Consider the following 56,209-nt stretch of genomic DNA (forward strand, 5'->3'; position numbering starts at 1 on the left):
CGAGGTCGACGTCATCATCGTCGCGCGGGGCGGGGGCGACTTCCAGAACCTGCTGGGCTTCAGCGACGAGCGCGTCGTGCGTGCCGCGTCAGCGGCATCCACCCCCATCGTCAGCGCCATCGGGCACGAGGCCGACCGCCCGCTGCTCGATGAGGTCGCCGACCTCCGGGCGTCGACGCCGACGGATGCCGCGAAGCGCGTCGTGCCCGACGTCGCCGAGGAGCTCATCCGCGTCGAGCAGGCCCGCGCACGCCTCCGCATGCGGGTCACGACGCTCGTGAACCACGAGATCGACCGGCTCGGGCACCTGCGGAGCCGGCCGGCCCTCGCCGACCCCGGCTGGATGATCGACCGGCGTGCCGAGGAGGTCACGCGCTGGGTGGCCCGCGGCAGCGAGCTCGCCGACCGCGCGATCGAGCGCGCCGCGGTCCGGAGCGCCGAGCTCCGCTCGCAGCTGCGCGCCCTCTCGCCGCTCGCCACGCTGCAGCGCGGGTACGCGATCGTGCAGCGCGAGCACGACGGCGTGCTGACGAACCCCGAGCAGGCGCCCGAGGGCACGGGCCTCAGGATCACGCTCGCCGAGGGTCGTCTCGCGGCGACATCTCGGGGAGCGCTCGGCGACGCCGAATAGAATGCCCTCCATGCCCCCCACCTCCACGGATGTCGCCGAGCTGACCTACGAGCAGGCCCGCGACGAGCTCGTGCGCGTCGTCGCCGAGCTCGAGCAGGGCTCCGCGACGCTCGAGCAGTCGCTCGCGCTGTGGGAGCGGGGCGAGGCGCTCGCGCAGCGGTGCGAGGAGTGGCTCGTGGGCGCCAAGGCGCGGCTCGACGCGGCCCGCGCGGGTGCTGCGGGCGGCGCGGGTGCGCCCGGCACCGAGGGAACGACCCGTTCGACCACCGCATCGGCGCCCGCCGACGGCCTCGACCTCGACGGCGGCGAGGCCTGATGGCCGCGCGCGCCCCGAGGGTCGTCGCCGAGCTCGGCCGTCCCGAGACCCCGCAGGAGACCGCCGACCGCAAGGCCGAGCAGTCGCGCAAGCACCGGGAGCGGCAGACCCTCCGCAACCTCATCGGCTCGCTCCTGGCGTGCGTCGCCGTCGTCGCCCTGATCGTGCTGCTCGTCCCGCGCAGCGACACCCCGATCGAACGCGACATCGACGTGGCCTCCGTGGCCGACCAGGCCCAGGTCGGCATCGACGCGCCGCTCGCCGTGCCCGAGCTGCCCGACGGCTGGCGCTCGAACGCCGCCGAACTGCGCACGCGCGACGCCGACGGCATCACCGCGTGGTACGTCGGCTACCTCACGCCGAGCGACGAGTACGCCGGCATGTACCAGGGCCTCGGGGCGAACCCGACCTGGACGGCCGACCTCCTGAAGAACACCATCGCCACCGGCGTCGTCACGGTCGACGGCGTCGAGTGGACGGTCTACGACAACCGCGAGACCGACGCCGACGTCGGCAACGCCCGGTACGGGCTCGTGACCGAGGCGGGCGAGAGCACGTTCGTGCTGCTCGGCACCGCGACCCCCGAGGAGTTCGAGACCCTCGCCGGCGCGCTCGCGCCGGCGATCGACGCGCAGCGCTGAGAGGAGCGGCCGTGAGCAAGTCCGCACCCGCCCGACCGACCACCCCCGCCGAGACGTGGCGCGAGCTGCGTGCCGGCAACGCCCGGTTCGTGGCGGGCACGCCCCTGCATCCCCGACAGGACGTCGACCGTCGCACCGAGCTCGCGAACCACCAGCGGCCGCTCGTGGCGATCTTCGGCTGCAGCGACTCGCGTCTGTCCGCGGAGATCATCTTCGACGTGGGACTCGGGGACGCGTTCGTCGTGCGCAACGCCGGGCAGGTCCCCTCCGACTCGGTGCTCGGTTCGCTCGAGTACGCGGTCGCCGTCCTCGGCGTCCCGCTCATCCTCGTGCTCGGCCACGACGAGTGCGGTGCGGTCCGTGCCGCGATCGACTCGCAGGCGGAAGAGGCCCCGCCGCTTCCCGCGCACATCAAGGGCATCGTCGACGAGATCGTGCCGGCGGTGCGGAAGGTGGCGGGCGTCGAGGACGGCCCGATCTCGCCCGACCACCTCGACGCGGGGTACGTCGGCCGCGAGCACCTCCGCAACGCGGTCTCGCAGCTCCTCGAGCGCTCCGACGTGATCAGCGACGCGATCGCAGCGGGTACGCTGGCAGTCGTCGGCGCGAACTACCGCCTGCTCGAGGGCCGCGCCGAGACCGACGTCGTCGTCGGTCGCATCTGACGCCGCCGGCGGCATCCCACCGCCGCGCCGCACGTTCCGAATCGAAGGGGAGCACACCGTGGTGGACAACGCCGCCGACTACCGGATCGAACACGACACGATGGGCGAGGTGCGGGTCCCCGCAGCGGCGCTCTACCGTGCGCAGACCCAGCGCGCGGTCGAGAACTTCCCGATCTCGGGCGCCGGCCTCGAGCCCGCCCAGATCGCGGCGCTCGCCCGCATCAAGAAGTCCGCGGCGCTGGCCAACGCGCGCCTCGGGGTGCTCGACCAGCAGCTGGCGCAGTCGATCGCCGACGCGGCCGACGAGGTCATCGCCGGCGCCCACGACTTCGCCGAGCACTTCCCCGTCGACGTCTACCAGACCGGCTCGGGCACGTCCTCGAACATGAACATGAACGAGGTGCTCGCGACGGTCGCGACCCAGAAGCTCGGCAGCGCCGTACACCCCAACGACCACGTCAACGCCTCGCAGTCCTCCAACGACGTCTTCCCGACGTCGGTGCACATCGCGGTGACCGCCGCGCTCATCGACGACCTGATCCCCGCGCTCGACCACCTCGCGGTCGCGCTCGAGGCGAAGGCCGAGGCGTGGGCCGGCGTCGTGAAGGCCGGCCGCACGCACCTCATGGACGCCACGCCCGTCACGCTCGGCCAGGAGTTCGGCGGCTACGCCCGCCAGGTCCGCCTCGGCATCGAGCGCGTGCGCACCGCGCTGCCCCGCGTCGCCGAGGTGCCGCTCGGCGGCACGGCCGTCGGCACGGGCATCAACACGCCCGCGGGCTTCCCGCAGCTCGTGATCGAGCTCCTCCAGCAGGAGACGGAGCTGCCGATCACCGAGGCCGCCGACCACTTCGAGGCGCAGGCCAACCGCGACGGGCTCGTCGACGCGTCGGGCGCACTCCGCACGATCGCCGTGAGCCTCACCAAGATCTGCAACGACCTCCGCTGGATGGGCTCCGGCCCCAACACCGGCCTCGGCGAGCTGTTCATCCCCGACCTCCAGCCCGGTTCGTCGATCATGCCCGGCAAGGTCAACCCGGTCGTCCCGGAGGCCGTGCTCATGGTCGCGAGCCGCGTGGTCGGCAACGACGCGACGATCGCGTGGGCCGGGGCGTCCGGCTCGTTCGAGCTCAACGTGCAGATCCCGGTCATGGGCACGGCGCTGCTCGAGTCGATCCGCCTGCTCTCCAACTCGGTGCGGGTGCTCGCCGACAAGACCGTCGACGGCCTGCAGGTCAACGAGGCGCGCACCACCGCGCTGGCCGGCATGTCGCCCTCGATCGTCACGCCGCTCAACAAGGTCATCGGCTACGAGGCCGCGGCGAAGATCGCGAAGCACTCGGTCGCCAAGGGCATCACCGTCCGCGAGGCCGTCGTCGACCTCGGCTACGTCGAGCGCGGCGAGGTCAGCGAGGAGCAGCTCGACGCCGCCCTCGACCTGCTCTCGATGACGCGCCCGCCGCAGCAGGGGTAGTTCCCGGACAGAGCGGATGCCTCGTGCCGGTCCTCGGCGCGGGGCATCCGTCGTTCCGGCGGCCCCGCTCAGGTCATCGCCCCGCCCGAGCGATTCGGATGCGCAGGGATGATGCGCACCGCCGCGGCGATGCCGGCAGCGACGCCGATGACGGAGAGCAGCGGACCGGTGACCGCAGCGTCCCCTCCGGAGGTCGCGAACGCATCAGCGATCGACATGCCCATGCCGAACCCGGCGCTCCAGGTGCTCAGGCCGATCCCGGCCACCGCGACGAGCGCGGTCCGCGCGATGCGACGCGGATCGAGGCGCGAGAGCACACCGCGTCGGCCCACGACCGCGACCGCGAGGAACACGAGGCTCAGGGCGAGCCATCCCGAGGCCCACACTCCGACCGTCGCCGCCGGCCACGCCGGCGACTCGCCGCGCGCGGTCATGACGGCGTAGAGCCCGGCGAGCGAATTCCCCGGCACCTTGGCGAGCGGATTCCACACCAGCACGTGGAGCGCTCCCAGCGTCGCCGTGCCCGATACGGCGAGCGCTGCCGCCACGGCCGTCCCGCGGAGCCCGAGCCTGGCGGGGATTCCGGGCGACGTCGCACGGGTCTCCGGGTCGGGGTCGAGCGGCCAGGCCGCGGCGACGCCGAGGACGATCCAGCCGAGGACGAGCCCCGCGGCGAACTGCGCCATGAAGCCGGTCACGAGGACCGCCACGGCCAACAGCGGCAGGCCGATCACGATCGCGGCGACGAGGGCGATCCGCTCGGTCGTGGAGCCGGACCGGATCGACCGTACGGCGGCGATGCCGAATCCGACGATGCCGATCGCACCGAGCGCCGCGGCCGACACGAGTGCGACGATCCTGAACGGTGCGGCGACCGGCGACCGGACGCCCGTGGTGAGGAACACCCCCACCACGAGCAGTCCCGCCACGACCAGCGCGGTCAGCGCCCAGCGCGCTGCAGCCTCGGAATCGGCGAACGCGCGCCCGCGCATGCTCCTCACGCGGTCGACCGGCTCAGGCGAGCTCGGCGCCGTCGAGCATCTCCGAGACGAGCGCCGCGATCGCCGAGCGCTCGCTCCTCGTGAGCGTGATGTGCGCGAACAGCGGATGCCCCTTCAGCGTCTCGATCACGCTCGCGACGCCGTCGTGGCGGCCGACGCGGAGGTTGTCGCGCTGGGCGACGTCGTGCGTCAGCACCACGCGCGAGTTCTGGCCCACGCGGCTCAGCACGGTGAGCAGCACGTTCCGCTCGAGCGACTGGGCTTCGTCGACGATCACGTAGGCGTCGTGCAGCGACCGGCCGCGGATGTGCGTGAGCGGCAGCACCTCGAGGATGCCGCGGTCGACCACCTCGTCGAGCACGTTGTCGGAGACGAGCGCGCCGAGCGTGTCGAACACCGCCTGCGCCCAGGGGTTCATCTTCTCGCCCTGGTCGCCGGGCAGGTAGCCGAGCTCCTGCCCGCCCACCGCGTAGAGCGGCCGGAACACCATGATCTTCTTGTGCTGCTGCCGCTCGAGCACCGCCTCGAGGCCCGCGCAGAGCGCGAGGGCCGACTTGCCGGTGCCCGCCCGCCCGCCGAGCGAGACGATGCCGATCTCGGGGTCCAGGAGCAGGTCGATCGCCAGGCGCTGCTCGGCGGAGCGGCCGTGCACGCCGAACGCGTCGCGGTCGCCCCGGACGAGTCGCACCTGGCGCTCCCCCACGACGCGCGCGAGCGCCGACCCGCGGTCGGACTGGATCACGAGCCCGGTGTTGACCGGCATCCCGGCGGCGACGTCGGTCTCGAGGCGCTCGTGTTCGTAGAGCTCGGCCATGTCGTTCGAGCCGAGCGCGACCTCGGCCATGCCGGTCCAGCCCGAGTCGACCGCGAGCTCGGCGCGGTACTCCTGCGCGTCGAGGCCGATCGAGGCCGCCTTGATGCGCAGCGGCAGGTCCTTCGAGACGACGGTCACCGCCAGCCCGTCGTTCGCGAGGTTCATCGCGCAGGCCAGGATGCGCGAATCGTTGTCGGCGAGCTGCAGGCCGCTCGGCAGCACCGACAGGCTCGAGTGGTTCAGTTCGACCCGGAGCGAGCCGCCGTCCCCGACGGGGATCGGGAAGTCGAGTCGCTCGTGCTGCACGCGCAGGTCGTCGAGCAGCCGCAGCGCGGCTCGGGCGAAGTACCCGATCTCGGAGTCGTTGCGCTTGGCCTCGAGCTCCGTGATGACGACCACCGGCAGCACCACGGGGTGCTCGGCGAATCGGAACAGGGCGCGCGGGTCCGACAGCAGCACCGACGTGTCCAGCACGTAGGTCCGCTCGTCCTGCGCGGCACCCCCGGGCGTCGACCCGTCGGGACGGCGCTCGCGCTGCGCGTCCGGCTCGACCGGTCCGAGGGGCTTGATGGGATCGACAGAGGTCACGACCGCTCCTGCCCCGAGCTCTCGCTCGGCTCACACGCCGGCCGGCGATCCTCCCACGAGCGGTTCACGAGCCGACTCGACCGGGCGCCTTGCCCGATGCCTCGACGGTACGTCCGACGGCCGACATCCGCGGAACCGACACGCGGCGCGACATCCGCTGTTCACATGCCGACCGGTCAGTAGTTCGCCGCGGTGCTGAACGACACGAACGCCCCGCGCAGCATCTCGACGGTCTCCTCCGCGAGCGCGGCGTGCACGCTGAGCCGGATGGTGCCGAGGCGCGTCGTCGTCGTGAGCCCGTGGTTGTGCAGCGAGGCGGTGAGCACGGTGACCTGTTCCGGTTCGGGCTCGAGCACGACGATGCCCGCGCGCTCGCGCTCGTCGCGCGAGCTCGAGACCGGGACGGCGAACTCGTCGGCGAGTTCGATCAGGCGGCTGACGTTCTCGGCGACGCGCGCGCTGACGGCCTCGACGCCGACGTCGGCGAGCTCCTCGAGCGAGGCGGCGAACCGCGCCTCGGCGACCGGGTCGGGGTTGGACACCCGGAAGGCGCGCGCGCCGGCGGCCGGCGGCGGCACCTCGTCCCACACCTCGTCGTCGGCCGTGCCGGTGTACCCGGAGAACACCGGGGTGAGCTGCTCGGCCGCGCGCTCGGACAGCGCCATCACGCCCGTGCCCCAGCCGGCACGGCACCACTTCTGTCCGCCGGTGACGACGACGTCGGCGGCCTCCCACGGTGCGTCGACGACGCCGAAGCCCTGGATCGCATCGACGATCAGCAGCCGGTCGCCGATGACCTGGCGGATGCCCTCGAGGTCGCACAGGTACCCCGTGCGGCTGTCCACGAGGCTCACGGCCACCGCGGCGACGTTCGCCTCGAGCTGCTCCCGGATGAGCCCGGGCGTCACCTTGCCGTGGTCGGTCTCGAGCCACGCGGGCTGGACGGAGTGGAGCGCCTCGTTCGCGCGCACGGCCGCGATCGGCACGCTCGGGAACTCCCCCGGCGAGAGGAGCACGGTCCCGGTGAGGCCGAACATCGCGTGCATGAGCCCCGTCGTGGTGTTCGGGATCGCGACGATGCGGTCGGCTGCGACACCGGTGAGGGCGGATGCCGCGGTGCGCAGCCGCACGTCCTGTTCGCCGAACGCGTCCATGCTGCCGTGTCGGGCCCGCTCGAGCACCTGCGTGAAGGCCAGCGTCTCCTCCGCGGCCACGCGTGCCAGCGGGCCCACGCGGGCGTAGTCGAGGTAGCCGGGTTCCTCGCCGAACCCGGCCAGGTAGTCGTCCATGCTCACGTGCCGTGCCCCCTTCTCCGAGGCATATCCTGACAGATTCCTGATCGGATGGTGAGCGCCCTCACCCGCCGAACCGGCGATGCCGACGGGTGTAGTCGCGGATCGCGCGCAGGAAGTCGACCTCGCGCAGGTCGGGGCCGAGCGCCTCCACGAAGTAGAACTCGCTGTGCGCGGCCTGCCAGAGCATGAAGTCGCTGAGCCGCTGCTCGCCCGAGGTCCGGATGACGAGGTCGGGGTCGGGTTGCCCGCCCGTGTAGAGGTGCTCGCCGATCAGCTCGGGCGTCAGCGACTCGGCCAGGTCCTCGAGGCTCCGGCCCTCGGCGTGGTGGGATGCCACGATCGAGCGCATCGCGTCGGTGATCTCCCGGCGGCCGCCGTAGCCGACCGCGAGGTTCACGTGCAGGCCCTGCTTGCCCGCGGTGCGGTGCTCCGCGGCGTCGAGCGCGGCCACGAGCGGTTCCGGCAGGCCCGCGTCGGAGCCGACGTGCTGGACGCGCCAGTCGCGGTAGTGGCTGAGCTCCTCGGCGAGCTCGGCGATGATCTCGATGAGGTCGGCGAGCTCCTCGGGCGTCCGGTTGCCGAGGTTGTCGGCCGACAGCAGGTAGAGCGTGACCACGGAGATGCCGAGGTCGTCGCACCACTCGAGGAACTCCCGCATCTTCGCGGCGCCCGCGCGGTGGCCGTGCGCGGCGGAGTCGTACCCCAGCTGCTTCGCCCACCGACGGTTGCCGTCGATGATCATGGCCACGTGTCGGGGAAGCTCCGCCTGATCGAGTTCGCGGCGGAGCCGGTTCTGGTAGAGCCGATAGAGGAGGCCGCGACCGGGGCGTTGATCGCTCGTCTGCACCCGACCACGGTACTCCCCTGCGGGCGCCCGGACACTCACAGCAAGCCGTGATCGGGCTCCCCCTACGCTGTGACCATGACCCAGCGCGAACCCGAGGACGTCGCCGAGCACCTGCAGCGACCGACGGCCGAACTCGATCGCGCCGATGCCGCGGTCGCCGCGGACGAACGTCGCGGCCCCGACATCCCGAACCTGCCGCTCATCGACGCCTCGCCCGAGCATCCCGCCGACGTGAAGCCGACCTGGCGCGGGTGGATCCACGCGGCGACCTTCCCGCTGACGATCGCGGCGGGCATCGTGCTCATCACGCTCGCCGACGGCGCAGCGGCGAAGTGGGCCTCGGCGGTGTTCATGCTCACGTCGATGCTGCTGTTCGGCAACTCGGCGCTGTACCACCGGTTCGACTGGCGGCCGCGCACGAAGGTCGTCCTGAAGCGCATCGACCACGCGAACATCTTCCTGCTGATCGCCGGCACCTACACGCCGCTCTCGATCCTCGCGCTGCCGCCGGACAAGGGGCTGGTCCTCCTGGTGCTGGTCTGGGGCGGCGCGCTCGTCGGCATCGCGTTCCGGGTCTTCTGGATCGGGGCGCCGCGCTGGCTGTACGTGCCGATCTACCTGCTGCTCGGCTGGGCGGCCGTCATGTACCTCGGCGACCTGCTCGCCGCGAGCGTCGCCATGATGGTGCTGGTCATCGTCGGCGGCGTGCTCTACACGATCGGCGCCGTCGTCTACGGGCTCAAGAAGCCGAACCCGTGGCCCGGGCACTTCGGGTTCCACGAGATCTTCCACGTGTGCACGGTGCTCGCGTTCATGTGCCACTGGACGGCGACCCTGCTCATCGCGATCGAGCCCGCGTACCACGGCGGCTGACGGCCCGCGGGCTGCCGCGTCGTCGCCTCGCTCGGGAGCGCCCGGGCACCGCTCGTGCGGCTACCGCTCGTCGCGTTCCTCCGACGGTGCATCGGATGCCGCGGGATCCGTCGTGACATCGGTCGCGCCGTCGACCGTCGGGGCCGCCTCGGCCTCGGCCGCAGCCGCCTCCTCCGCGGCGATCCGCTCGCGCGCCTCAGCGCGGTAGTTGACGCGCCGGATGCGCCGGACCATGTCGATCACGAGCAGCAGCACCGCCAGCATGATGAGGATGGTGGCGATGAATCCGACGACGCCCGGCGTGACGTCGTTCGGGTCGAACTCCTCCTCGGCGGCCGAGACGAACGTCAGGGCCGACGCGAGGGCGGGGCTCATCGACGGTCTCCGCGAGTGGTGACAACGGGCGCGACGAGCATCGGTTTCCCTTCAGGGACGGCGGGATAGGCTGGGTGCCAAGCCTAGACGATCCACCCGGGAAGGAGCCGCGCGGTGCCCCCACGCGAGTCCGCCGACGCGGCGGCCGAGGACGCCGCACTCGACGGCACGCCCGCCTCGCCCGCCCGTGTCGTGACGACCGGTGCGGGGGCCGCCGCACGCGACACCGCCGGCGACATGCCGCACGAGGCATCCGACATCGCCGGCCGGTACGGCCGCACGCCCGAGCGTCGTCGACGCGACCGGACCATCCTCATCGGCGCGGCCGTCGCCTTCGCGGCGGTCCTCGTCTCGTGGGTCGTGTGGGCCGGCCTCGACGGCAGCACGCCGCACGTGCAGGCCACCGACCTCGGCCACGAGCTGACCGACGATCGGTCCGTCGAGGTGACCTGGCGGCTCTCGGTGCCGTCCGGCAACGCGACCGCGTGCATCGTGCAGGCCCTCAACGAGGACTTCACGGTCGTGGGGTGGAAGGTCGTCGAGATCCCGGCGTCGGACCGGCCGCTGCGCACGTTCACGGAGACCGTGCGGACTGCCCAGCCGGCCAACACCGGTTTGATCTCCCAGTGCTGGCTCGACTAGAATGAGTGATTCGCCCCGGCAGACGCTGGGGCGACACGTCTATTCACGGGAGTGTGCACCATGGCGCAGGACGCCACCGTCACCTGGCTCACCCAGGAGGCCTACGATCGGCTGAACGCCGAACTCGAGCACCTCTCCACCACCGGCCGCGAGGAGATCGCCAAGCGCATCGAGGCCGCGCGTGAGGAGGGCGACCTCAAGGAGAACGGCGGCTACCACGCCGCGAAGGACGAGCAGGGCAAGCAGGAGGCCCGCATCCGCCAGCTCACCGACCTGCTGCGCCACGCCGAGGTGGGCGAGGCGCCGACGTCGAGCGGCGTCGTCGAGTCGGGCACCGTCATCACCGCGATCGTCGCGGGCGACGAGGAGCGCTTCCTCATCGGCAGCCGCGAGATCGCCGGCGACTCCGAGCTCGACGTGTTCAGCGAGCAGTCGCCGCTCGGTGCCGCGATCCTCGGCCTCGAGGTGGGCGACTCGACGTCGTACACCGCCCCCAACGGACGCGAGATCGCCGTCGAGATCACGGGCGTCGACACCTGGGCCGGCCAGTGACCCGCTAAACCCCCGCATCGCACGGACGGCCCCTCCTCGGAGGGGCCGTTCCGCGTCTCCCCCCGTTCCGCGGCCGCGTGCGCCGGGCTCGGCTACTCGGCGATGATCTCCGGTTCGTACCCGGCACGTCGGAGGATCGCCACGACCTCCTCGCGGTGCGCCGGCCCGCGCGTCTCGACCGACAGCTGCAGCCCGACCTCCGAGATCTGCATGCCCGCGCCGTGCCGCGTGTGGAGCACCTCGACGACGTTCGCGTTGGCCGCGGCGAGGAGCTCCGAGATGCGGGCCAGCTGGCCGGGTCGGTCGGGCAGCCCGATCCGCAGCGTCAGGTACCGATCGGATGCCGCGAGCCCGTGCGCGATCACCCGCTGCATGAGCAGCGGGTCGATGTTCCCGCCGGACAGCACGACCACGAGCGGCCCCTCGGAGTGCACCTTGCCGGTCATGAGCGCGGCGACGCCGACCGCGCCCGCCGGCTCGACGACGAGCTTCGCCCGTTCGAGGAGCACCAGCAGCGCGCGGGCGATGTCGTCCTCGCTGACGGTCACGACCTCGTCGATCGCGTCCCGGATGATCTCGAAGTTCAGCTCCCCCGGACGGTACACCGCGATGCCGTCGGCGATGGTGGGCACCACCGGCACGGTGACCGGCTCGCCCGCGGCGAGCGACGGCACGTACGGCGAGGCGTTCTCAGCCTGCACCCCGATCACGTGCACGGTGCGCCCGAGCGCCGCGGCCTTCTGCTTGGCCGCGCTCGCGATGCCGGCCGCGAGTCCGCCGCCCCCGATCGGCACGACGAGGGTCGTGGCATCCGGTGCCTGCTCGAGGATCTCGAGGCCGAGCGTGCCCTGGCCCGCGACGACGTCGGGGTGGTCGAACGGCGGGATCACCGTGGCGCCGGTCTCCACGGCGAACCGTGCAGCGGCCTCGAGCGTCTCGCCGATCGAGTCGCCGCGGAGCACCACGTCGGCGCCGTAGGCGCGGGTCGCCTCGAGCTTGGGCAGCGCGACGCCGACGGGCATGAAGATCGTGGCGCGGATGCCGAGCTCCCGGGCGGCGTAGGCGACGCCCTGCGCGTGGTTGCCGGCCGACGCCGCGACGACGCCGCGGGCGCGCTCCTCGGCGGTGAGCGCCGAGAGCCGGTTGAAGGCGCCGCGGAGCTTGTACGAGCCGGTGCGCTGGAGGTTCTCGCACTTCAGGTGCACGGGCGCCCCGGCGATCGCGCCGAGGAAGCGGGAGGTCTCCATCGGCGTGCGCCGCGCGATGGCGGCCACGGTGCGCTGCGCATGCTCGAACTCCTCGAGCGTCGGACCGGGGATGACCGGACCGGGTCGCGCGGCTCCGGGCAGCAGGCCGCCGTCCGCGTCCGTCGTCGAGGGCGTGGTGTCGAGGGCGTGGTTCATGTCACCGTCCGTATCCGGGTCGCTGGGGTACCGTGCGCCACAGCGGAGATCGGATCTCGGCGGGCGGGGGCGGCTGGGCGTGCTTCCACGAGCCGCCCGAGATGTACATGATCATGACGTTCGCGACGGCGGCGACGGGCACGGCGAAGAGCGCGCCCGGGATGCCGGCGAGCAGCGACCCGGTGGCGACCGCGACCACGACGCCCAGGGGGTGCACCTTCACCGCCGTGCCCATGATGAGCGGCTGGAGCACGTGGCCCTCGACCTGCTGCACGAGCAGCACGACGCCGAGCATCGCGAGCGCGATGCCCCACCCGTCGTAGACGAGTGCGACGAACACCGCGAGCGCGCCGGTCACGACCGCACCGACGATCGGCACGAACGAGCCGAGGAAGACGAGCACGGCGATGGGGATGGCGAGTTCCACGCCGAGCAGGAGCGCGCCGAGGCCGATGCCGATCGCGTCGATCGCCGCGACGAAGATCTGCACCCGCACGAAGTTCTCGAGCGTGGCCCATCCGGCCCGGCCCGCACCGTCGATCGCCGCGCGCGCGGTGCGCGGGAAGATCCCGACGATCCAGTTCCAGATGCCGCGACCGTCGATCAGGATGAACAGCGTCGCGAAGAGCGCGAGCAGGAGCCCCGCCAGGAAATGGCCGATCGACGAGCTCACGGAGAGCGCACCCGAGACGAGGACCCCGCTCTCGGACTGGGCCGCCTCGACGACCTGCTGCACGAACTGGTCGATCTGCTCGGGCGTCACGTGCAGGGGCCCCTCGAGCAGCCACTCGCGGAAGTTCTCCCACTCGACCACGCTCTGCGCGGCCAGGTCGGCCGAGCCTCGGACGATCTGCGAGATGCCGAGCGTGAGGAGCCCGCCGACGAAGGCCAGCGTCGCGACCATCGCGGCGGCGACCGCGAGGCCCTTCGGCCACCGGTGCCGCTGGAGGAATTGCGAGAACGGCACGAGGAGCGCGGAGATGAGGATGGCGACGAGGACCGGGATGATCACGAGCCGCAGCTGGATGATCAGGAAGATCACGACCGCCAGGACGCCGCCGACGAGCAGCAGCCGCCACGACCACGCGGCGGCGACGCGCATGGCGAAGGGCACGGATGCCGCGGCGTCGCGCACGGGCTCGACCTCATGCTGCGCGGCGCGGTCGGCGGCCCGCTCGGACGTGGAGGAGCGGCGCACGCGGAATCGTCGCGCACGCGAGGTCCCCTTCGCCTCGGTCACCGTCACAGTCTAGGCGCGCACCCATGCCCGGCCGGCCATGTGTCGTCGGTCGCCGCTAGGGTCGGTGCATCATGGTGGATCACGTCTCACCCGCGCTCGCGCGACGCATCGCACTCGCCGCACAGGGCTTCGGTCGGCCGGTTCCGGCGACGCCGGGAACGCGGCAGCTCGCCGGCGTCGTCGACCGGCTCGGGCTGCTCCAGATCGACTCCGTGAACGTCTTCGAGCGCAGCCACTACCTCCCCGCCTTCAGCCGCGTCGGGCGGTACGACCGCGACCTGCTCGACCGGATGGCGTGGGGTCGGCGGGGTCGGCTCGTCGAGTACTGGGCGCACCAGGCGGCGTTCATCCCGCGCGAGCTGTGGCCCCTGTTCGAGTTCCGGCGGGCCGAGTACCGGCGAGAGGGCTCGTCCGAGTGGGGCGGGTGGCTGAGCGAGAACCGGGAACTCGCCACCTGGCTCCGCGCCGAGCTCGCCGAGAACGGTCCGATGCCGGCCAGCGCCATCGAGCACGACGCGAACGAGCGGCGCGGGCCGTGGTGGGGCTGGTCCGACGCGAAACGCACGCTCGAGTGGATGTTCCGGACCGGCGAGGTCGTCTGCGTCGAGCGCCGCCGCTTCGAGCGCGTGTACGCGCTTCCCGAGCAGGCGCTCGAGCCCCGCCTGCTCGAGCACGGCCCCGCCGAGCCCGACGCGGTGCGTGTCCTCGTCGAACGGGCCGCGTCGGCCCTCGGCATCGCGACGGCCGCCGACCTCGCGGATTACTGGCGCATGCGGCAGGCGCAGGTGCGGCCGGCGATCGCCGATCTCGTCGACGCGGGCGGGCTCGTCCCCGTCGAGGTGCCCGGCTGGGGCAACAGCGGCCGGCCCGCGCTCGCCTGGGTGCACCGCGACGCCCGCAGGCCGCGACGCATCGAGGGCGTCGCCCTCCTCTCGCCCTTCGATCCCGTCGTGTGGTTCCGACCGCGTACCGAGCGCCTCTTCGACTTCCACTACCGCATCGAGATCTACACGCCGGAGCCGATGCGGAAGTTCGGCTACTACTCGCTGCCCGTGCTGGTCGACGACCGGGTGGTGGGCCGAGTCGACCTCAAGAGCGACCGCAAGCCCGGGGTGCTGCGCGTCCAGTCGGCGTGGGCCGAGCCCGACGCCCCCGCCGACCTCGCCGAGCGGCTCGTGCCCGTCCTCCGAGAGGCGGCCGCGTGGCAGGGCCTCGACGACGTGGTGGTGGCCGGGCGCGGCGACCTCTCCCCCGCCATCCGCTCCGCGCTCGGGGATCCGGGCGCCGGAGGCGGCGCGGCGGCGGTCTGACGCACGGGGCGTGCTAGAAGCTGCGGCCCATCTCGTGCAGGCGCTTCACGCGCTCGGGGATCGGCGGGTGCGTCGCGAACAGGCGGTCGATCACGCCCGGCTTCAACGGGTCGGCGATCCAGAGGTGCGCCATCGAGGTGTTCTGGCGCCGCATCGGGCGCCCGTACTGCTCGAGCTTGAGCAGGGCGCGCGCGAGGGCGTCGGGATGGCGCGTCGTCATGGCGCCCGTGGCATCCGCCAGGTACTCGCGCTGGCGCGAGACCGCCAGCTGCACGAGGCTCGCGACGAGCGGCGCGATGAGCATCGCGACGAGGCCGAAGATCATGACCACGGGGTTGCCGTTGTTGTTGCGCCCGAAGAACGCCATGCGCACGAACAGGTCGGAGATGAAGCCGACCGCGACGACGAGGCCGAACACGATCAGGGAGAGCCGGATGTCGTAGTTGCGCACGTGGCCGAGCTCGTGCGCCATCACGCCCTCGAGCTCCGAGTCGTCCATGATCTCGAGGAGACCGGTGGTCGCGGCGACGACGGCGTGCTCGGGGTCGCGCCCCGTCGCGAACGCGTTCGGCGCAGGGTCGGAGATGACGAAGACGCGCGGCATGGGCGTGCCGGTGGTGATCGAGAGGTTCTCGACCGTGCGCCACAGCCGCGGATGCTCGGAGACGCTCCGGATCTCGACGGCGCCGGACATCGCGAGTGCCTGCCGGTCGGCCGTAAAGTACTGGAACAGCGCGTACGCGGTCGCGATCACGACGGTGATCACCACGATCGTCAGGTCGCCGTAGATCACGGCGGCGAGGTAGCCGAGGCCGCCGACGATCGCGAGGAAGAGCAGGATCGTGAAGACGGTGTTGCGCTTGTTCCGGGCGATCGCTCGGTACATGCGGCTAGAACTGCACGCGCGGAGGCTCGGCGATCGCGGCCGCCTCCGTCACCTCGAAGAACTCGCGCTCGTGGAAGCCCAGTCCGCGAACGAACAGCGTGTTCGGGAAGACCTTGATCTTGGTGTTCAGCTCGCGCACGCCGCCGTTGTAGAACCGGCGGGCGGCCTGGATCTTGTCCTCGGTGTCGACGAGCTCGGACTGCAGCTGCAGGAAGTTCTGGCTCGCCTGGAGCTGCGGGTAGGCCTCGGCGACGGCGAAGATCGACTTCAGCGCCTGCTGCATGTGGTTCTCCGCAGCGGATGCCTCGGCGGGCCCGGACGCGGAGAGGGTCTCGGCGCGCGCCTTCGTCACGTTCTCGAAGACGGCCTTCTCGTGCGCGGCGTACCCCTTCACCGCCTCGATCAGGTTCGGGATGAGATCGGCGCGGCGCTTCAGCTGCACGGTGATGTCGCTCCACGCCTCGTCGACGCGGACGTTGAGCGTGACGAGGGAGTTGTAGGTCGCCCACAGGTAGATGCCGATCACCAGGACGAGCGCGACGACGATGATGAGCGGGATGAGCCATTCCATGGCGGGGACTCCTGAGATATCGGCGACGAGACCAGCGGATGTTCTATCCTAACGAGCGGGGCTGTGACGCACCGCAACTTCCCATGAGACTCGAAGCGAGCGGAGGCGGGCCTCCGGGCGTCGGCTCGGCCTCGTGGTCGAGTCCTCCACCCCGCACGATCGGCGATCGTGCTCGGTTCGATCACGCTGCGTCGTCGAACTCCCTGAGCTCCGCGCGATCGCCTCGCCCCTCCCGGCCGCCGAGGACGCGATCGAGGTAGGGGTTGGCGAAACGCCGCTCGGGGTCGAGCCGGTCCCGCACGGCGAGGAAGTCGTCGAAGCGGGGATACCGGCCGCGCAGCGTCTCGGCCGTCTGCGTGTGCATCTTGCCCCAGTGCGGCCGGCCCTCGAAGGAGTGCATGATCTCCTCGACCGCCGCGAAGTACTCGGTCGGGTCCTCGCGGACGTAGCGGTGCACCGCGATGTACCCGGTCTCGCGCCCGTGCGCCGTCGACAGCCAGTTCTCGTCGGATGCCGCGGCCCGCACCTCGATCGGGAAGCTGATGCGCCATCCGCGTTCGGCGATGAGCGACCGGATGGCGCGGAACGCCTCGGGCACCGCGGCCAGCGGGATCGCGTACTCCATCTCGCGGAACCGCACCGACCGGTTCGTCGTGAAGACGTTCGGCGACAGGTCGCTGAACTCGCGGTTCCCCGTGAACCGCTCGACGAGCCGCGAGAGGGGCGGCGTGGCCGCCGGGGCCACACGCCCGAGCGCGCACATCGCGCGGTACACGCCGTTGGCGAGCAGCTCGTCGGAGAGCCAGCGCTCGGTCCGGCCGAGCGGCGTGCGGTGCGCGTCACCCGGCAGGCGCGTGTTCGTCTTCGTGAGTGCGGTCGACGTGTGCGGGAACCAGTAGAACTCGAAGTGGTCGTGGGCGCGCACCCGCGGCATCCACTCGTCGAGCACCGCGTCGAGCGGTTCGGTGCGTTCGACGGCGTGCAGGACGAAGCGGGGCACCAGCTGCAGGGTCAGCTCGGTGATCACGCCGAGCGCTCCGAGGCCGACCCGCACTGCGGGGAGCAGTTCGGGCCGCTCGGTGGTGCTCACGGTCAGCAGCTCGCCGACGCCGGTCACGAGGCGCGCGCCGACGATCTGCGTCGCGAGCCCGCCGAAGCCGATCCCGGTGCCGTGCGTGCCGGTGGACGTCGCGCCCGAGATCGTCTGGCGGTCGATGTCGCCCAGGTTCGCCATCGCCAGGCCGTGCGGCTCGAGCAGGCGCGGGAGCCGGTGGAGCGGGGTGCCGGCGCCGACCGTGACCCGGCCGGTCGCGGCATCCGCCTCGATCACGCCGGAAAGGTCGGCGAGGTCGAGCTGGATGTCGGGCGCGACGGCGATGCCCGAGAAGCTGTGTCCCGAGCCCACCGGCTTGATGCGACGACCGGATGCCGCGGCGGCGAGCACCGCGCGCTGGACCGCGCCGGCGTCCCCCGGTCGCTCGACCCGGTTCGGACGGACGGATTCGGTCCGTCCCCAATTGCGCCAGACCGCCCCGCTCGCCGTCACAGGAACGCCATCCCTTCTCCTCGGTAGGTCGGCACGGTGCCGACGACCTCGTCGCCGTCGACGACGGCGAACTCGTTCAGGTGCTCGGCGAGCTCGCCGGACTTCGTGTGCCGCAACCAGATCCGGTCGCCCGCGCGGAGCCGCGCCGCGGGCCGGCCGGTCACGGGGGTCTGCACCTCGCCCGCGGCCTCGCGCGGCAGCATCCGCAGTCCCTCCGGCCAGACCACCTGCGGAAGCCGGTCGACGGCCGGGGGACCCGACGCGATCCACCCTCCCCCGAGGATCGTCGCGTGCCGAGCGCTCGGCGACCGCACGACGTCCAGTGCGAAGGCGGCGGCGGGCGCGGGCGTGAAGTGGAGGTACCCGTCGAACAGATGCCCGGCCAGGATGCCGGAGCCGGCACCGAGCTCGGTCACCGACGGGTCCGCCGCCGTGGCCTCGAGCGACCCGGTGCCGCCGCCGTTGACGAACTCGAGGTCGGCGTGGCGGCGGACGGCGGCGACCGCCCGCGCGCGCCGCTCGACGAGCTCGGGCATGGACCGCGACTGCATCCACCGGTTCACCGCGCCGTCGACCGGACGACCGCGCGGCGCGTTCACGACGCCGGCGACCTGCGCCTCGTACGCCATCACGCCGACCAGGCGGAAGCCCGGGCGCTCTGCGATGTACGCGGCGAGCGCGCCGGCGTCGTCCGGGTCGTGCACAGGAGACCGTCGCACCCCGAGGTGGCCGAGCACGGGAGCGTGCCACGACGCGTCGAGCTCGAGGCAGACCCGGATCTCCTCGCGCTCGGCGGGCGGCAGGACCGCGTCGACGAGGTCCAGCTGCGCGGGCGAGTCGACCATGAGCGTGATGCGGCGCGCGAGGTCGCCGTCGGTCGCGAGCCGACGGATGCCGGCCGTCTCGGCGGTCGGGTAGCCCACGACGAGGTCGTCGAGCGACGGCATCCGCCCGGCCAGCCAGATCGCCTCGGCGAGGGTGTAGGCGAGCACGCCCCGGTAGCCCGGCAGCGCCAGCAGCGCCTCGATCACCGCGCGGACGCGGATCGACTTCGTCGCGACGCGGATCGGCGTGCCGGCGGCGCGCCGCACCATCTCGTGCGCGTTCCAGCGCAGCGCGCCGAGGTGCAGCGCGCCGACCGGCGCGTCGAGGTGCCGGGTCGCCTCGGTCAGCTCCGGCCAGTGCACCGACGGCTCGAGCCACGGGCGTCCGATCGCGGCGGGTCGCGCCGACGATTCGCCCGTCGTCGCCGATGGCCCGGCCGTCGCAGCCGCCGCGCGGAGGTCGAGCGGGCCCGTCACCGGACGCTCCGGACCCGCGAGACGGCGAACGCCCCCGCGAACGCGAACGCCGCGCCGAGCACGAACACGAGGGTGAACGAGCCGGTGGCGGCGACCGCGAAGGCGCCAAGGAGGGGCCCGAGCGACTGCGGCACGGCGGTTGCGATGTTCATGATGCCGAGGTCCTTGCCGCGGGCGGCGGGGTCGGGCAGCACCTGGGTCGCGAGCGCCTGGTCGACCGAGAGGAAGCATCCGTAGGCGAGGCCGAGCAGACCCGCCGCGACCATCGCGACGGCGAGGTCGGGGAAGACCGCGAGCAGCAGTGCCGCGACGCCCTGGAGGGCCGCCGCGAGCAGCACGAAGATCCGGCGGCGCCCGAGCGCGTCGGAGAGCCGGCCGAACGCGAGCGACGCGACGATCACGAAGACCATGTAGACCAGCGTGAGGACGAGGAGGTCCTCCTCGGCGTTCGCGTCGCCGAGGCCGAACATCAGGAAGTAGAGCAGCAGGCTCGTTCCGAGCGCGTTGCCGATCGAGACGAGCACGCGGCTCAGCAGGGTCCATCCGAAGTCGGGGTGCTCGCGCGGGCTGATCCACAGGCTCGCGACGATCCCGCGCGCGGTCACGCGCGCCCGCTCACCGGCCCCGAGCGCCGCGTCTGACCTGAACAGGAACGGCACCGCGAGCAGAAGCAGCGCGACCGCCACGACCGCGTACCCGGTCGCCTGCCCGGTGAACACCATCGTCACGAGCACCAGGCCGAGGATGATGCCGACCGCCTGGGGTGCCGACATCCAGCCCGACACGACCCCGCGCTGGGCGACGGGCACCTGGTCGGAGATCGTCGCCGTGAGTGCTGCGGTCATCACGCAGAACCCGACCGTCGCCCCGATCCAGGCCAGGCCGATCGCCCACAGCTCGTGCTGGGCGCCGAGGACCACGAGCGAGACCGCGAACAGCACCGCGCCGGCGGCGATCCACGGCCGACGCCGGCCGAACCGCGACGTGGTGCGGTCGGAGAGCGCCCCCGTGAGCGGGTAGGCGACGATCACGAACAGCGCGGCGACGCCCGACACTGCGCCGAACGCGACGACGCTCTCGATCCAGTCGTCCGGATGCAGCTCCGCATCGATCTGGGCGGGCAGGAGCAGCTGCACGGGCGTGAGCTGCGCCATCCAGATGCCGAGCCAGGCGGCCGCGAAGGCGGCCATCCAGCCGGCGCGCACCGGGCGGGTGGGCTCGGCGAAGGCTCCGGTCGGCCCCGTCGGGTCGGCGTCGCCCGCCGGCGGGGTCGGAGGCGTGAGCGCTGCGTCGTGGTGGGGCCGGGTCACTCGGGGTCCGCCATTCTCGCGAGGGCGTCGGCGGCCGCGCGCGCGGTCGCGAGCGCGGTGGCGTCGTCCCGATGGACGAGCCAGGTCAGGGTGATGCCGTCCGTGAACGCCACGAGCACGCCGGCCACCTCCGAGACGGGCGCGCGCCACGTGACGCCGGCGCGTTCCGCGGCCGAGCCGAGCGCCCGCTCGGCGAGATCGGCATACCGCCGATACTGCGCGACGGCGACCGGATGCCGCTCCGGCGCGCGCAGCGCGTACTGCGTGAGCTCGAGCATGGCCTGTTCGTGTTCGGGGTCGGCGCGGAGGTGGTCGAGGTACCTGAGGAACGCCGCCTCGATGACCTGCCGCAGGTCGCCGTCGACGTCGGGCAGCGGGAGCACGGCCTCCGTCTCGCGTGCCACGACGGTCGAGATCAGCTCGTCGAGGAACGCGTCGCGCGACTCGAAAGCGTAGTGGAAGCTCGCGAGCGACATGCCCGCCTCGGCGACGATCGCGCGGGTCGAGGCGCCGGCGATGCCCTCGCGCGCGATGACGCGCAACCCCGCCTCGATGAGCGCCGGACGGCGCTCGGCGGCTGGCATGCGGGACACGCTGCTCCTCCGACCTCTGGGTCGACCTCGTCGTCCGACTCGATGCCCGTCGCACGAGCACGGACTGGGACAGTCGTCCCAGTCCGACCCAGTATGCACGCCGCGCGCGCGGGGCGCCAGCACGCACTACGCTCGCACCATGCGCCTCGGGGTTCTCGACGTCGGTTCCAACACCGTGCACCTGCTCGTCGTCGACGCCCATCCCGGCGCACGGCCCATCCCGGCCGCCTCGAACAAGTCGGTGCTGCGGCTCATGCGCTACCTCGACGACGACGGCGCCATCAGCACGGAGGGCGTCGACGCGATCCTCACGGCCGTGACCGAGGCCGCGGAGGTCGCGCGCGAGTCGGGCATCGACGAGATGCTCGCCTTCGCCACGTCCGCCATCCGCGAGGCCGCGAACGGCGCCGAGGTGCTGCAGCGCGCCGAGGAGGCCGCCGGCATCCGCCTCGACGTGCTGAGCGGTGCCGACGAGGCGCGGATCACGTTCCTGGCCGTGCGTCGCTGGTACGGCTGGTCGGCCGGGCGCGTGCTCCTCTTCGACATCGGCGGCGGCTCGCTCGAGATCGCGCACGGCGGGGACGAGGTCCCGGAGGTCGCGAGCTCGGTGCCGCTCGGCGCCGGTCGGTCGACGATCCGCTTCCTGCCCGACGACCCGCCGACCGAGAAGCAGGTCAGGCGGCTCCGCGAGCACGCGCGGGAACTGCTCGAGGCGACCGTCGAGGAGTTCGGCGGCATCCCCGAATCCGATCACGTGGTGGGCTCGTCGAAGACCATCCGGTCGCTCGCCAAGCTCGCGGGGAGCACCGAGGAGGGCGTCGGTTCGGAGGAGCGCAGCATCCTGAAGCTCTCGCACCTCGACGACTGGATCCCCCGCCTCGCCCGGATCCCGGCAGACGCCCGACCCGCCCTGCCCGGGATCACCGAGGACCGCACCTTCCAGATCGTCGCCGGCGCGATCGTCCTCTCCGAGACGATGCGCGCGTTCAAGGCCAAGACGCTGGAGGTCTCGCCGTGGGCGCTGCGCGAGGGGCTCATCCTGCGCCGCCTCGACCGCATGACCTGACCGGTGGCGGCCCAGTGCTCCCAGAGCGTGATCAACAGCACGATCCCGGTGCTCGGGCAGCGCGCTCGCAACCGGTGCTCCCGCTGGGATTCGAACCCAGACTGAGGCGAGTTTAAGTCGCCTGCCTCTGCCGATTGGGCTACGGGAGCGCGGTGCCGACCCGGGGGCCGGCACCGCGTCACAGCATAGAACGCCCTACTTGGCGGCGATCGCCTTCTCGGCCGGCTTCGCCGACTTCGCGACGGGCTTCTTCGCCTCGGCCTTGGCCGGCGCGGGCGGAGCCGAAACCTCGCCCGCGGGCTTCGGGCGGGCGGCGAAGCGCTCGAACTCGGCGCGCGGGTTCTGGATTGCCTGCAGCGAGACGATGTCGCGGCCGAGCCAGAAGTTGTTCCACCAGCCCCAGAACACGCGGAGCTTGCGCTCCCACGTGGGCATTGCGAGGCCGTGGTACCCGCGGTGCGCGAACCAGGCGAGCAGGCCCGTGATCGCGATCTTGCCCGACTGGAACGCGCCCGAGCCGACGCCCAGACCCGCGACCGCGCCGAGGTTCTTGTGGAAGTACTCCTTCGGCTCCTCGCCGCGGAGCACCGCGACGATGTTCTTCGCGAGGAGCTTGCCCTGGCGGACGGCGTGCTGTGCATTCGGCACGCAGTACCCGCCCACGCCGCCGCCCGACAGGTCGGGCACGGCTGCGATGTCGCCGGCCGCCCACGCGTCGGGCACGATGTCGTCCTCGTCGCCCACGCGGAGGTCGGCGCGCGCGGTGATCCGGCCGCGCTCCTCGACGGGCAGGTCGCTCGTGCGCACGATCGCCGGGTTCGCCATGACGCCCGCGGTCCACACGATCAGGTCGGTCTCGAAGGTCTCACCCGTCGAGAGCTCGATCCGGCCGTCGACGGCGCTCGTGAGCTGCGTGTCGAGGTGGATCTCGGCGCCACGCTGGGCGAGGTGCTTGATGACCCAGTGGCTCGTGGGGAGCGACACCTCGGGCATGATGCGGCCCATCGCCTCGATGAGGTGGAAGTGCGTGTCGTCGAACGAGAGCTGCGGGTAGAACTCGAGCAGCGCGCTCGCGAACGACCGCAGCTCGGCGAACACCTCGATGCCGGCGAAGCCGCCGCCGACGACGACGACCGTCAGCAGGCGGTCGCGCTCGGGGCCCGCGGGGAGGTTGGCGGCCTTGTCGAAGTTCGTCAGCAGGCGGTCGCGGATCGCGACGGCCTCCTCGACGGTCTTGAGACCGAAGGCCTGGTCGGCGACGCCCGGGATCGGGAAGGTGCGCGACACGGCACCGCCGGTCACCACGACGACGTCGTACTCGAACTGCCACGGCTCGCCGACCTCGGGCGTGATGGTCGCCGTCTTCGAGGCGTGGTCGATCCCGGTCACCTTGGCGGTGATCACGTTGGTCTTCTTCAGGTGCCGACGGTGCGCCACCACCGAGTGGCGGGCCTCGATCGAGCCCGCGGCGACCTCGGGGAGGAAGGGCTGGTACGTCATGTAGGGCAGCGGGTCGACGACCGTCACCTCGGCCTCGCCCGGACGCAGCCACTTCTCGAGCTTCCACGCCGTGTAGAACCCCGCATAGCCGCCACCGACGATCAGAATCTTGGGCACGGTGAATGGACTCCTTGGATCTGTGCTGACTGCGATTCCTACGCGTCGGATCGCGCGGAACGCCTGATATGCCGAGTGGCGCCGATGCCCAACAGCGCTGCTAGCGTACCAAATCCGGCGACCAGCGAGAGCGGCACCGTGATATAGGACAGCGTCCACGGCGTCGGCAGGAGGGTCTTCGCACTGTCGGCGCGCGGCGCCGGCGGGTCCGCGATCGGCACGATCTCCTGCTCGTCGGCGCTCTCCGAGCCCTCCTGGGAGGGCACGTCGGCACGACGGTGCACCCGGATCCACTCCTCGAGGCTGCCGAGCGGGTTCTGCTCGACCGCCTCGACCTCGGCCGTGAGCGCCGCGACCGGATCGATGATGCCGTACCCGTACAGCGGGCCGGGCACCTCCTCGCCCTTCGGGTCGGCGGTGCGGATGACGCGGTTGATGACGTTCGCGGCATCCAGCTCGGGATACTCGGCGCGCACGAGCGCGACGAGCCCGGAGACGAGCGGTGCGGCCGCGCTGGTCCCCGACCAGACGACGTGGCTGCCGTCGGGAAGCACGCCCACGAGGTCCTCGCTCGGTGCCGCGACGGCGATCGTGATCCCCTGCGAGCTCGCGTCGAAGCTCGCGTTCTGCTCGCGGTCGACGCCCGCGACGGCGAGCACGCCCGGGATGGTCGCCGGCGCGCCGACCTGCGTGGTGCCCGAACCGCGATTGCCTGCGGCGGCGACCACCACGACGTCGTGCTCGAAGGCGTAGAGGAAGGCGTCGTCCCAGCTCTCCGGCCAGTCGGGCGTGTTCCGCGTGAGCGACATGTTGATGACGTCGGCTCCGTTGTCGACCGCCCAGACCACCGCCTCGGCGATCTGCTCGTCGTTCGTCTTGTCGGCACCCGTCTCGAGCCCGAACGCGACGGACGCCGTGAGCAGGTCCGCGTCCGGCGCCACCCCGATCACCCCGTTGCCCTCGCCCGTGCCCCGGCCGGCCAGGAGCGAGGCGACCATCGTGCCGTGCTCCTCCTCCTCGCCGACGGGCGTCTGGCCGTCGGGAGAGCCGATGCCCGAGACATCCGTGCCCCCGACCACGACGCCCTGCAGCTCGGCGACCTCGCCGTTCACGCCGGTGTCGATGATCGCGACCTTGACGCCGTCGCCGCGCGACGTGGTCCACGCCTGGGTGAAGCCGTAGTCGGTCAACCAGTACTCGAGGTCGCGGACGGTGTCGGCCTGCGCCGGCGCCGCACCCGAGAGCGCGAGCACGCCCGCGACCAGGGCGCCGACGCCCGCGCGCCACCAGCCGCGCCGCCGCGCGCGCTGCAGCGGTCGCCCGGTGGATCGCCGAGCGCGGCCGGTGGTCGCGGCGCTCACGCGGTCGGACCCTCCTCGACGTCGTCCACGCCGTAGTCCGGGCAACGGCAGACGTCGGGCGACCACGTCGAACGCTCGAGCGCGAGGTCGCCGATCGGGTTCACCCCGGGGCCCGCGGCGAGCGCGTGGCCCGCGAGCGCGTGGAGGCACTTCACGCGGGTCGGCATGCCGCCCGCCGAGACGCCCGCGATCTCCTCGACGACGCCGAACATCTCGCGGTCGGCGAGGTACTGCTCGTGCGCGGCGCGGTAGGAGTCCCGGAGCCCGGCATCGGCGGCGAGCAGCTCGGTGAACTCGACCATGAGCTGCGCCGCCTCGAGGAACGACATCGCGGCCGTCGCGACCGGGTGCGTGAGGTAGTAGAACGTCGGGAACGGCGTGCCGTCGGAGAGACGGGGCCTCGTGGACACGACCGTGGGCGCGCCGCACACGCAGCGCGCAGCGATGCCCACGACGTCGCGCGCCGGGCGGCCGAGCTGCACCGAGACGATCCGCAGGTCGCGTTCGGTGACGGGTTCGAACGGCGGGCGGGTCATCGGTCCTCCTCGTCGGCGGGCGGTTCGGACGGTTCGGCCTCGTCGTCGCCGGACGCCGGATCGGCGGCATCCGTTGCACTGGGCGCGAGCCCGGCCGTCATGACCGATCGCAGCATGGTCTGCATCCAGTCGCCGCGCGACTCGGTCACCTCGGCCGAGACGGCCCGGTCGGCCGTCGTCACCGTCGCCGGGTCGCGGTCGTCGATGACGAGGTAGCTCACCTCGCCCGGCAGGACGTAGTAGAGGCGGTCGCGGGCCTGGGTGACGATGAACGTCTCGTCGTTCCAGCGCTCGCGCTCCTCCTTCAGGCGCTCGACCTCGGCCTCCTGCCGGGCGACGTCGGCCTTGAGCTCGGCGATCTGCTGCCGTTGGTTCGCGTAGGCCGCGATGCTCGGCGCGAGGACGACCACGGCGAGGACGAGGACGCCCATCATGATGATCGAGAACCCCGAGAAGCGGATGCCGGCGAGCCACGTCTCGGCGACCTGGCGGATCGACTGGCGCGGCGGGCGCTTCGCGCCGGTCGAGTGCCTCCGCGCCGCCGGGCGATTCCCGCCGGGCGCGCGCTCGCCGCTCGGCGGGCGCGAGGGACGACGTGCCGCGTTCATCGTCCTCCTCACCTCGCCGGAACGACCGACGGGGGCGGCCACCGGCCACCCCCGTCGTCTCGTCTCAGACGCGCATCACGCCGTGAAGCGCGGGAATGCCGAGCGGCCCGCGTACTCCGCGGCCTCGCCGAGCTCCTCTTCGATCCTCAGAAGCTGATTGTACTTGGCCACGCGCTCGGACCGGGCGGGCGCGCCCGTCTTGATCTGGCCGCAGTCGGTCGCGACGGCGAGGTCGGCGATCGTCGTGTCCTCGGTCTCGCCCGAGCGGTGCGAGAGCACCGCGGTGTAGCCGGCGCGCTGCGCGAGCTTGACCGCGTCGAGCGTCTCGGTGAGCGTGCCGATCTGGTTGACCTTCACCAGGATCGAGTTGCCCGCGTGCTTCGCGATGCCGTCCGCCAGACGCGACGGGTTGGTGACGAACAGGTCGTCGCCGACGAGCTGCAGCTTGCCGCCGAGCTCGGTCGTGAGCGTCGCCCAGCCCTCCCAGTCGTCCTCAGCCAGCGGGTCCTCGATCGAGACGAGCGGGTACGCGGCGGCGAGCTCGGCGTAGTACGCGCTCATCTCGGCGGCGGTGCGGTCCTGGCCCTCGAAGCGGTACACACCGTTCTCGAAGAACTCGGTCGACGCGACATCCAGGCCCAGCGCGATGTCGGTGCCGAGCGTGAAGCCGGCCTTGCCGATCGCCTCGGCGATCAGGTCGAGGGCCGCGCGGTTGTTCGCGAGGTCGGGCGCGAAGCCGCCCTCGTCGCCGAGGCCCGTCGAGAGCCCCTTCGACTTCAGCAGGCTCTTCAGCGCGTGGTAGGTCTCGACGCCCCAGCGGAGTCCCTCGGAGTAGGTCGGCGCGCCGAGCGGCAGCACCATGAACTCCTGGATGTCGACGCCGGTGTCGGCGTGCGCGCCGCCGTTGATGATGTTCATCATCGGCACGGGCAGCACGTGGGCGTTCGGGCCGCCGAGGTAGCGGAAGAGGGGCAGGTCGGCCGAGTCGGCTGCGGCCTTGGCGACGGCGAGGCTCACGCCGAGGATCGCGTTCGCGCCGAGGCGGCCCTTGTTGTCGGTGCCGTCGGCCTCGATGAGGGCGGCGTCGATGACGCGCTGGTCGGCGGCATCCAGGTCTTCGATGGCCGGGCCGAGCTCGTCGAGCACGGCGTCGACGGCCTTCTGCACGCCCTTGCCGAGGTAGCGGTCGGCCTCGCCGTCGCGCAGCTCGTACGCCTCGAACGCGCCGGTCGACGCACCCGAGGGCACCGCGGCCCGCGAGACGGTCCCGTCGTCGAGGAGGACCTCGACCTCGACGGTGGGGTTGCCGCGCGAATCCAGGATCTCCCGTGCGCCGACAGCTTCGATGAATGCCACAGTGAACTCCTCTGTGATGGGGATGTGCGTGGACGACTCCGTCGTTGCCCGCACGACAGTCTAGGACCCCGGTTCCGAGGGCCGCTCGCGTATGTCGGCGGCTGCGGTCGTTGGCGGCGCGCGCGTTGCGCCGTGCAATCCGCGCAGCGCGAGACGTCGCTGATGACGAGTCGGTATCGGCATCCGCGACTTCTCGGTGGGTGCGCTGTCCGCGATGAGCGGGGCTGGACGCGTCGGGGATCGAAAGGTCGCGGATGGCGATACCCACCCTGCATTCGCGACTTCTCGGTGACGACCCTCACCCGAGAACGACGGCAGCCAGCTGGGCCCGACCGACGCCTCAGCGCCCTGAGGTCAGGCGGCGCCTCGCAGCAACCCGCGGAGCTGCGCGACGAACGCCGCGCGCTTGGACCCGAGGTCGTCGGCCGTCACCTCGACGACCCGCCATCCGGCTGCCGCGAGAGCGCGTCGCCGACGCAGGTCGGCCTGCCATCGCCTCCGATCGGTGCGATGGATGTCGCCGAGGTACTCGAAGGCGATCCGGCGTTCGAGATCGGCGAGATCGGGGTGCACGACCGTGTCAGCGGCCAAGGTGACGCCCGGGTTCGGGGTCGGCTCGGGCAGCCCCTCGTCGACGAAGACGAGCCGAAGGTGCGACTCGCGGCGCGATTCGGCGCCGACGCGGATGAGCGGCAGCGCCTCGGCGATCAGCCGCGCGCCGCGACGCGACCCCCACGCGCGCGCGGCCGCGCGAAGCTCACGCAGGCTCGCCAGGGCCGAGCCGCGGACCTCTCCCCGTCGCCGCGGGGTGACGATCGCGTCGCCGAGCGCGACCAGGTCGTCACGGGCGAGCGATGCAGCGAGTTGGCACCACACCACGGCGGCAGCGACGACCGTCAGGCCCTCGCGGGCGACGACGGGTGGGGCGACGGATGCCACGTGGCCCGCCACGCCGCGCCCGCGCGCACGCACCGACCCGGTCGGGGCGAGCACGTGGATGAGTTCCGGCGTTCGCGGAAGCGGCAGCCGGAAGAGGGCGGCGGCCGTCTCGTGACTGAACGCCTCCCCGGTGCGGAGCAGTGGTTCGTACGCACGGCAGCGATCCACGATGTCGTCGAGGTCGAGCCCGAGCGAACGAACCGCGGTGAACGGTCGCTGCACGTCGGCGGCTCGAAGTCGGCTTCGCGTCGACGCGTGGAACTCGCGGTCGCGCACCAGGAAGGCGGAGCCGACGAGGTGCGGCGCGAACGGCGCGGGTCGGGTCATCCGCCTACTGTGCCCGAGCCCGCGGTTGCGCGCGTTCTCCGTCCACAGCACGCGCAGGTCCGGAATCGAGACGTCGCAGACGGCGGCCCGCACCCTGCACCTGCGACTTCTCGCCGAACAGCGCTTCTCGGGGCGTCGACGTCGCCCGACCGGCCTCGAATCGAGGAGTCGCGGATGGCGAGTCAGCATCGCCATCTGCGACGTCTCGATCCACCGAGCGCGATGCCGGATGCCGCGGACGGCTGCGGGCTACGCGGCGAGGTCGCGGAACTCCAGCGACGCGGCATCCGTCGTCTCGGCCGTTACGGGCGCCCAGGCGTCGAAGCCGTCGGCGGTGACGCGCTCGAGCAGTCCGCGCAGGTTCTTCACGCGTCGCTCGAAGCGCACTCGCGTTCCGGATGCCACGAGCTCGTGCTTGAGCGCGAGCAGTTCGCCGGGCGCGACGTCGCGATCGTGCACCAGCACCACCGAGCGCGGGCGGCCCTCGTCGCGCACGGCCAGCAGGTCGACGATGCGCTCGAACCCGATCGAGAACCCGCACGCGGGGACCTCCTGGCCGAGGAAGCGGCCGATCATGTGGTCGTAGCGCCCGCCGCCGCCGAGCGAGTAGCCGTGGTCGGGGTGCGCGATCTCGAAGATCGTGCCCGTGTAGTAGCCCATGCCGCGCACGAGCGTCGGGTCGAAGTCGACCCCCGCGCCGGGCACGGCGTCGCGCAGCGAGACGAGGTCGCGGAACGCCTCGATGTCGAGCCACGCGGGCGGCGGGACGGTGGACGCGTCGCCGGCGATCGACCAGTCGGCACCCGCGAGCTGCCGCAATTCGTCGGCCACGCCCGCCCGGTCGATGCCGAGCGTGGCGAGCTCGGCGGCGACACCGTCGGGTCCGATCTTGTCGAGCTTGTCGATCGTGATCAGCGCGCGCTCGCGCAGTTCCTCGGGCACGCCCCACGAGCCGAGGATGCCGGCGAGGATCCGTCGGTCGTTCAGCCGGATGCGGCACCCCTCGAGGCCGAGCGCGTCGAGCGTCGCGACGGTCGCGCTGAGCAGCTCGAGCTCGGCGAGCGGTCCGGCCTCGCCGATGATGTCGATGTCGCACTGCACGAACTGCCGGTAGCGGCCCTTCTGCGGGCGCTCGGCACGCCACACCGGCGCGATCTGGATGGCGCGGAACACCGGCGGCAGCGCGGCGCGGTGCGTGGCGTAGAACCGGGCGAGCGGCACGGTCAGGTCGTAGCGCAGGCCGAGGTCGGCGAGCGAGAGGGCGTCGCCGGATGCCGCGGCCGCCGCGAGGTCGTCGGGCGTGATGCCGCGCTTCATCACCGCGAACGCGAGCTTCTCGTTGTCGCCGCCGAGGCCGGCGTGCAGCCGCGAGGAGTCCTCCATGACGGGCGTCTCGATCTCGTCGAACCCGTGCGTCGCGTACACCCCGCGGATCACCGAGAGCGCGTGCTCGCGGCGGGCCTTCTCGGCGGGCAGGAAGTCGCGCATGCCGCGCGGGGGCGTCACGGTCTGGGCCATGCGCTCCATTCTTCCAGCAGCGGATGCCGCGTCCGGACGCCGGGGTCTCGATACGCGCTCCGCGCTCCTCGACCACGGGAGCGGGCCCGGCCGGGCGCCCGGGTCTCGATCCGCGCTCCGCGCTACTCGACCACCGGGGCTGCCTCGGCGGACCGCACGTCGTCCTGGAGCGACCGGATCGCGCCGCGCAGCGCGCGCTCGGCGTCCAGCCCCTGAGCGCGGGCGGATGCCACGAGCGCGAGCAGCACGTCGCCGAGCTCGCCTTCCGTGGCCGGCACGGTCGTGGCATCCGTCGGCGCCCTCGTCACGCCGACCTTCTCGGCCTTGCCGAGCAGCTTCTGCGCGAGCGCGAGTGCCGGCATGCCCTGCGGGACGCCGTCGAGCACGCTCGTGCGGTGCGGCTTCTCGCTGGCCTTGAGGTCGTCCCAGAAGGCGACGACGTCGGCCGCGGTCTCGGCCTCGCGATCGCCGAAGACGTGCGGATGCCGCGCCACCATCTTCGCCGTCATGTGCCGGGCGACGTCGTCGATGTCGTAGTCCTCGCCGGGCGTGTGCGCAGCGAGGTCGGCGTGGAAGAGCACCTGGTAGAGCACGTCGCCGAGCTCCTCGATCATCTCCTCCCGGCTGCCCGACTCGATCGCGTCGATGAGCTCCCAGCACTCCTCGACGAGGTACTGCACGAGCGACTCGTGGGTCTGCTCGGCGTCCCAGGGGCACCCGCCGGGGCCGCGGAGGCGGCCGACCATGGCGACGAGCTCGAGCAGGCCGTCCCCCGAAGCGGATGTCGCGGGCGCGCCATCCGTCGTCGCCGCCTCGTTCGCCTCGGACTCGCCGGCCGTTCGCGTCATCACCCACCGCCCCTCGCGGGCCGCGGCGCGGCCCGTGCCTGCGAGCCTAACCGCGCCGCCCGATAGACTCGACGGCAGGTGTGCCGGGAAGTCTGGTCGGCCGACGCGTCGCGTCGTCGCTGTTCCCGCACGGCTCCGTCGCCGTTCCCGACTCCCCTCAGAGGTGCCATGAACTTCCTCCGCTCCGAGCGCGTCTCCGCGTCGCTCCTGCTCGCCGCCGCCGTGCTCGGCCTCGTGATCGCGAACTCGCCGATCGGGCACGACCTGGTCGAGTTCAAGCACGCGCACCTGGCGGTGCCGTTCACCGGCCTCGACCTCTCGCTCGGGCACTGGGTGAGCGACGGCCTGCTCGCGGTCTTCTTCTTCATCGTCGCCGTGGAGCTCCGGCGCGAGCTCGTGATCGGCGAGCTGAACAGCTTCTCGAAGGCGGCACTGCCCGCCATCGCCGCGCTCGGCGGCGTGGTCGCACCCGCGCTCGTGTTCCTCGCCTTCGCCGGTGCGGGGCCGACCGCCGACGGCTGGCCGATCCCGACCGCGACCGACATCGCGTTCGCCCTCGGCGTGCTCGCGATGTTCGGCCGGTTCATCCCGACGCGCGTCCGGGTGTTCCTGCTCGCCCTCGCCGTGCTCGACGACCTCATTGCGATCCTCATCATCGCGTTCTTCTTCACGAGCGACGCCGACCTCGCCTACCTCGGCTTCGCGGCGATCTCCGTCACGCTGTTCGGCATGATGAGCCGACTGCTCTCGCCGCGCTCGCCCTACGTGCTGGCGCGTCGCCCGCTGTGGCCGGTCATGGTGGCGCTGTGGACGCTCGCCATCCTCACCTGGTCGTTCGTCTACCTCTCGGGCGTGCACGCCACGATCGCGGGCGTCATGCTCGGGCTCGTGATGTCGCGTCGGCCCGCCGGCCGCGCCGTGCACGCGCTGGAGCCGGTCTCGAACGCCGTGATCCTGCCGCTCTTCGCGTTCTCGGCGGCGCTCGTCGCCATCCCCGCGGTGCGGCCGAGCGAACTCGACCCTGCGTTCTGGGGCATCCTCGTCGGGCTGCCCGTCGGCAAGATCGTGGGCATCACCCTGATCGGCGGGATCGCGACCCTCTTCGTGCACCGCCGCACCGGCATCAAGCCGCTGACCTGGTCGGATGTCGCGATGGTGGGCGCCCTCGGCGGCATCGGCTTCACGGTGTCGCTGCTCATGAACGAGCTCGCGTTCCGCGAGTACCCCGAGGTCGCCGACCAAGGCGTCGTCGCGGTGCTCATCGGTTCCGGGATCGCGATCGCGATCTCGGCGGTCTTCGTCAGCCTGAAGTCGCGCGCCTACAAGCGGCGCGGCGCGGCGGAGGGCGTCGGCGGAGCGCTCGCGCACTGAACCGGAGCGGGCGCGGTCGGCCGCTCAGTGCACGAACGCCAGCAGTGCGCCGATCGAGATGAAGAGCACGCCGAACGTCACGTCGATCGTGCGCTGACCCCTCGTCGAACGGGTGAACCGTCGCATGCCGTGCGCGGCGATCGCGAAGAACCCCCACATCACGATGACGTCCACCGCGACGACGGTGGCGGCCACGACGGCGTACTGCGGCAGCAACGGCAGGTCGGGACGGATGAACTGCGGCAGGAAGGCGAGGAAGAAGACGATCGCCTTGGGGTTCAGCAGGTTCACCCACAGGCCCCTGCGGAACATCGACCAGCGCGATCCGGTCGCCGTCGGCGGCGCCGCGGCGTCCGGGCCGTCGACCGCGTCGACGCCGGCGTCGTCCTCGGGCGGATCGACGGGCGTGCGCAGGATCTGCCGCACGCCGAGATAGACCAGGTAGGCGGCCCCGGCGTACCGGATGACGTCGAAGGCCACCGGCGAACTCGCGACCAGGACGCCCACACCGAGCGCGACGATCGCGATGTGCACGACGAGCGCCGCCTGCTGGCCGAGGATGCCCCAGATCGAGCGGCGGAACCCGTGGCTGAGCGCGTTGCCCATCGTGTTGATCGCCCCGGCTCCGGGGGTGAAGCTGATCGCGAAGCAGGCCGCGAGCAGCGTGATCCAGAGCGAGAACGACACCGGCACAGCGTAGCCGGGCCGCCCGGCTACGCTTCAGCCGTGGCGGGCTCTGCGGCCGCCGTCTCGGTCGGGAAGATCACGCCGATCAGGTTCGACACCCACTCGATGAGGTCGGCGTCGCCCGGCGCCTCGCCGCCCGGCGTCGGGAACGGCACGAGGATCACGTCGTTCTGTGCGAAGAGCTTCGCCCCCGGGTACATCCGCTCGAGCCGCACCCGGCGCGAGTCGGGCAGCTTCGCCGGCGCGAGCCGCAACTTGGATCCGGTCGCGATGACATCGGAGAGCCCTGCGAGCTGCGCCCTCCGACGCAGCCGCGAGACCGCGACGAGATGCTCGACGGCCTCCGGCAGCTCGCCGTAGCGGTCGACGAGCTCCTCGACCACGAGCTCGATCTGGCCGTCCTTCGCGGCAGGCCCGCTCGCGGCCGAGAGCTTCTGGTACGCCTCGAGGCGCAGTCGCTCGCTGTCGACGTAGTCCTCGGGAATGTGCGCGTCGACGGGCAGCTCGAGCCGGAGCTCGGTCTGCCCCTCGGCCACGTCGCCGCGGAACGCGTTCACGGCCTCGCCGATCATGCGCAGGTAGAGGTCGAAGCCGACGCCCGCGATGTGGCCGGCCTGCTCGGCGCCGAGCAGGTTGCCCGCCCCCCGGATCTCCAGGTCCTTCAGCGCGACCTGCATGCCGCTGCCGAGCTCGTTGTTCGCCGCGATCGTCGACAGCCGGTCGTGGGCGGTCTCGGAGAGCGGCTTCGCCGGGTCGTAGAGGAAGTACGCGTACGCGCGCTCGCGCCCACGGCCGACCCGGCCGCGCAGCTGGTGCAGCTGCGAGAGGCCGTACTTGTCGGCGCGGTCGATGATGATCGTGTTCGCGTTGGAGATGTCGAGCCCGGTCTCGATGATCGTCGTCGAGACGAGCACGTCGAACTTGCGCTCCCAGAAGTCGACGACGATCTGCTCGAGCGCGTGCTCGTTGAGCTGGCCGTGCGCGACGGCGATGCGGGCCTCGGGCACGAGCTCGGCGAGCTGGGCCGCGACGCGGTTGATCGACGAGACCCGGTTGTGCACGAAGAACACCTGGCCCTCGCGGAGCATCTCGCGGCGGATCGCCGCGGCGACCTGCTGGTCGGTGTACGGTCCGACGAAGGTGAGGATCGGATGCCGGTCCTCCGGCGGCGTCGCGAGGGTCGACATCTCGCGGATGCCGGTGACGGCCATCTCGAGCGTGCGCGGGATCGGCGTCGCGCTCATCGCGAGGATGTCGACGTTGGTCTTCAGCTTCTTGAGCTGGTCCTTGTGCTCGACGCCGAAGCGCTGCTCCTCGTCGATGATCATGAGCCCCAGGTCTTTGAAGGAGACCTTCTCGGTGAGGATGCGGTGCGTGCCGATGACCATGTCGACCGTGCCGTCGGCGAGGCCCGCGACGGTCTCGCGCACCTCCTTGTCGGTCTGGAAGCGGCTGAGCGCGCGCACGTGCACGGGGAACCCGGCGAACCGCTCGGAGAACGTCTCCAGGTGCTGGCGCACGAGCAGCGTCGTCGGCACGAGCATCGCGACCTGCTTGCCGTCCTGGATGGCCTTGAACGCGGCGCGGACCGCGACCTCGGTCTTGCCGAAGCCGACGTCGCCGGCCAGCAGTCGGTCCATCGGGATCGGCCGCTCCATGTCGGCCTTGACCTCGTCGATCGTCTGCAGCTGGTCGGGCGTCTCGGCGTACGGGAACGCCTCCTCCAGCTCGTGCTGCCACGGCGTGTCCTGCCCGAAGGCGTGGCCCTTGGCCGCCATCCGCGCCGAGTAGAGCTTGACGAGCTCGACCGCGATGTCGCGCACCGCCTTGCGGGCGCGGCTCTTCGCCTGCGACCAGTCGCTGCCGCCCATCTTGGAGAGCGACGGCGCCTCGCCGCCGACGTAGCGGCTCAGCAGGTCGAGCTGGTCCATCGGCACGTAGAGCCGGTCGCCGGACTGGCCGCGCTTGGACGGCGCGTACTCGAGCACGACGTACTCGCGGACGGTCTTCGGCGCCTGCTTGATGCCCGCGGTGCGGCTCGGCCCCGTCGGCCTGGCGCCGGCCGCGACCTCGCGCTGCACGAGCTCGACGAACCGGCCGATGCCGTGCGTGGAATGCACGACGTAGTCGCCGGCCTTGAGCTGGAGCGGGTCGACGACGTTGCGACGGCGGCTCGCGAGCTTCTTGACCTGGCGCGTGTCGTACCCGGCGGAGCGGCCGTAGAACTCGGCCTCGGCGATGAGGCCCAGCTTCGCTTCGGGCACCTCGAAGCCCGCGGCGGCCTGGGCCTGCACGAGGAACGCGACGCCCGGCTCGAGCTCGTCGGGCACCGACTCGACGATGCGCCCCGCGAGACCGTGCTCGGCGAGCACGTCGCGGGCGCGCTCGACGAGGCCGTGCCCGGCGGCCGCGACCACGAGGCTCCAGCCGTCGCGCAGCCGCTCGCCGACGTGGGCGACCGCGCCCTCGACGTTGCCCTGGAAGCTCGGCACGGTCGTGGCCGCGACCCGCACGTACGCGGCATCCGCCCCACCCGCGGTCTCGCCGACGGCCTCGGCCGCGTCGCCCTGGTCGAAGCTCGAGAAGGTCCACCACACGCGGTCGGGGTCGGACGCACCGGGCGCGCTGTACAGGACCGACTCGCGGAGCGCCCGGAGCGTGAGGAAGTCGCCCGCGGCGAGGTCGATGGGTGCGGCGGCACCCGCGGTCGCGGCGTCCCACGCCGCCGCCAGGAACTCGCGGTTCGTCTCGCCGAGGCTGACGGCGCGGCTCGCGACCCGCTCGGGACCGACGACCGCCACCGCGGCCCCCTCGGGCAGGTAGGAGGTGACGGGCACGAGGCGCTCGAGCAGGGCGGGCGCGAGCGATTCCATGCCCTCGACGGGGATGCCCTCGGCGATGCGCTCGAGCATGCCCGACAGGTTGGGGAACTCGTGCACCATCTCGCGGGCGCGCTGGCGCACCGGCTCGGTGAGCAGCAGCTCGCGGCTCGGGGCGAGGAGGACGCGCTCGACCTCGTCGGGCAGCGAGCGCTGGTCGGCCACCGAGAACGCGCGCAGTTCTTCGACCTCGTCGCCGAAGAAGTCGACGCGCACCGGGTGGTCGGCCGTCGGCGGGAAGACATCGAGGATGCCGCCGCGCACGGCGAACTCGCCGCGCCGCGAGACCATGTCGACGCGCGCGTACGCGAGGTCGACGAGCCGCAGTGCGATGTCGGAGAGGTCGTGCCCGCGGCCGCCTGCGGCCAGTTCGACGGGTGCCAGGTCGGCGAGGTTGTCGGCGACCGGCTGCAGTGCGGCCCGCACCGAGGCGACGACGACGAGCGGATGCCTCGTGCCCTCGGCGCTCCATGTCGCCATCCGCCGGATCGCGTGCAGGCGCCGGCCGACCGTCTCGGCGCTCGGACTCAGCCGCTCGTGCGGCAGCGTCTCCCACGCGGGGAACTCGAGGATCTCGGCGCCGTCGAGGTACGGGGCGATCGCGTGGCGGAGCGACTCCCCCTCGCGGCTCGTCGCGGTGACGACGAAGAGGACGGGCGGGTGGCCGTTCGCGGCGCGGCGGCCGAGCAGGCCGGCGAGGAGCGGCGCGTCGAGCCCGGCGGGCGCGGAGAAATCGGCGTTCCGCTCCGCCTCCGCCAGGGCTCGATCGATCGTGGAGGCGCGCGAAAGCGCCGTGTTCAAGCCCTGCAGGATCACCGGAGCAGTCTACGCGCGCCCGCCGACACGCCGCCGGGGGGCGTCGGTCGCGCGCCGGTCGCCGCGGTCGCCGCGGTGGGCCGCCGCGCGCTCGACGAGAAGCGCCGGCGAGAAGCGGTCGGCGGCCGCCGATAGCATGGTCGCCGCCCGCCCCCATCGGAAGGACCACCGCATGATCATCGCCGCCGCCGACGGTTCGGCCCTCGGCAATCCCGGCCCCGCGGGCTGGGCCTGGTACGTCTCCGACGACTGCTGGGCGGCGGGCGGGTGGCCCCGGGCGACGAACAACCAGGGCGAGCTGACCGCGGTGCTCGAGCTGTTCCGCGCGACCGCGCACCTCGACGACGAGCTGCTCGTGCAGTGCGACAGCCAGTACGTGATCAACTCGGTGACGAAGTGGATGGCAGGCTGGAAGCGCAAGGGATGGCGCAAGGCCGACGGCTCCCCCGTGCTGAACCGCGAGCTGCTCGAACAGCTCGACGAGGCCCTGACCGGTCGGCGCTTCCGCTTCGAGTGGGTGCGCGGGCACGTCGGCCACCCGATGAACGAGGCCGCCGACCTGCGCGCCCGGTCGGTCGCGGAGGCCTACCGCAGCGGCAGTGAGATCCCCGCGGGCCCCGGTTGGACCGGCGACTGCGAGCCGGCCGTCGAGGTCGTCTCACCCGAGCCGGCGGCGCCGGCCGCCTCGGCGCTCGCCGACCGGGAGGCCGAGGATGCGGCCCTGTTCGACTTCGACGATCCGGCCGCCGACTGGCGCACCCTCTCGCTGGAGCTCACCACCGAGGAGCACACGCGGCTCGTCGAGCGGGCCCGTGCCGCCGGCCTCACGCCTGAGGAGTTCCTCCGCGGCCTCATCTAGCGCCGCGCTCACCGCTCCGAGCGGCGGACACGAGATAATGGAGCATGTCTTCCACTGTCGAACGCCGTTCCAACCCGACTGCCTGGGCCGCGTTCTGGGTCGCCCTGGCCGGCCTCGTGCTCATGCCCATCCCGCTCTTCATCGGGCTGATCCTCGGGGGCGGCCTCTCGATCATCGCGGCGATCCTCGCGGTGATCGCCCTCTTCAAGGGGCTCGCACGCAGCGGCACGGGGATCGCGCCCGTCGTCTTCGCGGCGATCTTCATCGCCCTCACGTGGGGCGGCATCTCGGTCGGGGGCGGCACGATCTGGTAGCGAGCGGCCGCGAGTCCGGCCCCTAGGCCGGCGAGTGGAACCGTTGCTGCGCCGCCACCAGGCCGTCGGAGACGATCGCCTCGACGGCGTCCGCCGCGTCGGACAGCAGGTTCGGCAGGTCGGCGCGCTCGGGGCCCGCGAAGTCGCGCAGCACGTAGTCCGCGGCATCCATCCGCCCGGGCGGGCGGCCGATGCCGACCCTGACGCGCGTGAAGTCGGGCGAGCCCGCGGCCTTCTGGATGTCGCGCAGGCCGTTGTGGCCGCCGTGGCCGCCGCCGCGCTTCAGCCGCACGGTGTCGAACGGGATGTCGAGCTCGTCGTGCACGACGATGAGCCGGTCGACGCCGAGCGAGTAGAACTTCAGCAGCGCTGACACCGGGCCGCCCGAGGTGTTCATGTAGCTGTCGGGCTTGGCGAGGACGAGCTTCGGCCGGCCCGGGCCGAGGAAGCCCTCGGCGACGCGCGAGGGCGTCTTGTGGCTCTTGAACGTCGCGCCGATGCGCGAGGCGAGCTCGTCGGCGACCATCTGGCCGACGTTGTGCCGGTTGCCGGCGTACTGCGCGCCGGGGTTGCCGAGGCCGATCACGAGCCAGGTGTTCTCGGACACGGCCTCGTCCTTCCGACGGTGCAGGAGGCGGTCGATGAGGTTCACGGATGCCTCCGGGCTGGGGTGGTCAGGAACGGCGGAGGGCCCGCGGCCCCGCGCTCCGAGCGTACCCGGATGCGGCGCCGCGAGCCCTCGCGACGAAGGGTCGTCCTACTCGGCCGACTCGCCCGCGGCGGCAGCCTCCTCAGCGGGGGCGGCCTCGGCGGCCTCCTCGCCCTCGGCGGCCTCGGGCTCCTCGCCCAGGTCGACCTTCTGCGGCACGTGCACGTTGATGACGAGGGTCTCGGGGTCGCTGACGAGGGTGGCGCCCTTGGGCAGCTCGATGTCGCTGGCGAGCAGCTTCGTGCCCTCCTCGAGGCCCTCGACGCTCACGACGACGTTCTCGGGGATGTGGGTCGCCTCGACCTCGAGCGAGAGCGTGACCGCGTCGAGGTCGGCAATGGTGCCGGCGGCCGGCTCGCCCTCGACGTGCACGGGGACCTCGACCTGGACCTTCTCGCCGCGCTTCACGACGATGAGGTCGATGTGCTCGATGACCTGGTGCACCGGGTCCTTCTGCACGTCCTTGACGAGTGCGAGCTGGCTCTTGCCCGAGATCTGCAGGTCGAGCACGGCGTTCGCCTTGCGGATGAGCAGCGCGGTCTCGTGGCCCGGGAGGGTGAGGTGCTTGGGCTCGGTGCCGTGGCCGTAGAGCACGGCGGGGATCTTGTGGGCGGCGCGGATCTTGCGCGCCGCGCCCTTGCCGAACGTCTCGCGCTCCTCGGCGACGATCTTGTTGTCTTCGTCCATGATGGTGGCTCCTTGCGGGCTCGCGGCCCAGAGTGGGTTTCCGTTGTCTCAACTCGAACGCCCGGGGCTGCGTGCGCAGCCAGCGTGAGGAACAGCCGTGAGTCTGGTTCCACCGCGTCGATAACGGATGCCGCACCGGGACGGACCCGGCTCCGGCGGCATCCCTCGCCGAAGTTCAATGGGTCAGTCTAGCGGATGTCGCCGCCGCGCGACGCGTCGACCGCCGGCGCGACCCGTGGACGAGTCGGATCGGTCCCGCGCAGTGCCGCCGATATGCTCGCCGCATGGGTTCCCGCCTGCACGACCTGGCCGTCGAGCACCTCGGCTCGCGGATCGTGTCGGGCGAACTCGAGCCCGGCGCGATCCTCCGCACGGAGGTGCTCGAGGCCGATCTCCGCGTGTCGCGATCCGTCGTCCGGGAGGCGGTCCGCGTCGCGCAGTCGCTCGGGCTCGTGGAGTCGGTGCGGCGGGTCGGCATCCGCGTGCGGCCCCGGTCCGCCTGGAACCTCTTCGATCCCTCGGTGATCCGGTGGCGGCTGCAGTCCGAGCAGAAGGGCGCACAGCTGCGCTCGCTCACCGAGCTGCGCACGGCGGTCGAGCCCCTCGCGGCCGAGCTCGCGGCGCGGTTCGCGACGCCCGCACAGGGCGCCGAGCTCATGGGCATCGCCGCTGCGATGCGCGCGGCCGGGCGCGCGGGCGACGCCGGGGCCTTCCTCGCCCACGACGTCGAGTTCCACCGGGCCGTGCTGCGCGGCTCCGGCAACGAGATGTTCGCGGCGCTCGGCGACGCGGTCGGCGAGGTGCTGCACGGTCGGGCGTCGAGCGGGCTGATGCCCGCGCATCCCAGCGAGGAGGCGATGCAGTGGCACGTCGACGTCGCCGACGCGATCCTCGCCGGCCGGGCGGAGGGCGCACGGGAGGCGATGCTCCGGGTGCTGGGCCGCACGGCCGACGACGTCGAGCGAACGTGGCGCGACGTCCCTCGCGCGGCACCGTCGACCTGATCGGCGTCACACCGCGGCATCCGGTTTCAAATCATATTTATTGGATGCGATACTGGTTGGCGTCTGATTCTCGACCGGCGCCGCCCTGCTAGCGTGGTGCCGGAAACCGCACCGACGCAGGAGCCACGAGCATGCCCGAGAGCACCACCACCGCCAGCGCCAACATCGGGGTCGTCGGCCTCGCCGTCATGGGGTCCAACCTCGCTCGCAACCTCGCGAGCCGCGACGGCAACACGGTCGCGGTCTTCAACCGCTCCCCCGAGCGCACGCATACCCTCACGGGCGAGCACCCCGAGGCCGGGTTCGTCGCCTCCGAGAGCTACGACGACTTCGTCGCCTCGCTCGCGAAGCCCCGCACCGCGATCATCATGGTGCAGGCCGGCCGGGGCACCGACGCCGTGATCTCGGAGCTCGTGCAGCGCTTCGAGCCGGGCGACATCATCGTCGACGGCGGCAACGCGAACTTCCACGACACCATCCGCCGCGAGGCCGAGATCAAGCCGACCGGCATCCACTTCGTCGGCGCCGGCATCTCGGGCGGCGAGGAGGGCGCGCTGCACGGCCCGTCGATCATGCCCGGCGGCTCGGCCGAGTCGTACGAGACGCTCGGCCCGATCCTCGCCTCGATCGCGGCCGTCGCCGAGGGCGAGCCGTGCGTGACCCACATCGGCACCGACGGCGCGGGCCACTTCGTCAAGATGGTGCACAACGGCATCGAGTACGCCGACATGCAGCTCATCGCCGAGGCCTACGACCTCATCCGCCGCGGCACCGGCAAGAGCCCCGCGGAGATCGCCGACGTCTTCGCCGAATGGAACACCGGCGAGCTCGAGAGCTACCTGATCGAGATCACCGCCGAGGTGCTCCGCCAGGTGGATGCCGCGACCGGGCAGCCGCTCGTCGACGTCATCCTCGACGAGGCGGGCGCCAAGGGCACGGGCGCCTGGACGGTGCAGAACGCGCTCGACCTCGGCGTGCCCACCTCGGGGATCGCCGAGGCCGTGTTCGCCCGCTCGCTGAGCTCGAAGCGCGCGCAGCGCGAGGCCGCGGCCGACCTTCCCGGCCCCGACGAGGCGTGGACCGTCGCCCCCGAGGACGCCGACGCGTTCATCGAAGACGTCCGGAAGGCGCTGTACGCGTCGAAGATCATCGCGTACTCGCAGGGCTTCGACGAGATCATCGCGGGCGCCGAGCAGTTCGGCTGGGACGTGCACAAGGGCGACGTGGCGAAGATCTGGCGCGCCGGCTGCATCATCCGCGCCCGCTTCCTCAACCGCATCGCCGAGGCCTACGCCGACGACCCGTCCCTCGTCGCCCTCGCCGTCGCGCCGTACTTCCGCGACGCGATCGCGGGCGGCCAGTCCGCATGGCGCCGCGTCGTCGCGACCGCCGCCCAGGCCGGCATCCCCACGCCCGCGTTCTCGTCGTCGCTCGCGTACTACGACGGCCTGCGCGCCGACCGCCTTCCGGCGGCACTCGTGCAGGGGCAGCGCGACTTCTTCGGCGCGCACACCTACAAGCGCGTGGACAAGGAGGGCGTCTTCCACACCCTCTGGTCGGGCGACCGGAGCGAGATCGAGACCACGCCGTCGTCGCACTGAGCGATACTGACCTGACGGAACCCACGCGGGGAAGGGGGGCGCGGTGCGCGAACCGGCATGGCGCCGTGACGGCGAGGACCCGGACTACCGGTTCACGCTGGCCAACGAGCGCACCTTCCTCGCGTGGATCCGCACCGCGCTCGCGCTGCTCGCCGGCGCGGTGCTGCTCGACCAGTTCGCGACCGCCCTCGAGCCGCGCGTCGCAGTGCTGGTGCTCGCGATCGCCCTCGCGGTGGCCGCCGGCGTGCTGAGCGTCGGTGCGTACACGCGGTGGCGCGCCAACGAGATCGCCATGCGGAGGAACGGACCGCTCCCGTTCAGCTGGGTGCTCCCGCTGATCTCGGCGATCGGGCTCCTCGGGGCCGCCGTGCTCGCGGTGCTCTTCGTGGTGACGGCATGACGGAGGCCGTCGCCCGCGACCCGGGCCTGCAGCCCGAGCGCACCGCGCTCGCGTGGTCGCGGACGTCGTTCGCCGTCGCGGTGAACGCGCTCCTGGTGCTGCGCGAGGGGCTCGTCAGCGAGACGACCTCGCTCGTGGCGGCATCCGTCGTGCTCTTCGCGGGCGCTGCCACGATCCTCGCCGTGGGTTGGCAGCGCCGGCGTGCGCTCGCCGCCGCAGCGGTTCCCCTGCCTCTCCCGCTGCCGATGGCGTGGACCGTGCTCGGTGCCACGCTCCTCGCCTGCGCGGCGGCGACCTGGTCGATCCTCGCGAGCACGCCGTGGTGAACGCCGGGCCCGCGAGCGGGTGGGAGGAATCCGGGGAGCTCGACGACGGCCCCGTCGTCGGCGCTCGACGTCGCCGCATCACGCGGATCGCCGTCGTGCTCGCGCTCGTCGCGATGGTGCTGCCCCTCGTGCTGTCGGCGTTCGGCGTCGCCCGTGCCGCCGCGGCGAACGCGTGCGCCGCGTACGTCGGCGACCTCAGCCTGCTCGACGACCCGCGGGTGGAGTTCGACCTGTTCGCCGAGGGCGGGCCCGGTTGGCTCTGCGTGGCCGTCTCGCCCTCGGGAACGAGCACGGTGATCGGAAACCTCGGACTGATGCCCGCCTCCCCGAAGCCGGCCGCGCCGGGGCGCGAGGCGTAGCGGACCGGGATCGCGCCGCGCTGCGCGCGGGATCGCGGGCCGGTCCGCGTCAGTCGGCCTCGGCCGCGCCCGCGTGCAACTGCTCGCGCACCTGGCGACGGATCACCTTGCCGATGAGCGAGCGAGGCAGGTCGTCGACCGCCACCACGCGTCGCGGCACCTTGTACGGCGTCAGCCGGTCGCGCACCGCGGTGCGGATGCCCTCGGCGTCGAGCGTCGCGCCGGGGACGAGCACGACCGCCGCGACGACCTCCTCGCCGGAGCGCTCGTCGGGCATGCCCACGACGGCGCAGTCGGCGACGTCCGGGTGCTGGCGGATCGCATCCTCGACCTCGCTCGGCGCGACGTTGAAGCCGCCCGTGATGATGAGCTCCTTGATGCGGTCGACGATGCGGACGAAGCCGTCCTCGTCGATCGTGACGATGTCGCCGGTGCGGAACCAGGGTGCACCGCCCGCGGGATCGTCGACGAAGACCGCGGCGGTCTCCTCCGGCTTGTGCCAGTACCCGCTGAAGACCTGCGGCCCGCGCACGATCAGCTCGCCGCGCTCGCCCGCGGGCACGTCGTTCATCGGAGCGTCGGGATCGACGACGCGGCACTCGGTGTCGGGCAGGGGGAGCCCCACGGTGCCCGCCTTGCGGGTCGGCGCGACCGGGTTCGCCATCAGCACGGGCGAGCACTCCGAGAGTCCGTAGCCCTCGACGAGGTAGCCGCCGGTCTTCTCCTCCCACGGCTCGACGACGGAGGCCGCCAGCGGCATGGCGCCCGAGATCGCGATGCTGATGCCCTCGAGCGAGACCCCCTGCTCGGCCGCGGCGGCGGTGAGACGCTCGTAGATCGGCGGCACGGCGGGAAGGAAGGTCGGCGGATGGCGCTTCACGACCTTCAGCACGAGGTCGGGGTCGAAGCGCGGGAACAGCACGAGCCGCGAGCCCATGCTCATCGCGAACGTGAGGCACAGCGTGAGGCCGTACGCGTGGAACATCGGCAGCACCGCGTAGACCACGGACGTGCCGCGCTCGATGCCGGGCGCCCACGAGCGCGCCTGCGCGGCGTTCGCGAGGAGGTTGGCGTGCGTGAGCGCGGCGCCCTTCGGGCTGCCCGTCGTTCCGCTCGTGTACTGGATCAGCGCCACGTCGCCCACCCGCGGCGCGTGGATGTGCGGTGCGATGCGATCGGATGCCACGAGCTCGCGCCACGGCACGGTGCCCTGCACGCTCGTGGTGAGCGCAGCTCGCGACTCGCGGGCCTTCGCGATCGGCAGGCGCAGTGCGATCCGGGTGGTGAACGGCATCGCCCGGGTGACGTCGACCGACACGATGTGGCGCATCGCGAGGTCGTCGGGGAAGTCCTGGATCGTCGCGACCACCTTGTCCCATGCGATCACGACGCGAGCGCCGTGGTCCTCGAACTGGTGGCGGAGCTCGCGCGGCGTGTACAGCGGGTTGTGCTCGACGACGATCGCGCCGAGCCGGAGCACCGCGTAGAACGCGACGATGTGCTGCGGGCAGTTCGGCAGCACGATCGCGACCGGGTCGCCGGCCTGGACGCCGAGCCGGCGCAGGCCCTCGGCCGCGCGGTCGATCTGCTCGCCGAGCTCGGCGTACGAGGTGACGCGGCCGAAGAACTCGAGCGCGGGACGGTCCGGGTACTGCTCCACCGTGTCGTGGATCAGGTCGATGAGCGAACCCGTCGGTGCGGGCAGCGTGTGCGGAACCCCCGGCGCATAGCTCTCCAGCCAGGGCTTCGCCGCGGCATCCGCCATCAGGCCGCCCCGTCGAACATGCTCGTGACCGAGCCGTCCTCGAAGACCTCGTGGATGGCGCGGGCGAGGAGCGGCGCGATCGGGAGCACCGTGAGGCGGTCCCAGCGCTTCTCCTCGGGGACGGGCAGCGTGTCGGTGACGACCACGCGGTCGATGAAGTCGGACTGCAGGATCTCGGTCGCCGGGTTCGAGAACACGGCGTGCGTGGCGGCCACGACGACGCCGGTGGCGCCGTTCGCCTTCAGTGCCTCGGCCGCCTTGACGATCGTGCGGCCGGTGTCGATGAGGTCGTCGACGAGGAGGCACACGCGCCCCTCGACCTCGCCGACGATCTCGTGCACCGAGACCTGGTTCGGCACGAGCGGGTCGCGCCGCTTGTGGATGATCGCGAGCGGGGCGCCGAGCTTGTCGGACCAGATGTCGGCGACGCGGACGCGGCCCATGTCGGGTGAGACGACCGTCAGGCTCTCGGGGTCGAGGGAGTTCTTGAACTCCTCGAGCAGCACGGGCATCGCGAACAGGTGGTCGACGGGCCCGTCGAAGAAGCCCTGGATCTGTGCGGCGTGCAGGTCGACCGACATGATGCGGTCGGCGCCGGCGGCCTTGTAGAGGTCGGCGACCAGCCGTGCGGAGATCGGCTCGCGGCCGCGGCCCTTCTTGTCCTGCCGCGCGTAGGGGTAGAACGGGGAGACGACGGTGATGCGCTTCGCGGAGGCGCGCTTCAGCGCGTCGACCATGATGAGCTGCTCCATGAGCCACTCGTTGATGGGCGCCGCGTGCGACTGGATGACGAACGCGTCGGAGCCGCGCACGCTCTCGTCGTAGCGCGCGTAGAGCTCGCCGTTCGCGAAGGTGCGGGCGTCGGTCGGGACCAGCTCGCTGCCGAGCTCGGCGGCGATGTGCTTCGCGAGCGCCGGATGCGCGCGCCCCGACACGAGGACGAGCCGCTTCGATCCGGTGGTCTCGATTCCCGACATGGTCACTGTCCTTCCCACCGGCCCGGCCGGGATCCTATTCGGCATCGCTCGCGTCGGACCCGGCGGCCCCGCGCGCGGCCTCGGCCGCCTGCGCGGCCGCGGTTCCGGCGCGGTGCTGCTGGACCCATCCGTCGATGTTGCGTTGCGGGGCGACGTTCACGCCGAGCGCACCGGCCGGCACGTCCTTGCGGACGACCGTGCCTGCCCCCGTGTACGCCCCGTCCCCAATCGTAACGGGCGCGACGAAGACGCCGTGCGAGCCGGTCCGCACGTGCGAGCCGATCGTCGTGCGGTGCTTCTCGACGCCGTCGTAGTTGGCGGTGATCGAGCCGGCGCCGACGTTGGAGCCCTCGCCGATCTCGGTGTCGCCGATGTAGGACAGGTGCGGCACCTTGCTGCCCGCGCCGATGTGCGCGTTCTTCGTCTCGACGAACGTGCCGATCTTGCCGTCGGCGTCGAGCACCGTCCCTGGGCGCAGGTACGCGAACGGGCCGACCGAGGCTCCGGCGCCGATCACGGCCAGCGTGGCATCCGTGCGCTTCACCTCGGCGCGCTCGCCGACCTCGCAGTCGACGAGCGTCGTGTCGGGCCCGACGACGGCGCCGGTCGCGATGGCGGTCGCGCCCCTCAGCTGCGTTCCCGGGCGGACGGTCACGTCGGGCTCGATGCGCACGGCGAGGTCGATCCAGGTCGTCGCCGGGTCCTCGATCGTCACGCCGTTCAGCTGCCAGCCGCGCACGATGAGCGCGTTCAGGCGGGCTGCGGTCTCGGAGAGCTGTGCGCGGTCGTTGACGCCCGCGACCAGCCACGGCTCCGACACCGGACGCGCCTTCACCTCGGACCCGGCCGCGCGGAGCAGCGCGATGATGTCGGTCAGGTACTTCTCGCCCTGCGCGTTCTCGGTCGTGAGGTTGGCGAGCTGGTCGCGGAGCGCGGCCACACCGAACGCGTAGACGCCCGCGTTGATCTCATCGATCGCGAGCTCGTCGTCGGTGGCGTCCTTCTGCTCGACGATGCGGTCGAAGGCGCCCTCGGCGCTGCGGACGATGCGGCCGTACCCGGTCGGGTCGTCGTAGCGGGCCGACAGCACGGATGCCGCGAGCGCATCGGCGCGGTGCCGCTCGAGCATCTCGGCGAGGGTCGAGGCGTTCAGGAGCGGCACGTCGCCGTTCAGGACCAGCACGTCGCCGTCGAAGTCGTCGGGCAGCGCCGCGATGGCCTGCTCGACCGCGCGGCCGGTGCCGGGGACCTCGTCCTGGTCGACGATGACCGCCTCGGGCAGCTCGGCCTGGATCGCGTCGGCGACGAGGTCGCGCTCGTGCCGGACGACCGCGACGACGTGCTTCGCGTCGAGCGCGCGGGCCGTGGCGAGCACGTGCGCGATGATCGGCGCCCCGGCCAGCGGGTGCAGGATCTTCGGCGTCGCCGACTTCATGCGGGTGCCCTGACCCGCTGCCAGCACGATGATTGCGAGATTGTCGTCCATGCTCCGCCACCAGGATTCGAACCTGGTCCTCACAGCTCCAAAGGCTGTCGTGCTGCCGTTACACCATGGCGGACCGCGCCCGGGCGCAGGCCGTTCGGCCCGCGGGCGCCGCCCACAAGTCTGCCACGCGGCATCCGGCCACCCGAACGCACGGGGCCGCGCGACCGGCCGCCGCGGCCGGTGGGATACTGGGCGGCATGACGACCGGCGACCAGGACGAGGTGGACCGCATCGTTGACGACTGGGAGCGCGAGCGGCCCGACCTCGACTTCGCGCCGTTGCAGGTGTTCTCCCGTGTCGGGCGGCTCGCGAAGCTGCTCGACCGGGCGCGCAAGCAGGCGTTCGAGCGCTCCGAGCTCGAGTCGTGGGAGTTCGACGTGCTCTCGGCGCTGCGTCGCGCGGGCACGCCGTTCCGCCTGCCGCCGAAGGCCCTGCTCGCGCAGACGCTCGTCTCGAGCGGCACGATGACGAACCGCATCGACCGGCTCGTCGCGCGCGGGCTCGTCACCCGCCAGACCGATCCGCACGACGGCCGCGGCATCCTCGTCGAGATGACGCCCGCGGGGCTCACGCGCGTCGACGCGGCGATCACCCGCCTCGTCGACTCCGAATCGGAACTGCTCGCCGGACTCCCGCCCGCGGAGCAGCGCCGGCTCGCCGCACTCCTCCGGAAGCTGTCGCGCGGCTTCGCCTGAACTGCGGGCGGATGCCGCGGCCGAGCCGCGCACGCCGGCGTCGCGCCGTCGCACTGCCCGCCGCCGCGGCATCCGTTCGCCCCTGCTAGCGCCGCAGCACCCGCCGCGCGAGCCAGTTGCCCACGTACTGCACGACCTGCACGAACACGACGATGAGCAGCACCGCCGCCCACGTGACGACGGGCTCGAACTGCCGGAAGCCGTACAGCTGCGCGAAGTAGCCGAGGCCGCCGCCGCCGATGAGGCCCGCCATGGCCGACATGTCGATCACCGCGATGACGATGAACGTGTAGCCGAGGATCAGCGGCCCGAGCGCCTCCGGGACGACGACCGTGCCGAGGATGCGCCACGGGCCGGCGCCCATCGATCGGGCCGCCTCGATCACGCCGGGCCGCACGGTGAGCAGGTTCTGCTCCACGATGCGCCCGATCGCGAACGACGCGGCGAGGGAGAGCGCGAAGATCGCGGCATCCGTGCCGATGCCCACGCCGATGACCGCGCGCGTGAGCGGCTGCACCGCGGCGATGAAGATGATGAACGGGATCGGCCGGAAGAAGTTGATCACGACGTTGAGCACGTTGTTCACGACCGCGTTCGGCAGGAGGCCGCCGCGACGGGTCGCGTAGAGCCCGATGCCGAGCAGGAACCCGCCAGCGCCGCCGATGAGCATCGTGAGCGCGACCATGTAGAGGGTCTCGCCCGCGGCCGCCCAGAACTCGGGGCCGAGCTCGAGGAGCCGGTCCATCAGCGCACCTCCGTGACGTCGGCGTGACGGGCGACCTCGGCGAGCGCGCGGTCGATCGCCGCGTCGTCGCCGCGCACGGCGAGCGTCAGGTGGCCGAACGCTCGGCCGCGGATGTCGTTGATGCCGCCGTACACGAGCTCGAACTCGAGCCCCGCCTCGGCGAGGTCGAGGAAGACGCGCGCCTGCGACGCGTCGCCGTCGCGGAACGAGCACGTGATGATCCGCCCCTCGTGCCGCTCGCGGAGCACCGCGAGCTCGGCGGGCGAGGGCACGCCCTTGATCACCGTGCCGACGAACTTCTGCGACGACGGATGCCGCGGGGCGGAGAACACGTCGAAGACGTCGCCGTGCTCGATGACCCGGCCCCGGTCCATCACGGCGACCTTCGTCGCGATCGACTGGATCACGTCCATCTCGTGGGTGATGACGATGATCGTGACGCCCTGCTCCCGGTTCACGCGCTTGAGGAGCGCGAGCACCTCCTGCGTCGTCTCGGGGTCGAGCGCGCTCGTCGCCTCGTCGGCGACGAGGATGCGCGGCCGGGTCGCGAGCGCGCGGGCGATGCCGACGCGCTGCTTCTGCCCGCCCGAGAGCTGGTCGGGACGAGCACCGGCCTTGTCGGAGAGGCCCACGAACGCGAGCAGCTCGTCGACGCGGGCGCGGATGTCGGCCTTCGCCCACCCCGCGACCTTCAGCGGGTACGCGACGTTGCCGCGCACGGTCTTCGCCTCGAACAGCTCGAACTGCTGGAAGATCATGCCGATGCCGAGGCGGATGCCGCGGAGCTCGCGCTCGCGGAGACCGGTGATCTCACGGCCGTCGATGCGGATCGAGCCGCTCGTGGCGGGCTCGAGCGCGTTGACGAGACGCACGAGCGTCGACTTGCCGGCGCCCGAGTAGCCGATGATGCCGTAGACCTCGCCGGCCTCGATCACGAGGGAGACGTCGTCGACGGCGGTGACGGCCTCGGTGCCGCGGACGGTTGGCGGGTAGGACTTGGTGACGTGCTCGAGGGTGACGAGCGCCATGGGTACTCCTTGCATGAGCCGTCCCCGGTGGTCGAGTCGCGCCGGAGTCGCGTACCGAGACCCCGCACGGGTCCCGATACGGACGCTGCGCGGCCTCCTCGACCACCGGGGCCGTGGGGTCAGCCCTGGGCGCGGGTGTCGTCCTCGACCGTGGCGAGCGAGTCGACGAGCTCCTCGACCGGCGTCGTGAGTGCGACGGCGGTGTCACCCGAGGCCTCGAGCAGGCCCGCCTGCACCTCGGGGTCGGTCTGGAAGATCTCGACGAGCTTCAGGTACGTCTCGTTCTCGGCGTCGTCGGCGCGGGCGGCGAAGATGTTGACGTACGGCAGCGCGTTCGGGTCGCTCGGGTCGTCCTGCGCGATCGCGTCGGCGAAGGTCAGCCCGGCGTCCTGCACGAAGTCGTTGTTGATGATCGCCGCCGCGACGTCGGGCAGGCTCGTCGGCGTGAGCGACGCCTCGAGCGGCGTGACCTTCACCTTGGAGTCCGCCTCGACGATGTCGTCGACCGTCGAGAAGATCGAGCCGCCGCCGTCGAGCTCGATGAGCCCCGCCGACTGCAGCACGAGGAGCGCACGGGCGAGGTTCGAGGGGTCGTCGGGCACGGCGACGGTCTCGCCGGCGGGGATGTCCTCGACCGACCCGTACTCCAGCGAGTAGAGGCCGAGCGGGTAGATCGCGGTCGCGCCGACCGGCGTGAGGTCGGCGTCGGCCGAGACGTTGTAGTCGGCGAGGTAGACGATGTGCTGGAACTGGTTGAGGTCGAGCTCGCCCTCGGTGAGCGCAGGGTTGGGCTGCGTGTAGTCGGCGAAGTCGACGAGCTCGATCTCGATGCCCTCCTCCGCGGCGGCCTCCTCGAACGCCGGCCACTGGGGGTCGGACTTGCCGACGACGCCGATGCGGACGACGTCGTCGCCCTCGGCGGCGCCCGCCGAGGAGCAGGCGGCGAGGCCGATGACGAGCGGTGCTGCGGCGAGCGCGGCGATGAGCTTGACGGTGGTGCGAGGCATGGCGGAGTTCCTTTTCACGAGTCGGCGCGCGCGATCGGATGCTGGTGGCGGTGGTGCCTCGGACATGACGAACCCCACCGCTGGTGGCGGTGGGGCCTCGTTGCCGCGTTCGCGGGCGCATCTCAACGGTAAGCGAAGGATCTGCGCCCGAATGACCACATGGTCATCGATCGTCACAGATCCTGCGATCTCAACCCTCGAGTTGCTCGGATACTTCGAGCCAACGCGTCTCGAGCTCGGCGACGGAGTCTTCGAGTGACCGCAGTTCGTCGCCGAGGGCGCCGAGCCCGACGTAGTCGGACTGGTCGTGGCGTGCCATCCGCTCGTGCTGCTCGGCGATCTGCGTCTGCAGCCTCTCGAGCTTCCGGTCGATCGACGAGAGCTCCTTCTCGGCCGCGCGGCGATCGGCACCCGTGAGGGCGGGGGCGGGTCTCGATACGCTGCCTTCGGCTGCGACTCGACCAACGGTCGCCTCCGGTGGTCGAGGAGCACCCGGCGAAGCCGAGCGCGTGTCGAGACCCGCCCGCCGCAGCTCGAGGTACTGCTCGACCCCGCGCGGCAGGTCGCGCAGGTGCCCGTCGAGGATCGCGACCTGACGGTCGGTCACCCGCTCGACGAGGTACCGGTCGTGGCTCACGACGAGCAGCGTGCCGGGCCACGCGTCGAGCAGGTCCTCGATCGCGGCGAGCATGTCGGTGTCGAGGTCGTTCGTCGGCTCGTCGAGGATCAGCACGTTCGGCTCCTGCAGCAGGATCAGCAGGAGCTGCAGCCGCCGCTTCTGGCCGCCCGAGAGGTCCTTCACGGGCGTCGCGAGCTGCTGGCTCGTGAATCCGAGCCGCTCGAGGAGCTGGCCGGGCGTGAGCTCGACGGCCTTCGACCCCGAGCCGAAGACGTAGCTCGTCTTCTGTGCGGCGACGACCGCGCTCACGCGCTCGTCGGCCCAGTCGGCGAGCTCGGCCAGCTCCTGGCTGAGCACGGCGATCTTCACGGTCGTGCCGCGCTTGACCCGGCCGGTCGTCGGCTGCACCTCGCCCGTGACGAGCTTCAGCAGCGTCGACTTGCCGGCGCCGTTCACGCCGAGGATGCCGGTCCGTTCGCCGGGCGCGATGCGCCACTCGAGCTCGTGCAGCACGGCCCGGGTCGCCGGCGCGCCGGGCGCGGCATCCCGCACCGGATACTCGACGGTGACGTCGAGCAGATCGACGACGTCCTTGCCGAGCCGCGACACCGCGAGGCGGTTGAGCTCGATCGGGTTGCGGACGGGCGGCTCGTTCTCGATGAGCTGGTTCGCGGCCTCGATGCGGAACTTCGGCTTGCTGGTGCGCGCGGGCGCCCCGCGGCGGAGCCACGCCAGCTCCTTCCGCATGAGGTTCTGGCGCTTGGCCTCGGATGCCGCGGCCATCCGGTCGCGCTCGACCCGCTGCAGCACGTACGCGGCATAGCCGCCCTCGAAGGGCTCGACGATGCGGTCGTGCACCTCCCACGTGGCGGTGCACACCTCGTCGAGGAACCAGCGGTCGTGCGTGACGACGACGAGCGCGCCGTCGCTCGCGGCCCAGCGGCCCTTCACGTGCCGCGCGAGCCAGGCGATGCCCTCGACGTCGAGGTGGTTCGTCGGCTCGTCGAGGAACAGCACGTCCCAGTCGCCCACGAGGAGCGCCGCGAGCCCCACCCGCCGGCGCTGGCCGCCCGACAGGTCGCCCACGCGGCCGTGCCACGGCACGTCGGCGAGGAGGCCGGCGATCACGTCGCGCACCTTCGCGTCGCCCGCCCACACGTGCTCCTCGATGCCGCCGACGACGGCGTCGGCGACCGTCAGGGCGGGGTCGATGGCGTCCGCCTGGTCGAGCACGCCGATGCGCACGCCGCGCCGCACGGTCACGCGCCCGCCGTCGGGCTCGAGCCGCCCCGCGAGCAGCTTCAGCAGCGTCGACTTCCCGTCGCCGTTGCGCCCGACGATGCCGATGCGATCCCCCTCGTCGATGCCGAGGGTGACCTCGTCGAAGACGACGCGCGTGGGGAACTCGAGGTGCAGGCGCTCGGCGCCGAGGAGGTGTGCCATGTCGCGGTCAACCCTACTGATCGTCGAGGACGCGATCGGCATCCTTTCGACCGCGACGGGCGCGAAGGCGCGCCTCGAGGTCCCGCGGCCCCGCGGGGCGCCCGGCAGTGCGAGGGCCTCGCGTCAGAAGGGCAGCACGCGCGCCCCGTGCACGGGCCCGTGCACGTGCAGCGCCGTGAGGCCCGCGGCCGACAGCGCGACCTGGAGCTCGAGTGCGCCGTCGGCGTCGTCGACGAGGAACGCGACGGTCGGCCCGGACCCGGAGACGATCCCGGCGAGTGCGCCGTTCTCCTCGCCGAGGTCGAGCACGCTCGCGAGGCGCCCAGCCAGCCCGACGGCGGCGGCCTGCAGGTCGTTGTGCAACGCCGCGGCGAGCCGGCGCGGGTCGCCGGCTCGCAGCGCGTGCAGCACCGCGGCGTCGACGGTCGGCGAGTCGAGGGCGCTCCACGCGCCGTGGTGCCCGTCGCGCCACTCGGCCTCCAGGCCGGCCTCGCGACGTCGGTCGAGTTCGCCGTAGACGGCGGGCGTCGAGAGCCCGTAGTCGGCGATCGCGAGCACCCAGTGGAACGAGCCGGTGGCGAGCGCGGGACTCAGCCGGTCGCCGCGGCCGGTGCCGATCGCGGTGCCGCCCGTGAGCGCGAACGGCACGTCGGCGCCGAGCGACGCGGCGAGCGCGTGCAGCTCCTCCTTGGGCAGCGCCGTGCCCCAGAGCGCGTCGCAGGCGACGAGCGCGCCCGCGGCATCCGCGGAGCCGCCGCCCATGCCGCCGGCGATGGGCACGTGCTTGTCGATCTCGAGGCGCACGCCGCCGGGGACGCCCGCGTGGCGGGCGAGCAGCTTCGCGGCGCGGATCGCGAGGTTCGAGGCATCCGTCGGCAGACCCGTCGTGTCGACCGACCCGGCGAACGCCACGGAGAACTCGTCGTCGGGCCACGCCCGGATGTCCTCGTAGAGCGACACGGCCTGGTACGCGGTCGCGACGTCGTGGTAGCCGTCGTCGTCGAGTGCGCCGACCCGCATGAAGAGGTTGATCTTCCCGGGGGCTCGGACGTGCACGGCCGCATCGGTCGCCGGGAACACCATGGGACCACGCTAGCCGACGCGGGAGAGCCAGTCGCGCATGCTCCGCTTCACCTCGGCGACGCGCGAACCGTCGGGCATCCGTCCCCACGTCAGCGAGATCGACGACCGTCCCGCACCGCGCGGGCTCGATCCGGCGAGCACGAATTCGCCGCCGTCGAGCGGGAACCGGGCCGTGGGGTTCCTGGCCGTGGTGTTCCGCGCGAGCGGCTGCGCGTCGAGCTCGACGGCGACGACCTCGACGAGCGCGTGCAGCGCCGCCACGGCGTCGAGCGCCACGGTGCGCGACACGCTCGCCTCGAACGAACCGTCCTGTCGCTGGCCGGGCGATCGGATGCCGCGCGACTGCTCGTACGCGACCGTCAGGTGCTGGGACCACCAGGGGTCGACGCCCTGCTCCCCCGCGAGCCACGCGGCCGTCGCGGCGTGCGTCCACTCGCCGGCGCCGGCCTCGTCGAGCAGGTCGAACCACTCGACGCGGTCGCGACCGGTCGCCTCGCGGACCGAGGCGTCGCCGACGCCGTCCCGGCTGGATCCCACGCTGGCCTCGCCCATGCCGACACGGTACCGCCGGGTCGGTGGCCGCGCGAGGGGTGGCGCCGACCCCGGCCGCCGTGTCAGTCGACGGATGCCGCGGCGCGGGCGATCCGCAGGAAGTCCTCGACGGTCAGCTGCTCGCCGCGCGCCTGCGGGTCGACGCCCGCAGCCTGGAGCACGGCGGTCGCCTCGGCGGCCGAGCCGCCGAGCACGCCGGAGAGCGACTGGCGGAGCATCTTGCGTCGCTGCTGGAACGCGGCGTCGACGATCGCGAACACGGCCGTGCGCTCGGCCTCCGTGCCGGGCGGATCGCCGGGTGCGGCGCCACGCTCGAAGCCGACGAGCACGGAGTCGACGTTGGGCACGGGCCAGAACACCATGCGCGATACCTGTCCCGCCGTGCGCCAGTCGCCGTACCAGGCGGCCTTCACGCTCGGTGCGCCGTAGACCTTCGAGCCGGGCTCGGCGGCGATCCGGTGCCCGACCTCGGCCTGCACCATGACGATGCCCGAGATGAGCGACGGGAAATGCTCGAGCAGGTGCAGCAGCACCGGGACGGAGACGTTGTAGGGCAGGTTCGCGACGAGCCGCGTCGGCTCGCCGGGGAGCTCGGTCACGCGCAGCGCGTCCTCGCGGACGACCGTGAGCGAGGTGCCGGGCTGCATGACGGAGACGGTGTGCGGCAGCTGTGCGGCCAGCCGCTGGTCGATCTCGACCGCGATCACCTCGGCTCCGGATTCGAGGAGGCCGAGCGTGAGCGATCCCAGCCCCGGTCCGATCTCGAGCACGGTCTCGCCGCGCTGCACCCCCGCCGCCTGCACGATGCGCCGAACCGTGTTGGCGTCGTGCACGAAGTTCTGTCCGAGCTTCTTGGTCGGCGTGACGTCGAGGAGTTCGGCGAGGTCGCGGATCTCGGCCGGGCCGAGCAGGCGCGGCGTGGCGGCGCCGCCGCCGTCGGCCTCGTGCCGATGCGCGTTCACGCCCTGCTCCCCCGCACCCTCCCGATGCTGCGGCAGCCGGCGGCGCCGGCGCGCGCGGCGCGCCGCGTCACGCGGAACCCGCCTCGAGGCCGTCGGCCCAGGAGCCGTACGCGCGTTCGGTGTTCGCGGCGACCCGGGCGCACAGCTCGTCGAGGTCGGCGCCGAGCACCTCGGCCAGGAACCGCACGGTGTGCGGCACGAGGTAGGGCGCGTTCGGCCGGCCACGGAGCGGCACGGGCGTGAGGTACGGCGCATCGGTCTCGACGAGGATCCGGTCGCGCGGCACGACGCGCAGCGCCTCGCGCAGGTTCTCGGCGTTCTTGAACGTCACGTTCCCCGCGAACGAGCAGTACCAGCCGGCGTCGCCGGCGAGCCGCGCGAGGTCCTCGCCGCCGGAGAAGCAGTGGAAGATCGTCGTCTCGGGCGCGCCGACGCGGCGCAGCGTCGACACGACCTCGTCGTGCGCGTCGCGGTCGTGGATCTGCAGCGCGATGCCGTGCCGCTTCGCGATGTCGATGTGCGCCTCGAACGAGCGGAACTGCGCGTCGCGGCCGTCGTCGCCGGTGCGGTAGAAGTCGAGCCCCGTCTCGCCGACGGCCCGCACCCGCGGCTGCGCGGCCAGCCCGTCGATCACGGCGATCGCTGCATCGAGCTCGCCGCGAGCGTCGAGCTCGGGCGCCTCGTTCGGGTGCAGCGCCACCGCGGCCAGCAGGCGCGGCTCGCGCGCGGCGATCTCGGCCGACCAGCGGCTGGTCGCGACATCCGTGCCGACCTGGACGGCACCG

The 56,209-nt window shown here is 72.3% G+C and carries 55 protein-coding genes and 2 tRNA genes (2 of these 57 running past the window's edge); 19 read left to right on the forward strand and 38 right to left on the reverse strand.

The annotated features are described in order from the left end of the window. The 5 genes in view from xseA to ACQ393_RS05125 are tightly spaced (at most 58 nt apart) and all read left to right on the forward strand, a layout consistent with a single transcriptional unit that may run on beyond the window. On the forward strand, positions 1-631 hold the 3' portion of the coding sequence (gene xseA / locus ACQ393_RS05105) for an exodeoxyribonuclease VII large subunit (RefSeq protein ID WP_430645726.1). Its footprint begins 593 nt before the window's first position; the window shows 631 of its 1,224 coding nt (coding positions 594-1,224); the start codon falls outside the window, past its left edge; its stop codon occupies positions 629-631. A gap of 1 nt (position 632) precedes the next feature. Beyond that, positions 633-947: an exodeoxyribonuclease VII small subunit gene (locus ACQ393_RS05110; protein WP_430645727.1), complete on the forward strand. Its 315-nt coding sequence runs from the start codon at positions 633-635 to the stop codon at positions 945-947. Beyond that, positions 947-1,588, forward strand: a complete 642-nt coding sequence (locus tag ACQ393_RS05115) for a DUF4245 domain-containing protein (protein ID WP_430645728.1) — start codon at positions 947-949, stop codon at positions 1,586-1,588. The genes ACQ393_RS05110 and ACQ393_RS05115 overlap by 1 nt, the downstream gene beginning before the upstream one ends. 11 nt (positions 1,589-1,599) lie before the next feature. Beyond that, positions 1,600-2,253: a carbonic anhydrase gene (locus tag ACQ393_RS05120; protein ID WP_430645729.1), complete on the forward strand. Its 654-nt coding sequence runs from the start codon at positions 1,600-1,602 to the stop codon at positions 2,251-2,253. Between the two features lie 58 nt (positions 2,254-2,311). Beyond that, a complete protein-coding gene (locus ACQ393_RS05125) occupies positions 2,312-3,727 on the forward strand; it encodes a class II fumarate hydratase (protein ID WP_430645730.1) in 1,416 nt (471 codons plus the stop codon). 68 nt (positions 3,728-3,795) lie between these two features. Here ACQ393_RS05125 and ACQ393_RS05130 read toward each other — a convergent pair whose 3' ends face one another. The 4 genes from ACQ393_RS05130 to ACQ393_RS05145 form a co-directional block, all read right to left on the reverse strand. Further along, a complete protein-coding gene (locus ACQ393_RS05130) occupies positions 3,796-4,728 on the reverse strand; it encodes a hypothetical protein (RefSeq protein WP_430645731.1) in 933 nt (310 codons plus the stop codon). 13 nt (positions 4,729-4,741) lie between these two features. After that, the gene (locus tag ACQ393_RS05135; RefSeq protein WP_430645818.1) at positions 4,742-6,112 is read right to left on the reverse strand and encodes a PhoH family protein; all 1,371 of its coding nucleotides are present in this window, start codon (positions 6,110-6,112) and stop codon (positions 4,742-4,744) included. Positions 6,113-6,306: 194 nt separating this feature from the next. Continuing rightward, on the reverse strand, positions 6,307-7,419 hold the full coding sequence (locus ACQ393_RS05140; protein ID WP_430645819.1) for an aminotransferase class V-fold PLP-dependent enzyme: 1,113 nt from the start codon (positions 7,417-7,419) through the stop codon (positions 6,307-6,309). A gap of 67 nt (positions 7,420-7,486) precedes the next feature. Then, entirely contained in the window at positions 7,487-8,272 is a 786-nt protein-coding gene (locus ACQ393_RS05145) for an isoprenyl transferase (protein ID WP_430645732.1), read from the reverse strand. 75 nt (positions 8,273-8,347) lie between these two features. Here ACQ393_RS05145 and trhA point away from each other — a divergent pair, with 75 nt between their 5' ends. Next, on the forward strand, positions 8,348-9,145 hold the full coding sequence (gene trhA / locus ACQ393_RS05150; RefSeq protein ID WP_430645733.1) for a PAQR family membrane homeostasis protein TrhA: 798 nt from the start codon (positions 8,348-8,350) through the stop codon (positions 9,143-9,145). Positions 9,146-9,205: 60 nt separating this feature from the next. Here trhA and ACQ393_RS05155 read toward each other — a convergent pair whose 3' ends face one another. Then, entirely contained in the window at positions 9,206-9,520 is a 315-nt protein-coding gene (locus tag ACQ393_RS05155; protein ID WP_430645734.1) for a hypothetical protein, read from the reverse strand. Positions 9,521-9,634: 114 nt separating this feature from the next. On the opposite strand from ACQ393_RS05155, the gene ACQ393_RS05160 reads away from it, so the two are divergent. Then, positions 9,635-10,162 carry a DUF4307 domain-containing protein gene (locus ACQ393_RS05160; RefSeq protein WP_430645735.1) on the forward strand — a complete coding sequence of 176 codons (528 nt, stop codon included), beginning with the start codon at positions 9,635-9,637 and terminating at the stop codon, positions 10,160-10,162. Between the two features lie 60 nt (positions 10,163-10,222). After that, a complete protein-coding gene (gene greA / locus ACQ393_RS05165) occupies positions 10,223-10,714 on the forward strand; it encodes a transcription elongation factor GreA (RefSeq protein WP_430645736.1) in 492 nt (163 codons plus the stop codon). Positions 10,715-10,806: 92 nt separating this feature from the next. Here the strand turns inward: greA and ilvA are convergent, their stop codons facing one another. Both ilvA and ACQ393_RS05175 read right to left on the reverse strand, forming a co-directional pair. Next, complete coding sequence (gene ilvA / locus ACQ393_RS05170) at positions 10,807-12,117, reverse strand: threonine ammonia-lyase (RefSeq protein WP_430645737.1); 1,311 nt, start codon at positions 12,115-12,117, stop codon at positions 10,807-10,809. 1 nt (position 12,118) lies between these two features. Continuing rightward, entirely contained in the window at positions 12,119-13,357 is a 1,239-nt protein-coding gene (locus ACQ393_RS05175) for an AI-2E family transporter (RefSeq protein WP_430645738.1), read from the reverse strand. A 71-nt stretch (positions 13,358-13,428) separates the two neighbouring features. Here ACQ393_RS05175 and ACQ393_RS05180 point away from each other — a divergent pair, with 71 nt between their 5' ends. Continuing rightward, positions 13,429-14,667 (forward strand): winged helix-turn-helix domain-containing protein, encoded by a 1,239-nt coding sequence (locus tag ACQ393_RS05180; RefSeq protein WP_430645739.1) that lies wholly within the window; start codon positions 13,429-13,431, stop codon positions 14,665-14,667. A 13-nt stretch (positions 14,668-14,680) separates the two neighbouring features. On the opposite strand, the gene ACQ393_RS05185 is transcribed toward ACQ393_RS05180, so the two are convergent. The 6 genes from ACQ393_RS05185 to ACQ393_RS05210 form a co-directional block, all read right to left on the reverse strand. Beyond that, positions 14,681-15,553: a M48 family metalloprotease gene (locus ACQ393_RS05185; protein ID WP_430645740.1), complete on the reverse strand. Its 873-nt coding sequence runs from the start codon at positions 15,551-15,553 to the stop codon at positions 14,681-14,683. A gap of 4 nt (positions 15,554-15,557) precedes the next feature. Then, positions 15,558-16,124: a LemA family protein gene (locus tag ACQ393_RS05190; protein ID WP_430645741.1), complete on the reverse strand. Its 567-nt coding sequence runs from the start codon at positions 16,122-16,124 to the stop codon at positions 15,558-15,560. A gap of 181 nt (positions 16,125-16,305) precedes the next feature. Further along, a complete protein-coding gene (locus ACQ393_RS05195; RefSeq protein ID WP_430645742.1) occupies positions 16,306-17,670 on the reverse strand; it encodes a D-arabinono-1,4-lactone oxidase in 1,365 nt (454 codons plus the stop codon). Continuing rightward, on the reverse strand, positions 17,667-18,884 hold the full coding sequence (locus ACQ393_RS05200; RefSeq protein WP_430645820.1) for an alanine racemase: 1,218 nt from the start codon (positions 18,882-18,884) through the stop codon (positions 17,667-17,669). Before ACQ393_RS05200 ends, ACQ393_RS05195 begins: the two co-directional genes overlap by 4 nt. Positions 18,885-18,967: 83 nt before the next feature. Further along, on the reverse strand, positions 18,968-20,281 hold the full coding sequence (locus ACQ393_RS05205) for an MFS transporter (RefSeq protein ID WP_430645743.1): 1,314 nt from the start codon (positions 20,279-20,281) through the stop codon (positions 18,968-18,970). Further along, complete coding sequence (locus ACQ393_RS05210) at positions 20,278-20,865, reverse strand: TetR/AcrR family transcriptional regulator (RefSeq protein ID WP_430645821.1); 588 nt, start codon at positions 20,863-20,865, stop codon at positions 20,278-20,280. The genes ACQ393_RS05205 and ACQ393_RS05210 overlap by 4 nt, the downstream gene beginning before the upstream one ends. 148 nt (positions 20,866-21,013) lie before the next feature. Here ACQ393_RS05210 and ACQ393_RS05215 point away from each other — a divergent pair, with 148 nt between their 5' ends. Further along, positions 21,014-21,940: a Ppx/GppA phosphatase family protein gene (locus ACQ393_RS05215; protein WP_430645744.1), complete on the forward strand. Its 927-nt coding sequence runs from the start codon at positions 21,014-21,016 to the stop codon at positions 21,938-21,940. 75 nt (positions 21,941-22,015) lie between these two features. Here ACQ393_RS05215 and ACQ393_RS05220 read toward each other — a convergent pair. The 9 genes from ACQ393_RS05220 to ACQ393_RS05260 all read right to left on the reverse strand — a co-directional run bounded on the left by ACQ393_RS05220 (position 22,016) and on the right by ACQ393_RS05260 (position 31,050). Beyond that, a tRNA-Leu gene (locus tag ACQ393_RS05220) sits at positions 22,016-22,089 on the reverse strand. Between the two features lie 46 nt (positions 22,090-22,135). Next, a complete protein-coding gene (locus tag ACQ393_RS05225) occupies positions 22,136-23,557 on the reverse strand; it encodes an NAD(P)/FAD-dependent oxidoreductase (RefSeq protein ID WP_430645745.1) in 1,422 nt (473 codons plus the stop codon). 38 nt (positions 23,558-23,595) lie between these two features. Continuing rightward, on the reverse strand, positions 23,596-24,918 hold the full coding sequence (locus tag ACQ393_RS05230) for a S8 family serine peptidase (RefSeq protein ID WP_430645746.1): 1,323 nt from the start codon (positions 24,916-24,918) through the stop codon (positions 23,596-23,598). Then, positions 24,915-25,454 (reverse strand): DUF501 domain-containing protein, encoded by a 540-nt coding sequence (locus tag ACQ393_RS05235; protein ID WP_430645747.1) that lies wholly within the window; start codon positions 25,452-25,454, stop codon positions 24,915-24,917. Before ACQ393_RS05235 ends, ACQ393_RS05230 begins: the two co-directional genes overlap by 4 nt. Continuing rightward, positions 25,451-26,062 (reverse strand): FtsB family cell division protein, encoded by a 612-nt coding sequence (locus ACQ393_RS05240; RefSeq protein ID WP_430645748.1) that lies wholly within the window; start codon positions 26,060-26,062, stop codon positions 25,451-25,453. The genes ACQ393_RS05235 and ACQ393_RS05240 overlap by 4 nt, the downstream gene beginning before the upstream one ends. A gap of 75 nt (positions 26,063-26,137) precedes the next feature. Beyond that, the gene (gene eno, locus ACQ393_RS05245; RefSeq protein ID WP_430645749.1) at positions 26,138-27,418 is read right to left on the reverse strand and encodes a phosphopyruvate hydratase; all 1,281 of its coding nucleotides are present in this window, start codon (positions 27,416-27,418) and stop codon (positions 26,138-26,140) included. Positions 27,419-27,772: 354 nt separating this feature from the next. Next, positions 27,773-28,684, reverse strand: a complete 912-nt coding sequence (locus tag ACQ393_RS05250; protein WP_430645750.1) for a hypothetical protein — start codon at positions 28,682-28,684, stop codon at positions 27,773-27,775. 249 nt (positions 28,685-28,933) lie between these two features. Continuing rightward, entirely contained in the window at positions 28,934-30,202 is a 1,269-nt protein-coding gene (hisS, locus tag ACQ393_RS05255; protein ID WP_430645751.1) for a histidine--tRNA ligase, read from the reverse strand. A 122-nt stretch (positions 30,203-30,324) separates the two neighbouring features. Beyond that, on the reverse strand, positions 30,325-31,050 hold the full coding sequence (locus ACQ393_RS05260; protein WP_430645752.1) for a MazG family protein: 726 nt from the start codon (positions 31,048-31,050) through the stop codon (positions 30,325-30,327). 168 nt (positions 31,051-31,218) lie between these two features. On the opposite strand from ACQ393_RS05260, the gene nhaA reads away from it, so the two are divergent. Beyond that, the gene (nhaA, locus tag ACQ393_RS05265) at positions 31,219-32,421 is read left to right on the forward strand and encodes a Na+/H+ antiporter NhaA (RefSeq protein ID WP_430645753.1); all 1,203 of its coding nucleotides are present in this window, start codon (positions 31,219-31,221) and stop codon (positions 32,419-32,421) included. A gap of 24 nt (positions 32,422-32,445) precedes the next feature. Here nhaA and ACQ393_RS05270 read toward each other — a convergent pair whose 3' ends face one another. Beyond that, the gene (locus ACQ393_RS05270) at positions 32,446-33,108 is read right to left on the reverse strand and encodes a LysE family transporter (protein ID WP_430645754.1); all 663 of its coding nucleotides are present in this window, start codon (positions 33,106-33,108) and stop codon (positions 32,446-32,448) included. Positions 33,109-33,134: 26 nt separating this feature from the next. After that, a complete protein-coding gene (mfd, locus tag ACQ393_RS05275; RefSeq protein WP_430645755.1) occupies positions 33,135-36,803 on the reverse strand; it encodes a transcription-repair coupling factor in 3,669 nt (1,222 codons plus the stop codon). A gap of 172 nt (positions 36,804-36,975) precedes the next feature. On the opposite strand from mfd, the gene ACQ393_RS05280 reads away from it, so the two are divergent. Then, positions 36,976-37,662 (forward strand): RNase H family protein, encoded by a 687-nt coding sequence (locus ACQ393_RS05280; protein WP_430645756.1) that lies wholly within the window; start codon positions 36,976-36,978, stop codon positions 37,660-37,662. A 44-nt stretch (positions 37,663-37,706) separates the two neighbouring features. Continuing rightward, entirely contained in the window at positions 37,707-37,976 is a 270-nt protein-coding gene (locus ACQ393_RS05285) for a hypothetical protein (protein WP_430645757.1), read from the forward strand. Positions 37,977-37,998: 22 nt separating this feature from the next. Here ACQ393_RS05285 and pth read toward each other — a convergent pair whose 3' ends face one another. After that, the gene (pth, locus tag ACQ393_RS05290; protein WP_430645822.1) at positions 37,999-38,619 is read right to left on the reverse strand and encodes an aminoacyl-tRNA hydrolase; all 621 of its coding nucleotides are present in this window, start codon (positions 38,617-38,619) and stop codon (positions 37,999-38,001) included. A gap of 114 nt (positions 38,620-38,733) precedes the next feature. After that, positions 38,734-39,372 carry a 50S ribosomal protein L25/general stress protein Ctc gene (locus ACQ393_RS05295; RefSeq protein ID WP_430645758.1) on the reverse strand — a complete coding sequence of 213 codons (639 nt, stop codon included), beginning with the start codon at positions 39,370-39,372 and terminating at the stop codon, positions 38,734-38,736. Positions 39,373-39,656: 284 nt separating this feature from the next. Here ACQ393_RS05295 and ACQ393_RS05300 point away from each other — a divergent pair, with 284 nt between their 5' ends. The 5 genes from ACQ393_RS05300 (at position 39,657) to ACQ393_RS05320 (ending at position 43,062) form a co-directional block, all read left to right on the forward strand. Next, positions 39,657-40,376 carry a FadR/GntR family transcriptional regulator gene (locus ACQ393_RS05300; protein ID WP_430645759.1) on the forward strand — a complete coding sequence of 240 codons (720 nt, stop codon included), beginning with the start codon at positions 39,657-39,659 and terminating at the stop codon, positions 40,374-40,376. Positions 40,377-40,507: 131 nt separating this feature from the next. Next, positions 40,508-41,977 (forward strand): NADP-dependent phosphogluconate dehydrogenase, encoded by a 1,470-nt coding sequence (gene gndA / locus ACQ393_RS05305; protein ID WP_430645760.1) that lies wholly within the window; start codon positions 40,508-40,510, stop codon positions 41,975-41,977. A 43-nt stretch (positions 41,978-42,020) separates the two neighbouring features. Then, positions 42,021-42,377 (forward strand): YidH family protein, encoded by a 357-nt coding sequence (locus tag ACQ393_RS05310; RefSeq protein WP_430645761.1) that lies wholly within the window; start codon positions 42,021-42,023, stop codon positions 42,375-42,377. Continuing rightward, positions 42,374-42,703 carry a DUF202 domain-containing protein gene (locus tag ACQ393_RS05315; RefSeq protein WP_430645762.1) on the forward strand — a complete coding sequence of 110 codons (330 nt, stop codon included), beginning with the start codon at positions 42,374-42,376 and terminating at the stop codon, positions 42,701-42,703. Before ACQ393_RS05310 ends, ACQ393_RS05315 begins: the two co-directional genes overlap by 4 nt. After that, on the forward strand, positions 42,700-43,062 hold the full coding sequence (locus ACQ393_RS05320; RefSeq protein ID WP_430645763.1) for a hypothetical protein: 363 nt from the start codon (positions 42,700-42,702) through the stop codon (positions 43,060-43,062). The genes ACQ393_RS05315 and ACQ393_RS05320 overlap by 4 nt, the downstream gene beginning before the upstream one ends. A 49-nt stretch (positions 43,063-43,111) precedes the next feature. Here the strand turns inward: ACQ393_RS05320 and ACQ393_RS05325 are convergent, their stop codons facing one another. The 4 genes from ACQ393_RS05325 to ACQ393_RS05340 all read right to left on the reverse strand — a co-directional run bounded on the left by ACQ393_RS05325 (position 43,112) and on the right by ACQ393_RS05340 (position 47,363). Next, positions 43,112-44,827: a long-chain-fatty-acid--CoA ligase gene (locus ACQ393_RS05325; protein WP_430645764.1), complete on the reverse strand. Its 1,716-nt coding sequence runs from the start codon at positions 44,825-44,827 to the stop codon at positions 43,112-43,114. Further along, entirely contained in the window at positions 44,827-45,804 is a 978-nt protein-coding gene (locus ACQ393_RS05330; protein WP_430645765.1) for a ribose-phosphate diphosphokinase, read from the reverse strand. The genes ACQ393_RS05325 and ACQ393_RS05330 overlap by 1 nt, the downstream gene beginning before the upstream one ends. Positions 45,805-45,838: 34 nt before the next feature. Further along, positions 45,839-47,290, reverse strand: coding sequence for a bifunctional UDP-N-acetylglucosamine diphosphorylase/glucosamine-1-phosphate N-acetyltransferase GlmU (gene glmU, locus ACQ393_RS05335; protein WP_430645766.1), 1,452 nt, complete (start codon positions 47,288-47,290; stop codon positions 45,839-45,841). 1 nt (position 47,291) lies between these two features. Beyond that, positions 47,292-47,363, reverse strand: a tRNA-Gln gene (locus ACQ393_RS05340). A gap of 124 nt (positions 47,364-47,487) precedes the next feature. On the opposite strand from ACQ393_RS05340, the gene ACQ393_RS05345 reads away from it, so the two are divergent. Next, a complete protein-coding gene (locus ACQ393_RS05345; RefSeq protein WP_430645767.1) occupies positions 47,488-47,985 on the forward strand; it encodes a MarR family winged helix-turn-helix transcriptional regulator in 498 nt (165 codons plus the stop codon). Between the two features lie 85 nt (positions 47,986-48,070). Here ACQ393_RS05345 and ACQ393_RS05350 read toward each other — a convergent pair whose 3' ends face one another. From ACQ393_RS05350 to ACQ393_RS05385, 8 genes are all read right to left on the reverse strand, one after another. Continuing rightward, the gene (locus ACQ393_RS05350; RefSeq protein ID WP_430645768.1) at positions 48,071-48,730 is read right to left on the reverse strand and encodes a methionine ABC transporter permease; all 660 of its coding nucleotides are present in this window, start codon (positions 48,728-48,730) and stop codon (positions 48,071-48,073) included. After that, positions 48,730-49,758 (reverse strand): methionine ABC transporter ATP-binding protein, encoded by a 1,029-nt coding sequence (locus tag ACQ393_RS05355; RefSeq protein ID WP_430645769.1) that lies wholly within the window; start codon positions 49,756-49,758, stop codon positions 48,730-48,732. The genes ACQ393_RS05350 and ACQ393_RS05355 overlap by 1 nt, the downstream gene beginning before the upstream one ends. A 119-nt stretch (positions 49,759-49,877) precedes the next feature. Beyond that, positions 49,878-50,765: a MetQ/NlpA family ABC transporter substrate-binding protein gene (locus tag ACQ393_RS05360; protein ID WP_430645770.1), complete on the reverse strand. Its 888-nt coding sequence runs from the start codon at positions 50,763-50,765 to the stop codon at positions 49,878-49,880. Between the two features lie 190 nt (positions 50,766-50,955). Beyond that, positions 50,956-52,827 (reverse strand): ABC-F family ATP-binding cassette domain-containing protein, encoded by a 1,872-nt coding sequence (locus ACQ393_RS05365; protein ID WP_430645771.1) that lies wholly within the window; start codon positions 52,825-52,827, stop codon positions 50,956-50,958. A gap of 123 nt (positions 52,828-52,950) precedes the next feature. Further along, a complete protein-coding gene (locus tag ACQ393_RS05370) occupies positions 52,951-53,910 on the reverse strand; it encodes a 4-(cytidine 5'-diphospho)-2-C-methyl-D-erythritol kinase (protein WP_430645772.1) in 960 nt (319 codons plus the stop codon). A 9-nt stretch (positions 53,911-53,919) separates the two neighbouring features. Further along, positions 53,920-54,462, reverse strand: a complete 543-nt coding sequence (locus ACQ393_RS05375; protein ID WP_430645773.1) for a hypothetical protein — start codon at positions 54,460-54,462, stop codon at positions 53,920-53,922. 62 nt (positions 54,463-54,524) lie between these two features. Further along, positions 54,525-55,424, reverse strand: a complete 900-nt coding sequence (gene rsmA, locus ACQ393_RS05380) for a 16S rRNA (adenine(1518)-N(6)/adenine(1519)-N(6))-dimethyltransferase RsmA (RefSeq protein WP_430645774.1) — start codon at positions 55,422-55,424, stop codon at positions 54,525-54,527. Positions 55,425-55,491: 67 nt separating this feature from the next. Continuing rightward, positions 55,492-56,209: the 3' portion of a TatD family hydrolase gene (locus ACQ393_RS05385; RefSeq protein WP_430645775.1), read on the reverse strand. Its footprint extends 185 nt past the window's final position; the window shows 718 of its 903 coding nt (coding positions 186-903); its start codon lies off the right edge, out of view — the gene reads right to left on this strand; the stop codon is at positions 55,492-55,494.

The organism is Agromyces sp. GXS1127, from assembly GCF_050565425.1.
Classification (GTDB): domain Bacteria; phylum Actinomycetota; class Actinomycetes; order Actinomycetales; family Microbacteriaceae; genus Agromyces.

Excerpts from the sequence above, each read along its gene's own strand:
- ACQ393_RS05325 (WP_430645764.1), bottom strand. The coding sequence starts at position 44,827 with ATGGCGGATGCCGCGGCGAAGCCCTGGCTGGAGAGCTATGCGCCGGGG.
- ACQ393_RS05355 (WP_430645769.1), bottom strand. The coding sequence starts at position 49,758 with ATGGCGCTCGTCACCCTCGAGCACGTCACCAAGTCCTACCCGCCAACC.
- ACQ393_RS05185 (WP_430645740.1), bottom strand. The coding sequence starts at position 15,553 with ATGTACCGAGCGATCGCCCGGAACAAGCGCAACACCGTCTTCACGATC.
- ACQ393_RS05155 (WP_430645734.1), bottom strand. The coding sequence starts at position 9,520 with ATGAGCCCCGCCCTCGCGTCGGCCCTGACGTTCGTCTCGGCCGCCGAG.
- ACQ393_RS05345 (WP_430645767.1), top strand. The coding sequence starts at position 47,488 with ATGACGACCGGCGACCAGGACGAGGTGGACCGCATCGTTGACGACTGG.
- greA (WP_430645736.1), top strand. The coding sequence starts at position 10,223 with ATGGCGCAGGACGCCACCGTCACCTGGCTCACCCAGGAGGCCTACGAT.
- ACQ393_RS05115 (WP_430645728.1), top strand. The coding sequence starts at position 947 with ATGGCCGCGCGCGCCCCGAGGGTCGTCGCCGAGCTCGGCCGTCCCGAG.
- ACQ393_RS05215 (WP_430645744.1), top strand. The coding sequence starts at position 21,014 with ATGCGCCTCGGGGTTCTCGACGTCGGTTCCAACACCGTGCACCTGCTC.
- hisS (WP_430645751.1), bottom strand. The coding sequence starts at position 30,202 with ATGGCCCAGACCGTGACGCCCCCGCGCGGCATGCGCGACTTCCTGCCC.
- ACQ393_RS05110 (WP_430645727.1), top strand. The coding sequence starts at position 633 with ATGCCCTCCATGCCCCCCACCTCCACGGATGTCGCCGAGCTGACCTAC.
- ACQ393_RS05260 (WP_430645752.1), bottom strand. The coding sequence starts at position 31,050 with ATGACGCGAACGGCCGGCGAGTCCGAGGCGAACGAGGCGGCGACGACG.
- trhA (WP_430645733.1), top strand. The coding sequence starts at position 8,348 with ATGACCCAGCGCGAACCCGAGGACGTCGCCGAGCACCTGCAGCGACCG.
- ACQ393_RS05375 (WP_430645773.1), bottom strand. The coding sequence starts at position 54,462 with ATGGGCGAGGCCAGCGTGGGATCCAGCCGGGACGGCGTCGGCGACGCC.
- ACQ393_RS05240 (WP_430645748.1), bottom strand. The coding sequence starts at position 26,062 with ATGAACGCGGCACGTCGTCCCTCGCGCCCGCCGAGCGGCGAGCGCGCG.
- ACQ393_RS05315 (WP_430645762.1), top strand. The coding sequence starts at position 42,374 with ATGACGGAGGCCGTCGCCCGCGACCCGGGCCTGCAGCCCGAGCGCACC.
- ACQ393_RS05250 (WP_430645750.1), bottom strand. The coding sequence starts at position 28,684 with ATGACCCGACCCGCGCCGTTCGCGCCGCACCTCGTCGGCTCCGCCTTC.
- ACQ393_RS05140 (WP_430645819.1), bottom strand. The coding sequence starts at position 7,419 with ATGGACGACTACCTGGCCGGGTTCGGCGAGGAACCCGGCTACCTCGAC.
- ACQ393_RS05190 (WP_430645741.1), bottom strand. The coding sequence starts at position 16,124 with ATGGAATGGCTCATCCCGCTCATCATCGTCGTCGCGCTCGTCCTGGTG.
- ACQ393_RS05330 (WP_430645765.1), bottom strand. The coding sequence starts at position 45,804 with ATGTCGGGAATCGAGACCACCGGATCGAAGCGGCTCGTCCTCGTGTCG.
- ACQ393_RS05295 (WP_430645758.1), bottom strand. The coding sequence starts at position 39,372 with ATGGACGAAGACAACAAGATCGTCGCCGAGGAGCGCGAGACGTTCGGC.
- ACQ393_RS05280 (WP_430645756.1), top strand. The coding sequence starts at position 36,976 with ATGATCATCGCCGCCGCCGACGGTTCGGCCCTCGGCAATCCCGGCCCC.
- ACQ393_RS05180 (WP_430645739.1), top strand. The coding sequence starts at position 13,429 with ATGGTGGATCACGTCTCACCCGCGCTCGCGCGACGCATCGCACTCGCC.
- gndA (WP_430645760.1), top strand. The coding sequence starts at position 40,508 with ATGCCCGAGAGCACCACCACCGCCAGCGCCAACATCGGGGTCGTCGGC.
- ilvA (WP_430645737.1), bottom strand. The coding sequence starts at position 12,117 with ATGAACCACGCCCTCGACACCACGCCCTCGACGACGGACGCGGACGGC.
- ACQ393_RS05350 (WP_430645768.1), bottom strand. The coding sequence starts at position 48,730 with ATGGACCGGCTCCTCGAGCTCGGCCCCGAGTTCTGGGCGGCCGCGGGC.
- nhaA (WP_430645753.1), top strand. The coding sequence starts at position 31,219 with ATGAACTTCCTCCGCTCCGAGCGCGTCTCCGCGTCGCTCCTGCTCGCC.
- ACQ393_RS05300 (WP_430645759.1), top strand. The coding sequence starts at position 39,657 with ATGGGTTCCCGCCTGCACGACCTGGCCGTCGAGCACCTCGGCTCGCGG.
- ACQ393_RS05285 (WP_430645757.1), top strand. The coding sequence starts at position 37,707 with ATGTCTTCCACTGTCGAACGCCGTTCCAACCCGACTGCCTGGGCCGCG.
- ACQ393_RS05235 (WP_430645747.1), bottom strand. The coding sequence starts at position 25,454 with ATGACCCGCCCGCCGTTCGAACCCGTCACCGAACGCGACCTGCGGATC.
- ACQ393_RS05370 (WP_430645772.1), bottom strand. The coding sequence starts at position 53,910 with ATGGTGTTCCCGGCGACCGATGCGGCCGTGCACGTCCGAGCCCCCGGG.
- ACQ393_RS05360 (WP_430645770.1), bottom strand. The coding sequence starts at position 50,765 with ATGCCTCGCACCACCGTCAAGCTCATCGCCGCGCTCGCCGCAGCACCG.
- ACQ393_RS05365 (WP_430645771.1), bottom strand. The coding sequence starts at position 52,827 with ATGGCACACCTCCTCGGCGCCGAGCGCCTGCACCTCGAGTTCCCCACG.
- ACQ393_RS05210 (WP_430645821.1), bottom strand. The coding sequence starts at position 20,865 with ATGCCAGCCGCCGAGCGCCGTCCGGCGCTCATCGAGGCGGGGTTGCGC.
- glmU (WP_430645766.1), bottom strand. The coding sequence starts at position 47,290 with ATGGACGACAATCTCGCAATCATCGTGCTGGCAGCGGGTCAGGGCACC.